This is a genomic window from Corynebacterium sp. A21 (assembly GCF_052266655.1).
GTDB lineage: Bacteria > Actinomycetota > Actinomycetes > Mycobacteriales > Mycobacteriaceae > Corynebacterium.
In genome coordinates this window covers 1-56,992 of sequence record NZ_JBQPQY010000012.1, presented here as the reverse complement: position 1 = coordinate 56,992, position 56,992 = coordinate 1, and the positions used below count along the sequence as shown (strand labels likewise).

Genomic DNA, 56,992 nt, shown 5'->3' with positions numbered 1-56,992 from the left:
CCATCACCCTGCAGAACTACTTCCGCCTCTATACCAAGCTGTCCGGCATGACCGGTACCGCCGAGACCGAGGCCGCCGAGCTGCACTCGATCTACGGCCTGGACGTGGTCCCGATCCCGACGAACCGTCCGAACCAGCGTGAGGATCTCGTCGACCGGGTCTACAAGACCCAGGAGGCGAAGTTCGCCGCCGTGGTCGAGGACATCGCCGAGCGCATCGAGGCTGGCCAGCCGATCCTGGTGGGTACCACCTCCGTGGAGCGTTCCGAGTACCTCTCCAAGCTGCTGCAGTCTCGCGGGATCCAGCACAATGTCCTCAACGCCAAGCACCATGAGCAAGAAGCCCAGATCATCGCCAAGGCGGGTCTGCCGGGCAATATCACCGTGGCCACCAACATGGCCGGTCGTGGTACCGATATCGTGCTGGGCGGCAACCCGGACATCCTGCTGGACATCACCCTGCGCGAGCGTGGCCTGGATCCCTTCGAGGACGAGGAGGCCTATCAGGCGGCCTGGGATGAGGAACTCCCGAAGATCAAGCAGCGTACCTCCGACCGGGCCGAGAAGGTCCGCGATTCCGGTGGCCTCTATGTCCTGGGCACGGAGCGACACGAGTCCCGTCGTATCGATAACCAGCTGCGTGGTCGTTCGGGCCGCCAGGGTGACCCCGGTGCCACCCGCTTCTACCTCTCGATGCGCGATGACCTCATGGTCCGCATGGTCGGCCAGACCATGGAGAACATGATGAACCGCCTCAACGTCCCCGATGATGTGCCGATCGAGGCGAAAATGGTCACCAACTCCATCAAGGGCGCCCAGGCGCAGGTGGAGAACCAGAACTTCGAGATGCGTAAGAACGTCCTGAAGTACGATGAGGTGCTCAACGAGCAGCGCAAGGTCATCTACGCCGAGCGTCGCGAGATCCTCGAGTCCCGGGACATCGGCGAGTACATCCAGCACATGATCGATGACACCATCTCCGCCTATGTCGACGGCGCCACCGCCGTGGGCTATGTGGAGGACTGGAATCTCGATGAGCTGTGGAATGCACTCGACGGCCTTTACAGCCCCACCTTCACCTGGAAATCGCTTCTCGACGGCTCGGAGTACGGCACCCCGGGCGAGCTCAGCGCCGCAGATCTCAAGGTCGCCCTGTTCAAGGACGCCCACAATGAGTTTGACCAGCTCAGCGAGAATGTCGCCGTCATCGGCGGCGATAAGCAGATGCGTGCCATCGAGCGTCAGATCATCCTCCCGGTGATCGACACCAAATGGCGTGAGCACCTCTATGAGATGGACTACCTCAAGGAGGGGATCGGCCTGCGTGCCATGGCACAGCGCGATCCGCTGGTCGAGTATCAGAAGGAGGGCGGCGATATGTTCAACGCCATGAAGGACGCGATGAAGGAAGAGACCGTCCGTCAGCTCTTCCTGCTGCGCAAGCAGTTCGCGCCGAAGGAAGAGACCGTCGAAGCCTGACCCAGGCCTAGATGATCCGGAAGGTGCGCATCCGCCACTGCTGACGGCCGGTCTTTTCCAGGCTGGCGGTGAATCCGTGGGGATGCGCCGCCACTGTGGCGCTACCGAAAACCTCCACTGTTTCGGGGTCCGGACTGCGGAGATGGAGCGAATCCAGCCGCACCGGACCCCGCAGCCCTCCCCGATGCTGCCGCGCGGTAACATGCGCGCGGACCCCGAAGGCATAGCGTTTCCGGCTGAGATGCTGGATGGGACGAATCCCGAAGGCGGTTTCCAAGGCGATCACCGTCAGCTGGGTCGCGGTGGTCTGGAGGGTTTGCGGCGTGATTTTCGGGGTTATCTCCTGGGCGGGAACCGGACTAAGGTGAAGTACTTTCAGGTGACTGAGACCTGGAAGCGGAACTAACATGACATCTCCCTGTATTTCAGACAGGGCAGAGCTGCAATGGGCTAGGTATCATTGTGGCACAACAACGCGGTGAAGAAGGAGCAAATGTGCGTGGATTGATTGTCGACTATGCGGGTGTCCTGGACGGCACGGAGGAGGACCAGCGTCGCTGGCGTAACCTCTTCGCGGCCGCCCGTAAAAACGGTGTGGGAACCGCCATCCTCTCCAACAACCCAGGCGGTCCCGCCGCGGCACCGATCCACGAGTGGGAACTGCGCGGCGTCGTTGATGCCGTATTGCTCTCCGGTGAGATCGGCGTCGAAAAGCCCGAGTCCGAGGCCTTCCAGATCGCCGCAGATTCTCTCGAGCTGCCGATGAATGACTGCGTCCTCATCGATGATTCCATCCTGAACGTCCGCGCCGCGGTCGAAGCTGGCCTGGTGGGCGTGTACTACCAGCAGTTTGACCGTGCGATCGTGGAGATCCAGAACCTTTTCGACATCGAGGGAGAGTTCTAGACCGCATGCGCGTATATTTCCCTGCCACCTTCGCCCTGCTCGCCGAGCTGAACGAACACTCGGTGATCACCGCACGCTCCGGATATGGCTTCGCCATGACCCCGGCTCTGATCGAGTTCTACACCGCCGGTGATGAAGAGGAAATCGCGCACGCCGCCTTCCTGGACGCCTCCGAGGCCTCCCTGCGCCTGCTGGCCATCGGAGATGAAGAGAAGTTCCCGCACCGCCGGGTGGTCATCTCCGCAGACATCCCCGATGAACAGGTGACCCTTGATCCGGACAATGGTGAATCCGTGGTCAAGATCTCACCGGCGCAGATCAAGCTCGAAGAGATTGCCGCGATCCACGTGGACATTGAAGCATCCGAGGAGCAGACCAAAGCTGCCGTCGAGGTCATCGATGCCTCTGACCTGGGGGAGACCGACGCCGAACTAACCGTCGGTGACGCCCAGGACAACTTCATGGCCTGGTACGACCCGACTGAGCTGCCGTTCCTGGTGGAACTGCTCTAGGCTCTCAAGTTTTCCGGCTGCACCTCTCCGCGTCGCCAGTGCGTTGCTACCGAGGTGCAGTTTTTCATATCCGTTGACAGATCCGTTGACAGGGAGCGCCGATGAGCATCTACGAGCAGAAGAACGCCGAAACCCGGCGGAAGTTTCTCGCAGCCGCCTTCGAGCTGTTCACCTGGAACGGATACGGTCCCACCAGCATGCACCAGATAGCCAAGCATGCCGGTGGCAGCCGAGCGAATCTCTACCTGCATTTCCGCAATAAACCGGACCTGGTGCTGGCCCGGATGCAGGAGATGGAGGCCCAACTGGCGCAACCCTTCCAGGAACTGGTCCGGACCCCGGTACACTCCGAGGAAACGATCCGGGCCTGGTTGGAGCGGATGAAAGACCTGTGGCGCACGTACCGGGTGGAGTTCACCACCGTGGAACAGGCGATGTCCGAGGACGAGACGGTGGCCGCCGAATGGTGGTCCATGATCCAGCGGATCAGCAACTCCCTGCCCGGGCTGGAACAGGGCCACCGCCGGCAGCACTTCATCACCCTGTGGATGGGCCTTGACCGCACCTTCTCCTTCCTCTACGGCCGAGGGCACATCGAGAATGAGGAACGGGTGCTGGCCAGCCTCACCGAACAATGGCTGGCACTCTTCGGTGAGGACTGAGGGCAGCTCAGCGCTGGAGCACCAGCCGGGGGCAGCTTGGCGCCGCCCGCGAGACACAGATCATCATGGTGTCATTCGCTTCCTGCTCCGCCGAGGTGAGGATCGAGTCCCGATGATCGATGGAACCGGCAACGACCGGGGTTTCACAGGTGCCGCAGGTACCGGTCTCACAGGAGGAGATCACCGGCATGCCTTCACGCTTGGCGGCGTCGAGGATGGACTCGCTGGCTCCAACCGTGACCGTCTTCCCAGACCCGGTGAATTCCACCTCAAAGGGTTGGTCGGCGTAGTCCCGGGAGATCTGCTTCGGCGCAAAGCGCTCAAGGCGCAGGCTGCTCTTGGGCCAGTGTGCCGCCTGGGCCTCCACGGCCTGCAGCAGGCCCTCGGGGCCGCAGGTGTAGATCAGCGTGTTCGGCGCGGCGTCGATAAGCGCGGTGTCCAGGTCGAGGTGGCCGAGTTCGTCCTGGGGTACCAGTTGCACGCGCTCGCTGAAGGCGGCCAGCTCCGGAAGGAAGGCCATGGAGCTGCGGGTGCGGCCACCGTAGAGCAGCGTCCAGTCCTTGCCCTGACGCTCGGCTTCCCGGATCATGGCGAGGAGCGGGGTGATGCCGATGCCACCGGCGATGAAGAGGTAGTGCTCGGCCTCGGCGAAGCGGAAATTGTTACGCGGCCAGGACACGGTGACGGTGCCGCCTTCGAGGAGGGTGTCGTGGGCGGCGGCGGAGCCACCACGGCCGGCGGGTTCGCGGAGGATACCCACGCGGTAGCAGGACTGGTCATCGCAGTCGGAGGACAGCGAATACTGGCGGATCAGCTCTTCGCCGTCTGGGCCCTGGAGGTGCAGGTCAATGTGGGCGCCCGGCTTCCACTTGGGCAGTTCGCCGCCATCCGGGTGTACCAGAGTCAGGGAGATCACGCCCTCGGATTCGGTGCGGCGTTCCGAGACCCGCAGCGTGAGAGTGCGCAGAACCTGCTGCTTGGAAAGCTCAATATCCGCCAGCTCCCAGGTCACCCAGAGTGAGCGGCGGGCGGGAAGCAAGGCGAAGCGGATAAAATCCAGTGCCTCCGGATCCTCCACCGTGAGGGAGGGCAACCGCCCGTAGAGGACCTGCAGTCCCACCGGCCCCTGAACCCGGGCCAGCGGGTTGCCCAGACACTTGTGGCGGCCAGTGGAGAAGCCGAGGTGATCTGTCGGGTCCGGCCGGTGGATATCGAACTCGAAGGGGCGATCAACATAGTCGGCATCGGTGTTTGCGGAGGTCAGGGAGACCAGGATCCGGTCACCGGCCTTGATGTGGGCACCGCCGATCTCAACGTCGACCATGGACAGCCGTGAGGTGAAGGTGGAGGAGTTACGTCGGCGGATGGTCTCCTCGAAGACCCGTGGCCACAGCTCGGGTTCCCGGAGGGCGTCATCCTTGGCCGCCGGATTTTCCTGGAGAAAGAGGACCGCATTGGCCATCGCCTGGGCGGTGGTATCCGTGCCGGCGGCGGCGAATTCGGTCAGGTGAATGGCGATCTGGTCAGCACCCAGCGCATAGTTGCCTTCTTCATCCTGCTGCGAGGCCATGAGGGAGATCAAGTCGCGGGCGGTGGAGGTGCGGCGGGATTCGATGATCTCCCGGAGGCGGAGATTCGATGCAACATAGCGCTGCCATACCGTGGAATGCTCCGGCTCCGAGACCGGTTCGTGGGCGGAGGAGAGCAGGTGGAAGAAATCATCGCGCAGTTGCTTGATGAATGCAGCATGCTCATAATCGAGTCCCATGTGCGCCATCAGGGTTTGGGTGGTCAGCTCAATGAAGTAGTCTTCGATGAGATTTCCGGTGCCGATATTCTCAAAGGAATCGATGATGCGGTGGGCCCGGACCTCGATCTCCGGTCGGAGATTCTGCATGTCCTGCTCGAGAAAACCCAGCTGAGCGACCCCACGGGCAGTGGTGTGACCCTCCGGATCTGAACCGATGAGCACTCGCGTCATCAGATCCGGGGAGATGATCGACTGGTGCTCCTCGGGTACCTCAATCGCAGCGGAATTCGCGGTGGAGGAGAAACTCTTCCAATCCGAAAGCACCGTCACGGCATCCTGGCGTCCGGTGACAATCCAGGCGTTCATGTGCGGATAGAAGAAGGTGGGGGTCTGCGTGCTGAAATCAGCGAGGTACTTTCCGGGGTCGACGTAATAGGCATCTGCCATCGCATCGAAATCATGCGCAACGGGGCATTTGCTGGTGGTGGGGGTGGACATGATGTTCCTCTCTCAAAGCTGCTTGACGACGCCCCCTCGGGGGCAGGGTTGTCACGGGCGGCGGTCTCAGATGACTGCGGCGGAAACCATGGTGGAGATCTTCTGGAAGCGGGCGACATTATCGGCTTCATCGATGACACCAGCGGAGAGGAAGACGAAGCTCAGATCGCGGTCCGGATCGACCCAGTAGAGGGTGGAGCCGGCACCGTTGTTGCCGAAAGCACTCGGAGAGGTGAAGGGACCGAAGAAGTTGGGTGCGGTTCCGGTGCCCGAAAGGATGAAACCGAGACCGAGGTTGCCCTTCGGTGGCTCCCAGCCACGGCCGAGGTTGACCATGGTGTAGAGGTCATTCATGAGTTCGCCGGTCTGCAGGGTGGTCGCCTGCTCCAGGACTGCCGGGGAGATGAGGTATTCACCGTTGACCTCGCCCTTGCGGCGGAGCATTTCGACGAACTTGAAGATATCCGCAGCGGTGGAGGTCGCACCGACCCAGGGCATCTCGGCATCCTCGGTGATGTAGGTGTCGAGGCATTCGATGTCCTCCGGGGCGAGGAATCCATCGGGAGCGACACTGACCTTGAGCGGGACCGCCCGCTCTGCCCGGGAGCTGGGTAGGCCAAAAGCGGTGTCCTTCATGCCGAGGGGCTCAAAGATGAGCTCGCGGGCGAGATCCCGGAAGTGCTCGTAGCCGTAGGCGCGACGAACCATCTCGCCGATCAGCGCATGGTTAATGGCGGGAGAGTAGTTGACCTGGGTACCCGGCTCGTGAATCACATCGATGGAACCGATGGCGGCAATGACATCAGCGAGCACCCCGAACTCCGCCGGGCCGAGACCGGGGTTCGGCGTGGCCGGCATCCCCGCCCGGTGGGTCAGCAGATGGCCGAGGTTGATCTTGTCCTTGCGCATCATCCTGAAGGGGTCGGTACCGAGGAACTCTGGAATGAGGTCGACGACCCGGGTAGACAGCGCCAGTTTGCCCTCGCCGAGTGCCCGGTAGGCCAGAGCATTGGTGAATCCCTTGGTCAGGGAGAGAATCCGGTAGACATCATCGGGACGGGAGGGGCGATTGCTCTCACGCTCGGCGAAACCGTAGGTTCCCTGCAGTGCGATCTCGCCGTGCTGCGCGATGATCACATTCACGCCGTCGTAGTCGCCCTGCTCGATGTCCCGGTTGATCTCATCTTCAATGCGCTTGAGGGCGGTGGGGTTAAAAGCCATGGTGGTGTCCTGTTCTGCTCTGGTGTTCTTGGGTTGCCGGATTCTTGCTCAGGCGAGGTAGGCGCCGCCGGAAGGGGAGAAGACCTGCCCGGTGTAGTGGGCACCGTTATCCGAGGAAAGAAAAGTCACGGTCTGTGCTACTTCCTCGGGTTCCGCGAGCCGCTTGAGTGGCTGCAGTGACAGCAGCGCCTGGACGTGATCATCGCCGGACTGGTTCAGCATCGCGGTGTTGATTCCCGCTGGTGCCAGCGCGTTAACCCGGATCCCGAAGGGGGCGAGTTCGCCGGAGAGCGCGCGGGTCATGCCGACAACCGCCGACTTGGAGGCGGGGTAGTAGGCCGGCATCGGCAGGGCGAGGAAGCCTGCGACCGAGGCGAAGTTGGTGATGGCGCCACCACCGGCTGCCTTGAGCAGGGGAACCGCCGCCCGAATGGTGTAGAAGGTTCCGTAGAGATTGATCTTGAGTACCCGGTCAAAATCTTCATCGGAGATCTCGCTGAGGAACTCCGGTGCGAAGGGTTCCCCCTTCTTCATCGCATCCGTCATCTGGTGGTTGATGGCGTCCACCCATTCAGTTGCCTTGCGGTTGGGTGTGCTCACCCCAGCGGCGTTGATGAGGATGTCCAGCTTGCCGTGTGCTTGATTGACCTGCGCGAAGGCGGCGTTGACCGCGGCGGAATCCGCAATATCGAGGGCGATGGTGGTGACACCTGCGGACTCGCCGAGTTCTCGGTCGAGGTTGCCCTGGGAGATATCCAGCGCGAACACCTGCGCACCTTCGGTAATGAGGGCCTGAACTGTGTCCAGTCCCATTCCTGATCCCGCACCTGTCACCACTGCCACTCGTCCCTTGAGGGACTGGCCTGAATTTTCTGACATGCTCAACTGCTCCTCAGCTCTAATGTGTCTGGGGCCACAGTCTTCTTTAGCTCTGGACAGCTGTCTAGAGGTTTCGGTGAAGTGGCAGGTTAATTCCACAAAGGGGGTAGTGTTTCCGCTCGATTGGGGGTGGTCCTTCATGGTGTTGCCGGTGTGCGGAACCCTCGTGGGGACGGCTTCCGGAACCCGTCCCCGGGGCGCAATGTCACCCGGCCGGGGTCCTTATTGTGGGGGGTTTTGGACTGCTTGTGACGAGGTTTCGGGGCCTGCATGTCCAGGGCTGTTGCTAGCTTCATTCTCGAACGTGTGAGCTAATTGTTTTTGATATCGGAGGGGAGTGATCAGTCATGGCTGCGGTGAGGGGTGAACCCTTTTTCACGGTCAATGATCCGGAAAACCCATTGGCCAGATTCGGCAGGGCACGGGTCCGCCAGGAGTTTGAGATGTGGGAGGCGATTGCACCTGCTGAAGATGCCGATGCAGATGTGAGTACGAATGTCATGGCCGCGGCACTGGGGGTGTCCTCGCGTTTCGTGGAGAAGCGCTGTGAGTCGATCGAGGCTCTCCGCAAACTGCCTCAGCTGCGGGAGTTACATCTCGAGCTTTATCATCTGGACATGCATCGACTTGAGGGCATCTGGAAGGCACTATTGCCGGCAAAGTCGGATCTCTATGCGCAGGTGGATGAACTGCTGGTGGAGTTTCTGACACCACGTACGGCGAATCAGCATTTGCCGGGCAGGGATGCCATTGAAGCCCGGATCAAGGCCATTCTGGATGAGCTAGATCCGGAGATCTCCACCAAGGAGAAGTCCACCCATGACAATGCGGAGGTCAGCACCCGGGTCAGCGCTGACGGTAGGGGAGACCTGCTGGCGAGCTACTCCGCGGAGGTGATCGCCGAGATTGAGATGTTGATCCGGCAACGGGCCAGAGATGCCGGGATATCGCAAGCGCAGGCCTTATTGGATCTGCTCCGGGGGAAGGCTGAGGTCAAGGTGGTACTGAACCTCTATGCCGCCAAGGATGTGCCGGCGGCGCCGGTCTATGTGCCGCGGGCGGGCTGGCTTGACGCCAGGGCCTCCGAGGTTCTGCGCGGGCGGGTGGATGTGGAGCGCGAGGTGGACAGGTACTTCAAGGAGGAGGGGGATTCTTATCAGGCCTCCGCTGGCCTGCGGGCCTATCTGATCGGCCGCGATGGGACCTGCCGTTTCCCGGGCTGCACCGTCTCGGCGGACCGCTGCGATGTCGAGCACTGCCTCGAATATGACAAGGGTGGCGCCACTGCGGCCTATAACTGCGCGATGTTGTGCCGGCACCATCACAACATGAAAACCGATGGTCGCTTCAGTTATGAGCTGGATCCCGAAACCGGTGAGGCGGTCTTCACCTTTGTGGACGGCACGGTGATCGCCACTCTTCCGCAGGGGCCGATCTCTCCGGCGGGGGCGCGCTGGGTCCAGACAATCGGGCAGCGGCGGGGGCAGCGCCACAAGAGGGCCAGGGATGAAGCGGTCCGGCAGAAGCGGCAGGAAGAAGAACTGAAGAAAGAGGGTGTGTCACAGTTTGAGGAGGAGCCCCCATTCTGATGGGCAGTGGTTTCCCGCAGGTCATCGTAAATGGTGTTGAAAAGGGTGCGGTTCCGATGGACAAATAAACTTACGTTCCCGTAGGCTACGGTGTCGTAAGGTAATCGCAGAACGAAGGAACGGTTGAGAATGGCTTCCACCACCCGCGATGGGCTGGGACGGGCACGCGAAGTGCTCCGTCGCTTCACCACGCCATTGCTTCCCGATGACTACACCCAGCTGATCAACCCGCTTTGGTCCACCCGTGAACTCCGCGGCAAGATCGAAGTGGTTGAACGACATGATGATGACACCATCCACCTGGTTATCCAGCCAGGCTGGGGAGTGCCGGTCAACTTTGAAGCTGGTCAGTACATCGGAATCGGCGTACAGATCGACGGAAGATACACGTGGCGCAGCTACTCGCTGACCAACGCCCCGGACACCTCTGGTGGACACTTTTCCATCACCGTCCGGGCCGTGGAACGCGGCAGGCTCTCCAACCACCTGGTGGGCACCGCCAATGCAGGTGACACGGTCCGCCTGGCTGCTCCCGCGGGCGATTTCCACCTGACCAATCCGATCCCGGAGAAGCTCCTCTTCATCACCGCAGGCTCCGGCATCACGCCCGTCATCTCCATGCTGCGGACCATGAAGGACCGCAACCTGGTCAGCGATGTCCGCGTCGTGCACTCGGTTCGACGCCGCGAAGACCTCGTCTTCGGCGATGTTCTCGAAGGTGTGGACACCACCGTCAACTACACCTCCGAATCAGGCCGCATCGGCCCGAAGGAGATCGAGAAGATGGTCCCGGACTTCGCTGAGCGCGTGGTCTACGCCTGTGGCCCGGCACTGATGCTCGATCAGTTCGATGAATGGTCGGAAGAGCACGGTATGGAGATCCGTACCGAGCGCTTCACCCTGGACCGCGCCTCGGAGGCCCGGGGCGGCACCGTCACCTTCGGTGAGCGCGGTTCCGTTGAGGTTGATGGCGCCACCACCATTCTTGAGGCCGGTGAATCCATCGGCATCCAGATGCCTTTCGGTTGCCGCATGGGCATCTGCCAGACCTGTGTCCGTCAGCTCGATGATGGTCACGTCCATGATCTTCGCTCCGGTCAGGTCCATGAGCCGGGTTCGCGAATTCGCACCTGTGTCTGTGTCGCTGCCGGCGACGTCAGCATCGATGTCTAAGAACTAACCTATTTCACTAAGCAATAAAGGAGGCCAGTCATGGCTATCGACAATATTCAGGCATATGCCCACCTCTCAGATGAAGACATCAAGGAAATCGGTGCCCGGCTCGATGCCATCCGGAAGGAATTCGAGGCGGACATCGGTGAGAAGGACGTCCGCTACATCAAGGGGCTGATCCGCACCCAGCGCTACATGGAGATCGCCGGCCGTGCCTCCCTGATGCTCAGTCATAAGAAGCCCTTCTGGCTCGCTGGCGTCGGCCTACTCAGCCTCTCCAAGATCCTCGAGAACCTCGAGATCGGGCACAACGTCATGCACGGCCAGTGGGACTGGATGAATGACCCGGAGATCCACTCCACCACCTGGGAATGGGACAACGTCTGCCCCAGCTCACAGTGGATGCACACTCACAACGCGGTGCACCACAAGTACACCAACATTATCGGCATGGATACCGATGTCGGATACGGCATCCTGCGGGTGACCCGTGACCGCAAGTGGACCCCGATGTTCGCCTTCCAGCCGATCATCAACTTCACCCTGGCTTCACTGTTCCAGTGGGCAGTGGGCTTCTATGACGTGGAGCTGGGCAAATTGGCTGCTGGCCGGGCCACCTGGAAGGAGACCGCACCGAAGTTCTGGGAGTCCGCCCGCAAAGCCGGCAAGCAGAACCTGCGTGATTATGTGCTCTTCCCGGCGCTGACCGGCCCGAACTACATGCACACCGTCTCCGCCAACGCCACCGCGAACTTCATTCGCAGCGTCTGGGCCTACGCGGTGATCTTCTGTGGCCACTTCCCGGATGAGGCTGAGACCTTCACCAAGGAGCAGTACAAGAACGAGACACATGATGAGTGGTACCTGCGTCAGATGCTCGGCTCCGCGAACTTCCGTGGCGGCAAGATCCTGAGCATCCTTTCGGGCAACCTGAACTACCAGGTTGAGCACCATATTTTCCCGGACATGCCCTCCAACCGGCTCGCCGAGATCGGTGTCCGCGTCGAGGCGATGTGCAAGGAATTCGATCTGCCGTACAACACGGACTCCTTCCCGGCTCAGCTGTTCAAGGTCCAGAAGACCCTGCTGAAGCTGACCCTGCCGAATAAGCTCCTGGCGGCGGACCGGGACAACGCCCCTGAGGTGCGTTCCAACCGGGCCTTCACCAAGTACACCGAGGTGGAGGATCAGTTGCATGTCGGCAAGGACGCGCAGGGCAAGCGCGCCGGGCTCTTCACCGGCCTAAAGCTGCTGAAGAAGCTGCGGCCGAATGTGATCGAGTCGATCCAGCACTTCTCCGGCCGCACCCCGCAACGCGTCCTGAAGTAGTCGGCTCAGCGCAGTTCGCCGGTCCAGCTGGCATAGGTGACCGGGAAGGTGCGTTGCTCACGGTCGGTGATCACGGCCCACACCCGAACTGTGAGCACCGCTGAAGCGACCGCCAGGAACACCGGCAGGTAGCCCTGCGGCTCCATGTCGGTGAACTCCACCGCGGCGATCATGCCGAAGAGCGGAGCCGCCATGGTGGTGGCGAGGAAGGCCGCCGCCCCGAGCAGGGCGAAGGCCGCCACGGGGACACCCAGCCACGGGCCAACGATACTGCCGACGACCGCGCCAATCATGGCGCCGAGCGCGAAAGCCGGGATCAGGGTGCCGCCGACGGTGCCGATCCGGAAAGCCACCAGGAACACCACCAACCGCAGCAGCACCAGGAGAAGCAGGGTCTTGAGGGCCATGCCCTCGGCCAGCACCGTGTCTGAGGTCCACCGGGCGTTGGCCACCGCGCCGGGGACGAAGTGGGCGATGGCGGCGATGAGAATGAACCCCAGCGGCATCTCCCAGAGGATCCGCTTCCCCTTGGGTGAGGCCTGAGCCGCCCGGTTGGCCAACTGACTGAACCAGTGTCCGGCGAGACCTGCGACGATGCCGGCGAGCACCGCGGCAACGAACATCCAGGGACTCTCGGTCAGCGGGACGGTGGCGAAGACATCCGGGGTGTCCACGAAGAAGCCGGTGGTGGCCACCGCGGCGGTGGTGGTGACCATGGTGATCACCACGGTACGGGTGGACATCTCCACCAGCAGCACCTCAAGGGCGAAGAGGACACCAGCCAGTGGCAGGTGGAAACTAGCGCCCAGACCCGCACCCGCCGCAGCGGCGATGAGGATGCGTTTGGCGTCGAGGTCCATGTCCAGCCAGCGGCTGAATCTTTCACCGACGAGACTGCCGGCGATGCGTGGGGCATTCTCCGCGCCGATGGGTGCGCCACCGGCGACGGTGATGACCTGCAGGAAGGCGGAGGCGATGGTTTCCGGGACCGGGACCTTCTCACCCCGCATCGCACCGACCACGGAGACCTCGCGGCGGCCGAGACGGTGCACGGCATACCAGGCCCAGGAGGTCACCAAACCCAGCACCACCAAGGTCACGGCGAGTCTGAACGGACTGACATTGGTGGTGGGATCGGAGTTGTAGAGATGATCGGTGCCGTAGATCAGCCGCTCCACCCAGATGGCGGACCAGTTCAGGGCCGCGACGAAGAGACCGGTCAGAATCCCGATGATGGCAGCGATCACTGCGAGGCGGTTCAACGGAATCTTCGTCATCGGTGGTTAATCCCAGTCTTCGTTGGTGCGTAGTGCCTCCAGCAGTGAACGCACGGCGATCACGCGGCGGCCACTGGCACCTTCGAGCGTATCCAGGGCGCACTCCGGGTCTGCGGGTGGTCCCATGTGGGTGCAGCCCCGCGGGCAGTTTTCGGCGGCTACCGCGAGGTCTTCGAAGACCCCGACCACGGTGTCGGCGTTGACGTGGGCCAGCCCGAAGGAGCGGATACCGGGAGTGTCGATGATCCAGCCGTCCTTGACGGGGAAGGCCACCGACTGGGTGGAGGTGTGGCGGCCCTTGCCCACACCCGAGACCACCCCGGTCTCCCGGTTGGCATCGGGGACGATGCGGTTGACCAGGGTTGACTTGCCGACCCCGGAGTGGCCGATGAGGGCAGTCACTGAACCCTCGACAATGTCGAGGACCGGGTCGAGGGGATCGTCGATACCGCAGACGACGACCGGGACCTCCAGGTCGGCGAACTCGGCGGCGAACTCGGCGGGGTCCGCCAGGTCGGATTTGGTCAGGCAGAGAATCGGCTTGAGATTTCCGACGAAAGCGGCGATCAGGGAACGCTCCACGAAACCCGAGCGCGGCGGGGGATCGGCCACTGCGGCGACAATCAACAACTGCTGGGCGTTGGCCACCACGATGCGTTCATAGGGGTCGGTGTCATCGGCGGTGCGGCGCAGGACGGAGGTGCGTTCCGCGAGTTTCACGATGCGGGCCAGCGTTCCCGGTTGACCGGAGGTGTCGCCGACGATGCCCACGCGGTCGCCCACCTCGATGGCGGTGCGGCCGAGTTCCCGGGCACGCATGGTTACGACGGCGTCCTCACGCCCGTCGAGCACCACCCCCCAGCGACCGCGGTCTTTGGTGACGACCATGCCGAACTCGGCGTCGTCATGCGCGGGTCGCTCCTTGGTGCGGGGGCGGGTGCCCCTGCCCGGGCGGACACGGATATCGGATTCATCCCAGGACCTAGCCATTAGCGGAAACCATCGCCTCCCACATGTTCTCAAATCCGGGCAGGGTCTTCGCGGTCGTCTGGATGTCCTCCACCTGCACCCCGTCGACAGCCAAGCCGAGGATCGCGCCGGCGGTGGCCATGCGGTGGTCGGCATAGGAGTGCCAGAGCCCGCCGTGCAGCTGTGCGGGGCGGATGAGGAGGCCGTCGGAAAGCTCTTCGCAGTCTCCGCCGAGCCGGTTGATCTCGCTGGTTAGTGCCGCCAGCCGGTCAGTCTCATGGCCACGCAGGTGCGCGATGCCGGTCAGGCGGGACTCAGTGCTTGCCAGGGCGGCCAGGGCGGCGACGGTGGGGGTCAGCTCGCCGATGTCGGACATCTCCAGCTGGAGGCCACGTAGCGGGGCTGCCGGGCCGGTGACCGCCAGATCATAGTGGTCCCCATTGGCGATCAGCTCCACGTGGCAGCCCATCTTCTCCAGGATCGTGCGGATCACATCACCCGGCTGGGTGGTCTCGACCGGCCAGTTCTGCACCGTGACGGTGCCACCGGTGACCGCTGCCGCAGCGAGGAAGGGCGTGGCGTTGGAGAGATCGGGCTCAATGACCCAGCGCTTGCCCTGGACCGGGCCGGGGGCGACGGTCCATTGGTTCTGCTCTGTGGTCACGCGCACCCCGGCCTGCCGCAGCATGGCCACGGTCATCTCGATGTGTGGCAGGGAAGGCAGGGAGGGGCCGGTGTGGCGTACGGTCAGCCCGCGCCGGAACTTCGAGCCGGCGAGCAGCAGTCCGGAGACGAATTGGGAGGAGCCGGAGGCGTCGATCTCGACGGTGCCGCCTTCCGGGGCACCCTGGCCGTAGACGGTGAAGGGCAGTCGCTCACCATCGACGGAGGCGCCGAGGGTGCGGAGGGCATCGAGGATGGTCGACATCGGGCGGACCCGTGCCTGGGGGTCACCGTCGAACAGTACGGTGCCACGTGCCAGGGCAGCGACGGGCGGGAGGAAACGCATGATGGTGCCCGCCAGGCCACAGTTGACCTGGGCGCCGTGGAGTTCGGCGGGCTCGATGCGCAGTGTCTCCGCATCGATCTCGGTGATAGCGACGCCGAGGGCACGGAGTGCCTCTGCCATGAGATCGGTATCGCGGCTACGGAGGGCGCCGTCGATGGTCGAGGGATAATCGGCGATCGCGGCGAGGACGAAAGCTCGGTTGGTGATGGACTTGGAACCGGGAACCTTCTGCACCCAATTGATGGGCTCCGGGGCCCGCGGGGCGTTCCAAACACTGGCGGAGGATGACACAGGGGTATTCACACCCTCATAATAGATGGTATGTGCGGTCGCTTCGTCCTATTCACCACCGCGGAGGCGCTTATCGACGCCGCGGGGGAACACTTTGCGGAAGTCCGGGCGCCCCAGGGCACCCCGGGTCCGCGCTACAATCTCGCACCCACGCAGGTGATACCTATCCTGCGGGGTGGGGAAGTGGGCACCCTTGAGCCCGCCAGATGGGGCCTGCTCCCCCACTGGAAGAAGGATGAGACCGGGCCACCCCTATTCAATGCGCGTTCGGAAACCGTGGCCAGCAAACCGAGTTTCCGGGACGCCTACCGGAGCAACCGTTGCCTCATCCCGATGAACGGTTATTACGAATGGCATGAGAAGAAACCGCAGTTCGTCTCCCTCGGGGGTGATGACACGGAGATCATGTGGGCGGCCGGGCTCTGGGCCACCGGCCTGGACCGCCTCTCGGCAACCATGTTGACCACTGATTCCGCCGAGCCGATTGCCTGGCTACACAATAGGATGCCCCGGTTTCTGGCACCGATGGAGATCCAGCCCTGGCTGGCGGGGGAGGATATGGCGGGTTCACTGACCCCGCCGGAACTGCTCGAGCGGTTTGTCATCCGGCCGGTCTCCCCGGCGGTGGGCAATGTCCGCAATGACCACGCCGAGCTGATCAACGCTGTAGATCAGTGAAGTCTGCCTGACACAGTCGTGCTAGATCAGCTGGGGCGAGCGAGATATCCAGGCCCCGGCGCCCACCGGAGACGTAGATCAGTGCTTCCTCGGCCACCGAAGCATCGATGAGCGTGGGAAGTGCGGTTTTCTGCCCCAGCGGGGAGATCCCCCCGGTGATGTAGCCGGAGGAGCGCTGCGCGGCCTTGGGATCCGCCATCACCGCCTTCCGGGCACCGAACCCGGCGGCCGCCTTCTTCAGATTCAGCTGCGCGCTGACCGGCAGACAGCACACCGCCAAACCTCGATCCGTGCTGATGACCAGGGTTTTGAGGATCAGCGCCGGGGCGACCCGGAGCGCTTCGGCGGCCTGCTGGCCGAAGTGATCCTGCCCGGCGTCGAATTTCTGCAGCTGGTGGGGGACGGCGGCGTCGATAAGCACCTGAACCGCCCGGGTGGGAGCCTTTGCCATGGCACCATTGTCCCAGACCATGCCGGGGCTTCTACAATAGGGAAACTGGCACCGAAGAAAGGGTTGAGCCCTCATGGCTGAAGAAGAGCTCGCGAAGCGCTTCGAAGAAGAAGCGATGCCGTTGATCAACCAGCTCTACGGCGGCGCCCTGCGGATGACACGTAACCCCGCCGATGCGGAGGACCTGGTGCAGGAGACCTATATGAAGGCCTATCAGGCCTTCAACAGTTTCAAGCCCGGCACCAACCTCAAAGCCTGGCTGTACCGCATCATGACGAATACCTACATCAACACCTACCGCAAGAAGCAGCGGCAGCCCACGCAGACCTCCGCTGAGAACGTCACCGACCGGCAGCTCTACACCACCTCCTCACATGACTCCACTGGGCTGCAGTCCGCGGAGGTACAGGCGCTGGAACGGCTGCCCAACGGCAAGATCGCCGATGCGATGAACCAGCTCAGCGAGGATTACCGCATGGCCGTCTACTACGCCGATGTGGAGGGCCTGGCCTACAAGGAAATCGCTGAAATCATGGGCACTCCGCTGGGAACCGTGATGTCACGGCTGCATCGGGGAAGAAAACAGCTTCGTTCGATGTTGAAGGAAGTGGCACATGAGCAGGGGATCGGCCTCGACCACCCTGACACCCTTGGTTCTGGCAATGATCTCGAAAAGGTGACGCGACGATGACATACAACTACGACCCCTGCGCCTGCGGGTGTGAAGAAAAGTATCAGTCACTCTTTGCCCTACTCGACGATGAACTCTCGGCGGCAGAATGTGCGGCCCTTCAGGAACATATTGAGCAGTGCCCGGAATGCTATAGCCGGCTCACCGCTGAGCAGCAGGTCCGTGCGCTGGTGAAGAAATGCTGCCAGAAGGAGGCCCCGCCCACCCTGGTGGAGAAGATCACCCTGCGCATCAGGGTTGAACGCGGATAACCTGGCTGATTAGTTGCACAGGAAAAGACCGGAGCCACCAGGAATTATCCTGGTGGCTCCGGTCTTTCCGCTCTTAAATGACTTAAGAGTTAGGACGCTTACCGTGGTTAGCGCCCTTCTTACGGCGATCCTTACGCTTACGACCACGCTTGCTCATGAGGTTCTCCTTGTTGCTGACAGTTGTTGATACTCGCCTCAACTGTAGCGGTTGCCTTCAGGCGGAAAGAAATCAGGTTTGGCTTAGGGGCAGGTTATGCGGTGACGACGCGGGCACGACCACGGCCGCGGTTCTTGCGGCGCTTGAGTGCGCGGCGCTCATCTTCGCTCATGCCACCCCAGACGCCGGCGTCCTGGCCGGACTCGAGTGCCCACTTCAGGCACATGGAGGTAACGGGGCAGCGGTTGCAGACAACCTTGGCCTTGGCAATCTGGGCCAGGGCCGGGCCGGAGTTACCGACCGGGAAGAACAGCTCGGGGTCTTCGTTACGACAGACAGCTTCGTCGCGCCAATCCATGATGAAATCTCCTTCAGATAAAAGTGTGGTCGGCAGACCAGGGCCGGGATGACCAACTGGTTGCAGCTAAGTAAGGGTGCATGCTCGTCGGTGAACTGGGCAAAAAGAACTGGGCCGCGGTTCACGTGGCGTTTACTCTTCAGTGTTTCAGAGTTCTTGACCAGGTCATGCGCTGGTCGTTTTTGCTACCTGAAGATAATGACATGTATCCGCCAAGTTTGCTAGGGTCAAGCCACTTATTGTGACCAGTATCACAGAATGTTAATGTCCTGCAGCTTGAGCTTTGTCGGTCTGACCACATTGAGGCTGTGAATCTTGAACCTGCGACCTGGGGAAATGTTAAAAATGTGATTAGCACGACAATTAAGTAGAGGTCAAATCCATTTCCTGAGGGAAGCCACGGTTGGGCGAGGGCTAGAATGAACTCCCGTGACCGACATCAAACCGCATCTCCCCGCTCCTGTCCGTTGGGCCGGCATCATCGCCATCCTCCAGTCCCTGGTGGGGATCGGCTACGCCGCCCTGCTGATCTACCGCAACATCCAGGGATATGAAGATCCCTCGGTGGTGACCACTCAGGAGACGATGCAGTGGGTGGGGATCGGCACCGCGGCCTTCTTCATCTTCATCTTCGGTACCGTGCTCGCCGGGGCCATCAGCATGGTGAGTGGACGTCGCTGGGGCCGCGGCCCGGTGGCCATCTTGCAGATGCTGCTGCTACCCATCGCCTACAATTTCTTCGAAGCCGGGGCAGTGCTGCTGGCCGCAGCCACCGCAATCTCCGCAGTGGCGGGCCTGCTCATGATCTTCAACCCTGCGGCCATCGCCTGGGCCGCGCGGTACCACGAGGCTTAGCCCGGGATCAGCCCGACCAGCTGATCGCCGCGCTTCTCGACGATCGTCCCTCCCGCCACCGAGAGCGACACCTCACCCTGGTGTGCTCTTTCCAGCGGGAGGGTTTTTTCCGTGATGCCGGTAGTGGGATCGGCCACCGCGATGCCCACAGCGGTGGGGTAGAGCAGCTTGCCGCCGACCGCCACACCGGTGCCGATGGCATCGCCCAGGATCTGCTCAACCTTCAGGCCCGCCGGATTGAAGAGATAGAGACGCTGTCCGTCGAACCAGCTCATGTGGTTCGGTAGATCAGCGGTGGCTGGTGAGAAGTAGCCGTCTCCGGCCTGATCGATGGCGGGGGAGAGCTGTGACACCAATTTGTGGCGCACCTGCCCCTCCCCGTCAAAGGCGAGGATCTCACCGTTGATATGCACGGCTGCGCCCTCCTGACCGATGCCCACCAGACGGGCTGCCGGATCCTGCAGCTTAATGCTCTGGGTGATCTCCGGCTCCCGGGAATCCTCCGGAGTGGTCTGCTGCAGCCGCAGGAATGTACCGTCCGGGCAGTTTTCGGTGACCGCCAACAGCTCGGTGCGGGTCAGCGCAGAGGTGATGGTGCATTCCGGATGAGGCTGCTGCGCGGGTTCCTGCGGGGCACTGATGTCGCCGTATTCCACGGTGCGCACCAGGTCGGAACGCCAGAGCTCCACCCGGTCCTGATTCGCGATTCCCACCCGGTCATTGGATTCGAGGGCAAAGACCTCATCCGGGGCGGGGGCGCTGCGGGTGGCCTTGTACTCACCGGTGTTCGCGGCAATCGAAATGACATCCCCACAACCGGCATTGTTGCGGTAGGCCACGGTCACCGCCTGCCAGGCGGTCCCCATGCCACAGATTTCGCGGTCACGCTCATAGCGCCAGACCTGTTGGCCGGTGTTGTCATGCGCCGTGACATTATAGCCGTCATTGCTGATCAGCAGGCCAGCGACCGTGAGTGGTCGATGCTGCCCGAGGAGGGTGACGCTCTCCAGGGTGAAGGCCTCGTCCAGCGTTTCCGGAATTACTTCCAGGCTGTCGCTGATGCTGATTTCCGAGGCCGCGGGTTGCAGCTGTGCGCCCCGGATCGGGGCGGTGGCCCAGACCCCACCCACGGCCGCCAAGGAGACCGCGGCGATGACTGCGGTGGCGATGAGATCTTTTCGGGTCCGACGGAGCGGCGGGTTCAACGGCCCCTCCTCTTACCCGGCAGCGGCTTGCCGGCGACCTTGCGGGGCTTGCCGACGCTCTCGGTGGCCCCTGCCGGGATGGACAGTGCCTCATAAAGCTCGGGGGAAGTGGAGAACCACTGCGGCGGGTCCGGCTGTTCCAGGCCGAGTTCCTCATTGATGGAGCGCCACTTGGACAGCTCGTCATAACCGACCAGGGTCACTGCGGTACCGGTATGCCCGGCGCGGCCGGTGCGGCCGATCCGGTGGACATAGGTCATCGGGTCATCCGGGGTCTGGAAGTTGATCACATGGGTGACATCGTCGATGTCGATGCCGCGGGCGGCGACATCGGTGGCCACGAGGATCTCCACGATGCCCTCACGGAAGTTCTGCAGGGACTTCTCCCGGGCGGGCTGGCCCATGTCGCCGTGCACCGCGCCGACCGCGAAACCACGGCTGGCCAGGTCATCGGCGACCTCAGCGGCGGTGCGCTTGGTGCGGGCGAAGATGATCGTCTTGCCACGACCCTCACCCTGGAGCATGCGGGCGGTGATCGCCGACTTATCCATTCGGTGCGCTTGGAAGACCACCTGGCGGGTACTGGCGTGAGTCTGGTTGGCACCGACCTCTTCGGCCCGGATGTGCACCGGTTTATCCAGGAAACTACGTGCCAGGGTCAGAATCGGGCCGGGCATCGTCGCGGAGAAGAGCATGGTTTGGTGCTGGTGGGTCAGTGCCTTCATCAGCTTTTCGATATCCGGGAGGAAACCCAGGTCGAGCATCTCATCAGCTTCATCGAGCACGAGGACGGCAACCTGGTTGAGGGTCAGCGCACCACGCTGGTGGAGATCGATTAATCGGCCGGGGGTTCCGACGATCACGTCGACCCCGGACTCGAGCATGGCGATCTGCTCGTCATAGGGACGACCACCATAGATGGTGGTGATTCGGACGGGCAGGTTCTTCGCGGCACGTTCCAGATCCTCGCCGACCTGCACCGCCAACTCGCGGGTGGGGACGATGACCAGAGCGCGGGGGGTGCCATCAAGTTCAGCGACATCAGCGGCATCGAAGACGCGGTCCAATAAGGGGACGCCGAATCCGAGTGTTTTTCCCATCCCGGTCCGGGCCTGACCGATCAGGTCAGTTCCGTCGAGCGCCAGTGGGAGAGTCAACTCCTGGATGGCGAAAGTATGGGTGATACCTACGGCGGTGAGCGCCTCGGTGATCTCGACGGCGACTCCCAACTCAGCGAAGGTGGGGCCAGAGCGTTGTGCAGACACAACCTTGATACTAACCGGTCATTACTATGATGGGGACGGCCCCCGTAATCGATGTACTGAAAGAGGATTATCAAGTGGATATCAAGATCGGTCTCACCCAGTCCCCCCGCGAACTGGTCATCAGCACCGAAGAGAGCCAGGAGGTCGTGGTGACCAAGGTGAAGGAGGCGATTTCCTCTGACGCCGGAATCCTCGAATTGCAGGATGACAAGGGCTCCAAGTTCGTTGTGAACGTCACCCAGATCGCTTATGTCGAGGTCGGTACCTCCGCCCCGCGCACTGTCGGCTTCGCCGGCGCTTAACCACCGATGGCAGCAGAAGCCCTGTGGGTCCGCTACGCCCGGGATCTGGGGTGGCGGGCATATGCGATCCCGGTTCTTGCGGTGATCACCATCTGGGTGTTGGTGGATATCTTCACCACCCCCGAGGCCACCCCATCCACGGAGGATGCCGCCCTGGGGGACTCCCAGACGGAGGTGTCCCAGATCGAGGATGCGCCACGTGGCCCGAACCCGGCGGACAGTGAGCCGCCGGTGGTGGGTCCCACGGAACTTCCCCCGGGAGGGGCTTTCACCGAACACGGTGCGGGCACCTACCGGGTCATCGGCCTGCCCGGATTAGCCGTCGGGCAGGGCCAAGAACAGGTCGTCCGCTATGTCATTGAGGTGGAGGAGGGCGTCAACACCGCCAATATCGGCGGCGATGATGCCCTGGCCGCCATGATTGACGCGACCTTGTCCCATCCGATGGGGTGGACCGCTGATCCGCGTTACCGCTTCGAGCATGTCGCCCCGGACCAGGATCCCACCATGCGGATCCAGTTGACCTCGGTGGGCACCACCCACGAGCTCTGCGGCAATGACCTGGCCATGGAGACCAGCTGCTACACCTCCATGGGCGACCGCGTGGTGATCAACGAATCGCGCTGGGTCCGCGGGGCCGCTCCCTTCGAGGGGGATCTCGGCTCCTACCGCCAGTACCTGATCAGCCACGAGGTCGGCCACGGTCTGGGCTATTACGGGCATGAACCCTGTGCCGCTGAGGGGGAACTCGCCCCGATCATGATGCAGCAGACCCTGAGCCTGAATAACTCCGGGCTCCACGCCGTGGATCCCAACGAGGTGTATGCCGATGACAACCAGACCTGTATCGCCAATCCCTGGCCGTACCCTAACCTGGTGCCATGAGTGATGGTGCTGTGAACTTCAACCCGCAACTCCCGGAGCATGTGCAGTCGGGCTTCCATGTGGAGCCCGGCACCCCGAAACCCGCCGGTGCCGCCTGGGATCATGGTTGGCTGGTGGGCACCGTGGTGTTCTCCCGGGCGGTTTCCGCGGATCAGGCTGCCTGGTCCGCCAAGACCCGGGAAAAGCTTCGTATCCCGGGACTGCGCGTCGCCCGGCCGATCCGCGCCACGGACGGCCGCTACGTGGTTTCCGGCTGGCGGGCCGCCAACCATATTGACGGGGCTCCGGCGCGCCGGGTCGATGAGGTCGTCCACGCCGCCCTGCTTCTCGACGACGCGCTGAGTGAGGTGGAGATCCCGGCTTTCGCGCTCAGCAGTGGGGAGGATCCCTTCACCCGGGCTGATCGTGAGGCCTGGGCCAGTGCTGATCCCGGGGTCAATGATCTGGCGGGGAAGCTTTTCGCCCTGATGGCCCCGGTGGCGGCCCCGGACCAGGTCTGTCACGCTGATCTGCTGGCCACCACACTCTTTTCGGGATATCAGGCCCCTGCGGTCACCGATCTGGTGGCGGTGGCCCACCCGCACGGCTATTCTGCTGCGCTGGTGATGATCGATGGCCTGTTGGCCGGGGCGGTGGACACCGGGATCCTGGATCGCTTCGACCATCTGCCGGCACTGGATCAACTGCTGCTCCGTGCCCTGACCTACCGGGTGTTGATCCATGAGTATCACCCGGAATCTGTCCCGAACATGATTGCGGACCTGGAACGGGTTGCCGGAACTCTCATGTCCAGGGTGTCTGCCACAATGTAGGCATGAGTGATTTTTCGCCCGCCCAGAGATTCGCCCCGCCGCCAAAGTTGAAGGTCAGGCTCGTTTCCACGGAGCAGCGACCGCAGCGGCGGGAGTGGTCGGGGCAGGCTGCGGAACTGCTGGCAGGACCCACCGGCACCTGGCGGGTCACCGGTCCCGCGGGATCCGGTGTCACCAGCCTGCTGGTGGATACCACCGTGAAGTTGATCCATGATGGCGTGGATCCGGCCACGATCATGGTGATCGCCCCGGCGAAGGAATCCGGCTCCCGGTTGCGCCGCGATCTGATCTCCCAGCTGGATGGAAATTACGTGTCCGAGGGCACCCTGGTGCGTTCGATCCACTCGTTGGCTTTCGCCCTGCTGCGCCGCGATCGGCCGGCCAGGTTGATCACCGGTGCGGAACAGGATTCGGTGATCCGGGAACTACTGGAGGGACACGCGGACAGCGGGCGGGGCAGTTGGCCGGTGGCGCATCGGCCCGCCCTGCGCATGGTGGGTTTTGCCCGCCAGTTGCGTGACTTTCTGTTGCGTTCGGTGGAGCGGGGTCTCGGCCCGGATGAACTGATTGAGTTGGGGCAGCAGTTCCAGCGTCCAGTCTGGTCCGCTGCCGGTGAATTCCTGCGCGAGTATGAGCAGATCAGTGCCTTGGCAGGCACCCAGAGCTACAGTGCCTCCGAGCTGGTCACGGCGGCACTTCGGTTGCCCCGCCCCGAGCTGGAGCTGAGTGCGTTGATCATCGATGATGCCCAGCATCTGGACCCGAAGTCCGCGGAGCTGCTCACCAGGCTCATGGCACAGGCCAAGCTGACCGTGATCGGCGGTGACCCGGCGCAATCGGTCTTCCACTTCCGTGGTGCGAACCCGAAATTCCTGCAGAAGCAGGAGGTGGACCATGAGGTGGTGCTGGGGCCGTCCTTCCGGGCGCCCTACCGCCGGGTGATCAAGACTGACACCTCCTCCAGCCAGCAGGCGCTGATAGCGGACACCATCCGTCGTACCCATCTGCTGGAGGGGGTGCCCTGGAATGAGATCGCCGTGATCGTCCGCTCCACCGGCATGATCGCCGCGGTCCGCCGCGGGCTGCTCAACGCCGGGGTGCCGGTGCATCTCAACCCCACCGATGTGGTGCTCTCGGAGCAACCCATCGTCGCCGGCATGATCCTGGGGGTGCGGGCGATCTCCACCGAGCTCTCCGCCGCCGACCTGGAGACCCTGCTGCTCGGACCCATCGGTGGTGCTGATCCGGTGACCCTGCGCCGACTACTCCGCGGGCTGCGTCAGCTCGACTTCTCCCGCCGCGCCCTTGATGTGCTGCGGGAACTCATCGCGGTGGATTACCCCTTCGACCGGGCGGAACTCGCCGAGAAGCTCACCGACCGTGAGCTGGACATCCTTGAGCGGATCCGCAGTGTGCTCGTCGCTGGAGCGGCGGCCCGCGAGGCCGGGCATTCAGTGGAGGAGGTGCTCTGGGCGCTCTGGGAGGCCACCGGCCTCTCCGACCGGCTCATGGCGGCGAGCCTGCGGGGTGGTGCCCCCGGCTCCCAGGCGGACCGCGACCTGGATGCCATGATGACGCTTTTCGACGCCGCGGGCGACTACGCCGAGCGGCGCCCCACCGCCGGCATCGACTCCTTCATCCGGCATATCGCCGAGCAGGAACTCCCCACCGGGGTGCGCGAACGCCGCGGGGTGGAACCCGATGCGGTGACCCTGCTCACCGCCCATGGTTCCGGTGGGCAGGAATGGCATACTGTCATCCTCGCCGGGGTTCAGGAGGGTACCTGGCCCTCGCTGGGGGAGACTGGCACCCTTTTCGGCCAGGAGGAGCTCATCGACCTGGTTGACCTGGACATCGATCCGGGCACCCCGGTCTCACACGCTGCCGAAAGACTGGCCGAGGAACGCCGGCTCTTCCACATGTCCGCCAACCGTGCGGTGCAGCAACTCCTGGTCACCGCGGTGGAATCCAGTGACTCGGAGGCGGAGCTGGAGCCCTCACGCTTCCTCGATGAGGTGGCCGCTGATGAGGTCTCCCAGCTGAGCCTGACCTCGGAGAGCACCGCAGCGCCCGATGCCGAGATGGCCCCGGCGATCCGGGTGCTTTCCGCCTCCTCCCTGGTGGCGGAACTACGCCGCCGGGTGTGCGATCCGGCACTGCGCGAGGACTTCCGCAACCAGGCCGCCCGGCAGTTGGCCCGGCTGGCCACCGCCGGGATACCGGGGGCGAACCCGGAGCAGTGGTGGGCCACCACCGAGGTCTCCGAGACTGCGCTGCTCAATACCGATGAGCAGCTCAGCCTTTCCCCCTCCCGGGTTGAGGCCCTGCAGAACTGTCCGCTCAATGCCGTGCTCAGCCGGGTGGAGGAAGAGGAGGAAACCCCGATCCACATGCTCAAGGGCACCCTGGTCCACGCCTTCGCGGAAGCGCTGGCCCGGGGCGCGCATTCCGCGGCGGCGGAACGACTGGTCACCGAGGCCTATGAGAACCTCATCCGGGTCCCTGCCTGGCAGCGGGAGTCGGAACTGCGGTCCTGGCAGAACTTGATTGACTCCACCGCCCGGTGGTTGAGCTCCCGCGGCACCATGGAGTTGATCGGAGTGGAGGTCGAGGTGGAGGTGCCGATTACCCCGGAGGTGAAGATCCGCGGCCGGATGGACCGGCTGGAGCGGGATCCGGCTGGTGAGTTGCACATCATCGATCTCAAGACCGGCAAGAACATGCCGGTGGCCAAACGCATGGCCGAGCATGCCCAGTTGGCGGTCTATCAGCTGGCGGTGAGCCGGGGAGCGCTCAATGAAGGCGTCATCACCGCCCCGCTGCCGGGGCAGGAGACTGAAACCGTGGGCAGCGGCGTGCTGGTCTTCCCCGCGAATCAGCTCAAGGACGGGAAGGCGAACACCCGTGAGCAGGCTGCGAAAACCCCTGATGAGCTTGCCGAGCTCGCCGATTCGCTGCCCGGGTTAGCCGCTCAGTTGCGGGGGCCGAACCTATTGGCCCGGATCAACCCCACCTGCCCGAACTGCACCCTCAAACCGATCTGCCCCGTCCAGACCGAAGGAAAGATGACCACCGATGCCTGAACCTATTTCCCCGGTCCTCCTTTCCCGCTATCTCGGGCAGGAGCACGCCCCCACCCCACAGCAGGCCGACATCATCGGCGCACCACCCGGCCCCCTGCTGGTGGTCGCCGGTGCCGGTGCGGGCAAGACCGAAACCATGGCCGCCCGCGTGGTGTGGCTGGTGGCCAACGGCTACGCCACCCCAGACCAGATCCTCGGCCTGACCTTCACCCGCAAGGCAGCCCAGGGGCTGAGCATGCGCATCCGCCGGCGTCTGGAAGTGCTCGCCGGTATGGAGAAACTCCGCGACCTCGACCCCACCGGCAAGCTCACCGCAGACCTCCAGGCCATCACCCCCACGGTGTCCACCTATGATTCCTACGCTGGGCGACTGATCCGGGAGTATGGGCTGCTTGCCCAGGTGGAACCCTCCGCCCGGCTGATCACCTCGACCGAGCAGTACCAGATCGCCTCGGGGATCGTCCGGGATTACACCGGCCGCCTGGATCTCGGCAACGCCGAGTCCACGGTCGTCGAGAAGCTGTTGAAGATGAGCGGTGAACTCGACAACCACATGGTCGACTGGGAGGAGCTGAAGGAGGAGAGCCGGGCCTTCGCGGATAACTTCCTCAACCTGCCCAAAGCTCCCCGGCAGTCGGATAAACCAACCCAGAAAATGCAGGGCTACCTGGACACCCAAGAACATCGGCAGGACTTCCTACCCCTGGTCCGGGAGTTGAAGCAGGAACTCAAGGCCCGCAATGTCATCACCTTCGGCGAGCAGATGAGCCTGGCCGCCAACCTGGCGGAGACCCACCCAGAGGTCGGCGAGGCGCAACGACGTCGTTTCAAGGTGGTCATGCTCGATGAGTACCAGGACACCGGACACTCCCAGCGGGTGCTGCTGCGCAGCCTCTTCGGCAGCGGAGATCCCGAGCTGACCGTTACCGCGGTCGGCGATCCCATGCAATCGATCTACGGCTGGCGTGGGGCCACCTCCGCCAACCTTGAGGCCTTCGTCCATGACTTCCCGCTCCCGGACGGCACCCCGGCCCCGAAGAAGGAGCTGACCACCTCCTGGCGTAACCCCCCGGAGATCCTGGAGCTGGCCAATGCCGTGTCTCGGGAGGTGCTCGGACCACCGGAGTCCCCGGACCGGACCGTCCAACCACTGGAACCGAAGCCGGAGGCGGCATCCGGTGAAGTCCGCCTGGAGTTCCACGACACCACCGTGAGCGAGCGGGAATCGGTGGCCCAGTGGCTGGCCGGGCACTTCCACGCCCGCAAGGCAGCGGGGGAGGAATTCACCGGGGCGGTACTGGTCCGCAAGAACGTCTCATCGCCACTGATCGCGGCGGAGCTGGGCCGGCTGGGGATCCCCCATGAGATCGTCGGGCTCTCCGGGCTGCTCTACGTTCCCGAGGTCGCGGATGTGGTGGCGGTGGCCAGCATCCTGGTCAAACCGCAGGACACCACCGCCGCCCTGCGGATCCTTGCCGGGCCGCACGTCGGACTCGGGGTCGCCGACATCAGCGCGCTCTCAAAGCGAGCGGCAAACCTGGCGGGGCGGGTGAGGGGGAACCGCAATGTGGTGGAACTTTCCGAAGAACCCATCGATCGCCTGCAACAGATCATCGCCGATACCCTGCCCGCTGACCCCGAAGAGGTGGTGGGGCTGGCGGATGCCATCGCCGACCTCGGGGAACCCGAGCGCTACAGCCCCATGGGCTATTTCCGGCTCCGGGAACTGGCCGCTGAGCTGCGGCACCTGCGCACCCGGAACCTCTCGCACTCGCTGACTGATCTCTTCTCCGAGATTGAGCAGGTCATCGGCGTGCGCACTGAGGTGCTGGCGCGCCGGGAGCCGGGCACCGACGGCGCGGTGGGCACCACCCACCTGGACCGGCTGGCCGAGGAGGTTGCCTCCTTCGCCGCGATCCCCGGCGCCACCCTGCGCGGTCTGCTGAGCTACTTCGAACAAGCCAAGTCAAGTGACAATGGGCTGGACCCCGGGGAGGTTGTGGTGCGTAGTGACCGGGTGCAGATCATGACCGTCCACAAGGCTAAGGGACTGGAGTGGCAGCACGTGGCCGTGATGCACGCCGATGACCGCACCTACTCAGCGAAGGCGGAGACCTGGCTGACCCGGGTGGAGGAGATCCCGGCGGCACTCCGGGGCGATGCGCAGTCCTCGCCGCAGCTCGAGGGCGTGGCGGAAAACCGCAAGGAGTTCGAGGACGCCTGCAAGGAATATCTCGGGGAGGTCCGCGGGGCGCAGGCCGAGGAGAACACCCGCCTCTTCTACGTGGCGGTGACCCGCGCCGAGCATGCCCTGCTGGTTTCCGCCTCCCGGCTCAGCGATACCGGCACCACCTGCAACCCCTATGAGAACCTCGAGATCCTGCGCCGGATCGCCCCGGAGTCGGTGCACGGTTGGTTCGGTGAAGATGAGGAGGAAAGCGAACCCCCGCAGCTGCCCGCCCCCGCCGAGGGAATCTTCCCCCACCTCAAGGTCTCCCCGAATGTCAGGGAAGGGGCGGCGCAGGTCCTCGAGGCACTCCGGGACATCCCGAAGCACAACACCGATGGTGCCCTCTTCGACCTGTGGGAGCGGGAGACCACCGCCCTGATCGAGGAATATGAGTCCCTCTCAGCGGCGGTGATTGATGTGCCGCTGACCCAGGAGCTGACCGCCACTGATCTGGTGGCGTTGAAGAATAATCCGGAGCAGTTCGCCAAACGGATGCGCCGCCCGGTGCCCTTCCGACCCAACACCTACGCCAAACGCGGCACCGCCTTCCACCAGTGGCTGGAAGACCGCTTCGGGGCCAGCGCCCTCCTGGATGAGGATCAGCTACCCGGACTCGGTGAGGAAGAGGTATCGGGTGCGGCACTTATCCGGCTCAAGGAGACCTTCCTCGAGAGCCAATGGGCGGACCGCACCCCGGAATTCGTCGAGCAGCCCTTCGAGGTCTCCATCGGCGACCGCGTGGTCCGGGGCCGGATGGATGCCGTCTTCCGGCAGGGAGATGAGTGGATCGTGGTGGACTGGAAGACCGGCCAACCACCGAGCGGCCCGGAGATGCAGGCGGCGATCATCCAGCTGGCCGTCTACCGCCTGGCCTGGGCACAGTTACGTACCAGGGAGGGCGAGCCGGCCCCGAAGGTACGTGCGGCTTTCCATTATGTCGGCCAGAACCACACCTTCGAACCTGATGTCATTCCCGACGCGGCCAAGTTGGCGGCACTGATCGAGCAGGGGAGCACTAGAGTTTAGGGGCAACCGCAGCATCGGGTGAGAAGGAGAACAACAATGCGATCGCGAATCCGCGAGCGATTCCGCAGTGAAGGGGAACTCAGCGACCTTCCCCACCACGCCCTCCTGGAGGTCATCCGGATCCCGGGGCAACGCCGGATCGGCCCCTGGTGGATGATCCTGCGCCGCCTCGGCTACGCCCTGGGGCTGCTCCTCGCCGTTGCCATCATCGTCTATGTCGATCAGGCGGGCTACTCTGAGGAGCTGACCTTCATTGACGCCATGTACTACTCGGCGGTGTCACTCTCCACCACCGGTTATGGCGACATCACCCCGGTCACGCAGTCAGCCCGACTGATCAACATCATCATCGTCACCCCAATCCGCATCGCCTTCGTGGTTCTGCTGGTCGGTACCACCCTCGCGGTGCTGACCGAAGAATCCCGCCGCTCGCTGCAGATTCAGCGCTGGAGGAAAAAAGTGCGCAACCACACCATCGTCGTCGGCTACGGCACCAAGGGCCGTTCCGCCGTCGCCGCCTTGCTTGCCGACGGCGTGAAGCCCGGCAGTATCGTCGTCATCGACGAGGACCGCAGCGTGCTCGCCCGCGCTGAACACCAGGGACTGGTGACCGTGCATGGTTCGGCCACCAAGGCAGATGTCCTCAAGATCGCCGGGGTCAACCGGGCGCGCGCCGTGGTCGTGGCCCCCAACCTCGATGACACCGCCGTCCTGGTGACGCTGTCGGTGCGGGAATTGGCGCCCTCCGCCATGATCGTCGCCAGTGTCCGGGAATCTGAGAACCAGCACCTGCTGGAACAGTCCGGTGCGGATTCGGTGGTGATCTCCTCCGAGACCGCCGGCCGCCTGCTGGGCCTGGCCACCGTGACTCCCACTGTGGTGGAGATGATGGAGGACCTGCTCTCCCCGGATGATGGCTTCTCCGTCGCGGAGCGCCCCATCGGCGAGGATGAGGTGGGTGCCAACCCTCGCCACCTGGCCGATATCGTGCTCGGTGTGGTCCGCTCCGGCGAGCTCTACCGCATCGATTCCCCGGAAGCCGAGAGCGTGGAACCCGGTGACCGACTGCTCTATATCCGTCGCATGAGTGGAGAACACTAATGAACCGCTACCTCTGCCTCGACGCCCGCAACCGCTATGTGCTCACCGAGGGCCGGCCATATTTGTCCGAGCGTCCCCATGGCGGTGAGGCCGTGCGTATCGACGCCGAGACCTGGGCCGTCCGCGTCGGCTCCGGGTTCGTCGATAAGCAGGCCGCCGAGGTCGGCGGCGAGATCGCCGACGGGTTGGAGTTCATCACCGAACCCGCCCTGGCCAGGGCATCGGCGATCCTGCGCCACCGCGATAACTTCCGCTTCGACCCGGCCGACGGCAGCCCGCTCAGCTATGACGAGGACGGTGTGGTCGCCCGTGGAGAAACCACCAAGCTGCTCTTCCCCCGCATCGACCCTGCCGTGATCGGCATCATCGAATTGGCAGGGGAGGACAAGATCCTGCTCGGACGCAATGTCCAGCACGACTTCTTCTCCCTGATCGCCGGCTACGTCGACCCCGGTGAAAGCCTGGAGCAGGCCTTCGCCCGCGAGGTGATGGAGGAAACCGGCAGACGGGCGGAGCAGGTCCACTACTGGGGAAGCCAACCCTGGCCCCCGAGCGGATCGCTGATGATCGGCTTCCACACCACCACCCACGATCGCCACGCCATCGCCGAGACCGATGGCGAACTCGCTGAGATCTGCTGGGTGGGCCCCGAAGAAATACCGGACCTGCCGCTGCCGCGCGCCGGGTCGATTGCCCACCACATGATCACCGACTGGCTCAGCCGTCACTGAGAGAGGACCATATGCTCAACCTCGAGGACCTGGACTCCGATCAGCGCGTCGCGGCCACCGCCCCGCGTGGCCCGGTGTGCATTCTCGCTGGCGCGGGTACCGGCAAAACCCGCACCATCACCTACCGCATTGCGCACCTGATCGAGCAGGGATTCGTCAGCCCCAACCGGGTGCTGGCGGTGACCTTCACCTCCCGGGCGGCGGGTGAAATGCGTCATCGGCTCAGCCTGATGGGAGTGGGTGGGGTGCAGGCACGAACCTTCCACGCCGCCGCCCGGAAGCAGTTGATGTACTTCTGGCCACAGGTCGCCGGTGACCTGCCCTGGCGGCTGCTGGACAATAAATTCCCGCTGATCGGCCGGGCCGCGCGCTCGGTCGGCGTGGGCAGTGAAACCGAGAACATCCGGGATCTGCTCAGTGAAATCGAATGGGCCAAAGCCTCGCTGATCTCCGCCGACCAGTACCCGGAGGCGATCCAGGGCACCAATCGCACCCCACCGGTGCCCGCGGAAAAGGTCGCTGAAATCTACCGTCGCTATGAGCAGGCCAAGTCCAATAGCGATGGCATGCTGTTGGACTTCGATGACCTGCTCATCCATACCGCTGGCGCCCTGGAGAACTCGCCGGCGGTGGCGGAGGAATTCCGGGAGCAGTACCGCACCTTTGTCGTCGACGAGTACCAGGACGTGACCCCGCTGCAGCAGCGGGTGCTCCAGGCTTGGCTCGGGGAGCGCGATGATCTGACCGTGGTCGGCGACGCCAACCAGACCATCTACTCCTTCACCGGGGCCAGCCCGGACCACCTGCTGAATTTCTCGCGGACTTATGAGAATGCGACCGTGGTCAAGCTGCAGCGGGATTACCGCTCCACACCGCAGATCACGGACCTGGCCAATACCGTCATCGGCCAGGCCACCGGGCGGGTGGCCGGTACCCGCCTCGAACTACAGGGCATGCGCCCGGCGGGGCCGGACCCACAGTTCCAGTCCTTCGATGATGAGCCCACCGAGGCGCGGGAGATTGCCGGGCGGATCCTCACCCTGCTGGATCAGGGTATTCCGGCCTCCGAGATTGCCGTGCTCTACCGCATCAATGCGCAGTCCGCGGCTTTCGAACAGGCGCTTGCCGACGCCGGGATCAACTACCAGGTCCGCGGTGGTGAAGGATTCTTCAACCGCAATGAGGTCAAACAGGCGATCAGCGAACTGGTGCGTACCGCCGCCCGTTCCGATCTCCCCGAAGAAGCCATCGGAGGCGAGCTACATCGCCTGGTCCGCGCCGTCCTGGCCCCGCTGGGGCTGTCCTCGGCCGAGCCCGAGGGCGCGCAGGCCCGGGAACGCTGGCAGTCCCTCAACGCACTGGTGGAACTGGTGGAGGAACTCGGCCGGGCCACCCCGGATCTGGACCTGCCGACCTTGCTCCGAAAGCTACGCGAACGTGCCGAATCCAAGCATCCCCCCACGGTGGAAGGTGTCACGCTGGCCTCACTCCACGCGGCGAAGGGCCTGGAATGGGATGCGGTCTTCCTGGTTGGCCTGGTGGAGAACACCCTGCCCATCAGCCATGCCATCAAAGCCGGAGACCACCAGGTCGAGGAGGAACGTCGCCTCTTCTACGTCGGTGTCACCCGTGCCCGCGAGCACCTGTACTGCTCCTGGTCCTTTGCCCGGCAGGAAGGCGGCCGGAAGTCCCGCAAGCGTACCCGCTTCCTCGATGGCATCGTGCCGGAACCTGACCTGACGCAGGTCCCGCCGCGCAGTGTGCGCCCGAGCCGCTGCCGCAACTGCGGTCGCCCGCTCAATAGCCCGGGCGAGAAAGTCCTCGGACGCTGCTCGGAGTGTCCCTCCGACGCCGATGAAGGGGTCTTCGAGGGATTGCGGGCCTGGCGCTCGGAGGTAGCCCGTGACATGCAGGTGCCGGCCTATATCGTCTTCACCGATGCCACCCTGATGGCCGTGGCAGAGGCACTGCCGCGCTCGGAGGCCGAGCTGCTCGACGTCTCGGGGATCGGGCCGGCCAAACTCGAGAAATACGGGGCCGGGTTACTTGCCGTGTTGGGCGGCTTTCAGTAATACCAGCAGACCGGACACCGGGGATGCGGCGTGATGATGCTGTACTGGTCAGCGGGACTACGGGGATCAACCTCCAGGTAAGACCCCGCCAGCAGTTGCCGACGCGGGGAGCCCGGCGGTTCCAGATGCCGCCCCAGCAGCTGCTGGGCCACCGTGACCACCCGGGCCGCCGTTGCCGCGAGCGTCAGCGGATCCGGGGTATGCGGTCCACCCGGCAGCTGACTGACCGTGGGATACCAGCGGCCGTCACGGTCTGAACGATGCAGATCCAGGCACATCGGGCAGGGGCCCTCACCTCGGATCCGCAGCGGGCCGATGACACCGCGACCATCCAGGATGGCTGCCGGCACCCAGGTGCGGGCGAAGCGCGAGAGCAGCGGAGCCATGGTCCGGGAGTGTGCCAGCCGGTCAATCACCAGCACCGGTACATCAACATCGGCATGCGAGAGATAGGAATACTCAGACTCACCGAGCAAGGGCGCCCGGACGGACATCCCGGATTCCTCCGCGAGGGAAGCCGTGCTCCGAGCCAGGCGGCTACGACCGAGAATGATCAGCGAACCGCCCGGCGGTGCCACCAGGATCCGATAAGACACCAGATCCGCTACCAGTGAGCGGGCCGCCGCCATACTGAAACCAACAGCCTTGATCTTGGTTTCCAAATCAGTTCGACTCATCGGGCGGCGCGCGCCCAAGAGGGCACTGGCCAACCCCGGCGCCTGATCGGTCTCGATAACCCCGGCCCGGGTGGCGTCCACCCCGAATTGCACGGCATCCCTACCGCGTAGAAAAACATGCGCCCCCGGCGCCAATATCAGTTCAATCACGTTTCAACCCCCGAGGAGTCATTGCACCACAGATAAACTCGGGTGTCATGGCATCCCCGGAAATTGAAGTGATCCGCTCAGCGCGACGGACCCGAACCGCCCAGGCCCGGCTGGTGGGCGAGAAGATCGAGGTCCGGATCCCCGCCCGCATGACTAAAGCGGAGGAGACGAAGGTGGTGGCGGAATTGGTGGCCAAGGTGCGGCAGAAGTCCGTCAGCAGCCACCGTTCAGATGATGCACTGCAGCTCCGGGCCGAACAGCTCAACCGGGAGGTACTCGGCGGGCAGGCCCGGATCGGGTCCATCCGTTTCGTGGGAAATCAGCGGCAGCGTTGGGGATCCTGCTCCACCGCGACCGCCGACATCAGAATCTCAGATCGGCTGCGGGAGGTCCCCGATTATGTGTTGGATGCGGTGATCGTCCACGAACTCACGCACACCTTTGTCAGCGGTGGACACACCGCTGAGTTCTGGGAGTGGGCCAACCGGACCCCCAAGGCGGAGAGAGCCAATGGGTATTTGGAGGCCTACCAGCGTTTCAGCTAGTTCTCTTTCGGGTCGTCCGTCTCGCCCTCGTTCTTGTCGTCCTCATTCTTCTCGCCCTCGTTCTTGTCTCCCTCAGCGAGCATCTGCTCAAGGCGGGTGATCTCGGCGATCGGATCAAAGCCCTCGACATCACCTGCATCGAGGAGGCCATCGATGAACTGGGCGGGGTTGTCCAGGTCGCCGGCGGCGGGCAGGAAGTCCGGGTGGTCCCAGACGGAGTCACGCCGTTCCTGACCCACCGCCTGATCCACCCGGCGCCACAGCTCCATGGCCTCGGCGACCTTGGGGGCGGCGAATTCGATACCGACGACCTTGGCGAAGGCCTGCTCCGCGGAGCCCCCGGTGGCACGGCGGCGTCGCCACGCCTCATTCAGGGCGCCGGTGGTGGGGATACGCTCGCCCATGGCCTTGGTGACCACGAACTCGACCCAACCTTCAACCAGCGCCAGCAGGGTTTCCAGGCGGGTGACAGCACCGGCGTTGCGGGAGCTGATCTTGGGGGAGAGATCCATGTTCTGCAGCTGAGACATGGCTTCCTGAATGGCAGCCGGGTCCCCGGACTCCAGGTTGAGGGAGCGGGTCGCCTCTTCAATATGGGAGGTGTCAATGACCAGACCCACGGCGTATTCCTCAACCGAGGACACCAGGCGCTCAACCAACCACGGCACATGCTTGAACAGCCGCTGGCGGGCAGCCTCGCGGGTGCAGATATAGACCATCACGTCCTGGGAACCGATGTTCAGGTCCTTGGCGATCCGGGAAACATGCTTGGGAAGTACCGCGATGGTGGGGGCGGGGGCGACCGGGAGACCGAAATCAGAACCAGTCAGCGACTGGGCGGCAAGATCTCCCAGGGCGTTTCCCAGCTGCATCCCGAAGTTCATGCCGGACATCTGGTTCATCATCTGCAGCATCGGGCCCATCATCTGGCGGGCTTCCTCGGGCAGCGACTCCAGCTGGGCCTCATTCATGTGCTCCGCGACGGGGGAGACCAGGCGCTTCCACATCGGCAGGGTCTTGCTCAGGTAGTCCTCGGCATTCCAGGTTTCCACCGGGCCATTGGACGTGGGGAGGATGGTGGCGTCTTCGAGCCACAGCTCAGCGAGTCGGACAGATTCCTCAACGGCCTTCCGGTCCTGATCACGAACCGGTTCCACCTTGCCGATCTGCTGTCGGGCGATGCGTTCCGCAAGGGCGTAATTGACCGGCCCAGCACCTTCCGGGGAGTTCATGGAGGAACCCATGCCCGAAAGCATCTGGCCGAACTGGTTGAGCATGTCACCCAATCCGCCGGAACCGAACCCACCGAAGGGGTTCTGGTTGTCACGACGTTCATCATCGTCATCGTCATTGCCGAAATTAAAGCCGAAACCATTGGAGTTCATACCACTTAATCTACAAGGGGCCTGCCCTTTCAAGCTATGGGATTGTTAACGCTGACAGCGAACACGGGTAACCTGAGCAGGGTGTCACGCCGAAGCCGAACTCTGATCTGGGGGGCAATCCCCGTCATCCTGCTCACTGGACTCGTCTCCATTGAGACCATTCCAGGAACAGACATTGCCCTGACCGTGCCTTATGCCGCGGAGGGGCCCGGCCCCACCTTCAACACCCTCGGGGAGGTTGATGGCGAGGAGGTGGTGGCGGTCAGCGGGGCGGAGACCGATGAGGTGGCCGGAAATCTGAACATGACCACGGTCTCCGTCCGCAGTGGCATGACCCTGCCACAGACGCTCGGCCGCTGGCTGACCACCGGGGACACCCTGGTGCCACTAGAGCAGGTGTTCCCGCCTAACCAATCCCCGGATGAGGTCCGCGAACTCAATGAGATAGCATTTTCCTCCTCCGAGGCCGCCGCCACTGTTGCCGCGATGAACCACCTCGGGCTGCCGCTCCAGGTTGAGGTCGCTGAGGTGTTGGACGGTGTCGCAGCCGAGGGGGTCGTGGAAACCGGAGATGTGATTCTCGCGGTCGATAGCACCCAGGTGGAAGAACCCGGCCAGATCCGGCAACAGGTCCTGTCCAAGGGGCCGGGGGACACCGTCACCCTGGACATCCGCCGCGGCGATGAGGAGAAGAACCTTGAGATCCAGCTGGGGGAGCACCCACAGGATGCCTCGATGGGCTTTTTGGGGATCACCATGTCCTCATCTTCGGCCACCGGAGTTCAGGTGGATTACCACCTCGAAGATATCGGCGGCCCGAGCGCGGGCATGATGTTCTCCCTCGCGGTCGTCGATAAGCTCAGCCCCGGCCAGATTAACGGCGGACGTTTCGTGGCCGGTACAGGCACCATTTCCGAGGACGGCACCGTCGGACCGATCGGCGGCATCGTGCACAAGGTGACCGCATCAGAGGGGATCGGGGCGGAGGTTTTCCTCGCACCCGCCGCGAACTGTGCCGAAGCCACCAGCCGGGACCACGGAGACATGACCATCCTCAAGGTGGATACCCTGCAACATGCCATCGAACAGATGGATGCCTTTGCCACCGGCGGGGACTACGAGACCTGCGCGGCTGACTAAGCCTCTTCGATATTCGCCTCGCCGGAGCTACGCGTTCCGGAGGAGAAGGACTCCGACTCCTCGGCAGCCGTCGGCTCCGCCAGACCCAGTTCGTAGATCAGATCCTCCGGGTCCTCCCGGTCGGAGCTGATCATCTGCTGCATCACCAGACCACGATCATTATCGACGACCGTGATCACCGCGGTGGTGCCCAACGTCGACCAACCCACCACACGGTCCCCGGTATCCTCCACCACCCGGGAGCTGCGCAGCTCGGTGAGCAGCTGGGTGGTCGAGGCGGCCTTCGCGGAACCACTGAAGAATTGGAACTGGCCGATCTTCGAACCGGCGCACTGCCAGGATCCCTCCAGCCCACTCGGGTTACAGGAATCGAATTGCGCGAACAACGAGGCCGGAGCCAGCGAAGCGAACTCCTCAGCGACCTCGGCGACACTCTCATCAATGGCCCCCTCAGCGGTGCGCTGCGTGGTGGTGCTGCCGGATGTCGTTTCATCCGCTGTCTCCGGGGAGGTGGTCGCTGGCCCATCGCTGGGCGTGGCCGACACCGAGGAAGCGGAGGACGACTCTGCCGTGACCGTATCCTCCGGCGGAGTCTCATTCCCGCCACACGCGACCAGACCCAGCCCCAGCACCGGGACTGCTGCCACGGCGAGAGCTAGGCGGGCGAAGTGGTGACGGGGGTTAAACACGGTGGGCCTCTCCTGAGGGTTCGCCGGGGTACCGGCGGGATTGATGATTTTTACAGATGTGTGAATCACAGGTCTGTGTGAGGCACAGTCTAATCCAGGTTAGCGCAGGCTAGTCCATATCAAATTCGGCCGGATCCAGCTCCAGGCCATAACGCAGAGCCTCAATGACACCCGGGGCGACGGTAGGTCCGCCGCGCAGCTCGATCTCATCTTCGGCGAAGGGGCCACGCTCAGCAAGCTCGTCATCCGTCGGACGCAGCTGCAGCAGGGTCAGCTCCACCTCAGAACGCAACACCCCGGAGAAGAGCCGGGCGGGGCGGGGAGCGGTATCGGAACTGCTGGTGTCCCGGAACTTGATTTCCTGTGCGAGCACCACACCGACAATCTGGGTCGGCCAGGCGATACGGGAGACATAGTCGGCCAAGGCCTCCGAACCGGCTTCGAGATTATCCGGGAGGTTGTCCTGGACTACGAGAGTCAACGGAGAATCCTCATTCTCATCCAATTGATCACTCAGCAAATGGGAGGGGACGAGGGCGAAGAGCGTCGGGGCTGCGTCCCATTCTTCGGCGTGGACGAACTCCACCGCCTCCAGCATTGCCTTGTTGAGTACCTGTTCTGAGAGCTCTGGTGAAGTCATGACTACTTTCTTTGTTGGTCAAGTGGGTGAGAAAAACCGTAAGGTGGGAGAATACCCGGTATCCCCATTTATAAGGAGTTGAAGTGGCGTCCGGCCTTTCACAACCCTCCCCTGCCATGAGAAGATCAACACGAATACTTAGCTGGATCATAGGTGTCGTTGCGGCGCTGGTGATTCTGGCCCCGATGTTCGTCGGCATGTACACCGACTGGCAGTGGTTCGGCTCGGTCGACTTCCGTGGTGTCTTCACCACGGTAGTCGTCGCCCGGATCGTTCTCTTCCTCGTTTTCGGAATTATCTCAGGCTTAATTGTCTGGGCGGCCGCCTGGTTCACCTGGCGTAACCGACCCCGGGATATCCTCAGCGAAGACCCGAACTCACCGATTTACCAGTACCGCATCATGATCGAACGCTCCGTAAAGGTGCTGCTCATCGGACTGCCCGTGATCGTCGGCATCTTTGCCGGCTTTATCGGCCAGAACACCTGGCGCACGGTGCTGATGTTCATCAATGGTGAATCATTCGGTGAGACGGATCCGCAGTTCGGCATGGATCTCGGATTCTACGCCTTCACCCTCCCCGCACTGCGCCTGCTGTTGGAAACCTTCTCCACCCTGCTGGTCATCGCCTTCCTGATTTCGCTGGTGGGGTACTACCTCACCGGCGGGATCCGGGTGGGCAACCAAGCTGCCGGTCTCAAGGGCAGTGTCTCCCGCCCGGCGCGCATCCAGCTCGCGGTTACTGCGGGCCTGTGGATGGTGCTCCGTGTGGCCGGTTATTGGCTGGACCGCTATGGCCTGCTGCAGGGAAGCAATGACACCTTCACCGGCGCCTCCTACACGGACATCAACGCGATGCTGCCGGCCAAAATCATCCTGATGGTCATCGCCGCGGTAGTTGCCATCGCCTTCTTCTCTGCGATCGTCATCAAGGACCTGCGGATCCCGGCGCTGGCCACCGTGCTGCTCGTGCTGAGCTCCCTGGTGGTCGGCACCGCCTGGCCGATGATGCTCGAGCGTTTCTCCGTCGACCCGAACCGGGCCGAAAAGGAATCCGATTATATCGCCCGCAACATCGAGTCCACCCGCTACGCCTACGGGCTGACCGAGGAGGACGTCACCTTCATGAATAACTGGGGTGCGGACAGCGCTACGGATGAGGACGTCGCAGCTGATGAGGCCACCGTCTCCAATATCCGTCTGCTGGATCCGGAGATCCTTTCACCGACCTTCACCCAGCAGCAGCAGCTGCGCAACTTCTACGGCTTCCCGGAAACCCTGGCGATGGACCGCTACGAGGTTGAGGGTGAGGTGCGTGACTTCGTTGTCGCCGCCCGTGAGATGAACCCGAACTCCCTGCAGGAGAACCAGCAGGACTGGATCAACCGCCACACCGTGTACACCCACGGCAACGGATTGATCGCCGCCCCGGCTAACCGGGTCGATGAGGTTGCCCGCGATGTCGGATCCACCCGTGGTGGTTACCCTGAGTATGTGGTCTCCGACCTCAACAGCATGGCGAATGACACGCTGCGCGCCGAGGCTGAAGAGCTCGGGATGGCCGTGGACCAGCCGCGAATCTACTATGGGCCGGTCATCGCTTCGGCTACCGACGGCGCGGACTACGCCATTGTCGGCGACAACGGTGCCGGCCCCGTCGAGTACGACACTGACACCACCAGCTACACCTACACCGGTGACGGTGGCGTCGGTCTGGGTAATCTCTTCAACCGTGCGGCCTATGCCCTGCGTTATCAGGAGATGAACCTGTTGCTCTCCGACCGCGTCGGCGGGGAGTCCCGGATCCTCTACGAGCGTGACCCGCGGGAGCGGGTGGAGAAGGTCGCCCCTTGGCTGACCACCGACTCCAAGGCCTACCCTGCCGTGATTGACGGCAGCATCAAATGGATCGTCGACGGCTACACCACCCTCGACAGCCTGCCCTATTCAGAGCGCACCTCGCTGACCGAGGCCACTGAGGATGCCCTGAACCCAGGTGGAAACCAGAGCTTTATCGCCGACGAGGTCTCCTATATCCGCAACTCGGTCAAGGCCGTGGTGGATGCCTATGACGGTTCCGTTGAGCTCTACGAGTTCGATACCGAGGACCCCGTCCTCAAGGCCTGGCAGGGGGTCTTTCCGGACACCGTGAAGCCGGAATCCGAGATCTCCGATGAGCTGCGTGAGCACCTGCGCTACCCAGAGGACCTCTTTAAGGTCCAGCGAGAGCTGCTGGCCCGCTACCACGTCAGCGACCCGGGAGTCTTCTTCACTAACGACGCCTTCTGGTCTGTCCCGAGCGACCCGACCGCACCGGGTGGCGATCAGGGGCTGGCACAACCGCCGTACTACATCGTCGCCGACGATCCCGCCACCGAGGAAAATGACTCCAGCTTCCAGCTGATCACTCCCTACCGTGGCCTGAACCGTCAGTTCCTCTCTGCGCACATGACCGTGACCTCTGATCCGCAGAACTACGGTCAGATCACCGTCCGGGTGCTGCCGACGAACACTCAGACCCAGGGCCCGCGCCAGGCGCAGGACATCATGATGTCCTCCGACCAGATCGCCAGGGACCGCACCCTATGGGAGGGCACCAACGATCTTCTCAACGGTAACCTGCTGACCCTGCCGGTCGGTGGAGGAGAGATCCTCTACGTTGAGCCGATCTATTCACAGCGTAAGGACCAGGCCTCGGCCTTCCCGAAGCTGCTGCGTGTGCTCGTCTCCTACAAGGGCCGGGTCGGCTACGCTCCGACCATCTCCGAGGCACTGGCACAGGTCAGCATTGATCCGCGTGCCGCCCAGGACCTTGAGCTTGCGCCGGATGATGCCGTTGATCCGGACCAGGCGGCGCCGGTGAACGGGGACGAGGGCACCACTGCCGAGACCCCGACCGAAGACGCCACCCAGCCGGCAAGCGGCAGCGGTACCGAGGGTGAAGCCATCCAGCGCATCAATGATGCCCTCAGCGGAATTGAATCCGCCCGCGAGGGTTCCCACGAGGAGTATGGCCGTGCCCTGGATAAACTCGATGCTGCAGTCGAGGATTTTCAGAGCGTCAGCGGTGAGTAGAAAAGCTGCTTGAGCAGGGGATTTTGGTTCCCCGCGTCTGGTCTGTATAGTTCCTTCATGTCGCCGAGAGTGCAGGTTAACTTCTTAAGTTAACAAGCGGTTTCAGTGAGGTGAATGAAGAATCACCCGACGCGGGGTGGAGCAGCTCGGTAGCTCGCTGGGCTCATAACCCAGAGGTCGTAGGTTCAAATCCTGCCCCCGCTACCAACTTCTTCAGTGAGATCAAGTCCTGGACCCTAGTGGTCCGGGACTTTTTCTGTTTCTGCCGCCAGGGCTCTTCTTAAGAGCTGAATTTATGGGGTTAAGGGACAAAATGTGTGCTTTTACGGCGTGTCGATTTAAGGGACATTTTGTGTGCTTTCCCTGCTCAGGCTGGTTGCGGTTGTTGGATCCCGTTTTTAGGGTGGTAGCTGGGTTGTCGGCCTAGCCGTCCGTGGCGAGTCTCGAGAGAGTTCGTCGGTGTGAGGGTGGCGCGGGTGTCGTAGCCTGCGGGGCGGCCATCCTCGCGGCCGTAGTCCGAGGCGTGTTGGCTATCTGGGCGGGTAGTGGTGGCCGAGGCTGTGCAGGTGGTGCACCACGAAGGTGGCGAGCCTCGGGGGGTCGTGCCGTTTCTCCTCATGGGCCTGGCGCTTACCTGGCATGTAGGTCGTGTTTTGTTCACCTAGCTGGTGTAGTCCTGTGCCTAGCACAGGATGTCACTTGGGTGCGGGATCTTCGTGGTTTTGTGGGTTTTGTGGACCCCGAGACACAGAAGGCCGGTGTTAACGCTGGCCAGGCCAGGAATCCAGGACCCCAAAAGCACACATTTTGTCCCTTAACCCAATTTATGGGATTTTACATTAACGGGGTGTGGCCGGTATAGTTCTTTCTTGTCGCCGAGAGTGCAGGTTAACTTCTTAAGTTAACAAGCGGTTTCGGTGAGGTGAATGAAGAATCACCCGACGCGGGGTGGAGCAGCTCGGTAGCTCGCTGGGCTCATAACCCAGAGGTCGTAGGTTCAAATCCTGCCCCCGCTACCAACTTCTTCAGTGAGATCAAGTCCCGGACCCTAGTGGTCCGGGACTTTTTCTGTTCCCGGGCGGGGTTCCCTGATTAGGGCAAGCTGGTGCGGTGATCGCTGAAAACGCCCGGATAGCACTGATGTGTGTCACACTTTGCACAAGTTATCAGCAGACTATCAGCAAAGGGAATGGCGCCATGCAGCGTTCAGACCACGCTTCAGAACTGAATCCGCCCACACCGGCCTTCGTGATCGATGAACCTGTGCTCGATGGGTTTGTCAGCCGCTTCCAGCAGGCTCTTGACACACACTGGCCGCACTCGATCCTGTCCTACTCCTTCAAGACCAACTCACTGCCTTGGTTGGTGGCCTATATGCGTGACCGTGGTGTGTGGGCGGAGGTGGTCTCGGATACGGAATACCAGCTGGCGCTCGCACTGGGCTATGAGCCGGACCGCATCGTCTACAACGGGCCGATCAAGAGCCGCGCCCGTCTACGGTCGGCACTCCTGGAAGGGGCCATCACCAACCTGGACTCGAAGCGTGAGGTGGCCTGGACCGCCGAGCTTGCCCGTGAAATGCCGGAGACCAAATTTGCGGTCGGACTGCGCGTCAACTGGGACCTTGAGGCCCGCTGCCCGGGAGAGAGCACCACCGGAGATGAGGGCAGCCGCTTCGGATTCAACGCGGACAATGGCGAGCTTGACCAGATGATCTCGGAACTCACCTCCGCCGGGGTGCGGATCGCAGGCCTGCACATGCACCGCAATTCCCGTTCTCAGAGCCTGGATGTCTACCGGGCATCGGCGACGGTTGCGGCTGAGCTGATCACCTCCCGGGGTCTCGAGCTCGACTGGATCGATATCGGCGGTGGCTTCTTCGGCAGTGAGGACCGCAGCCCGACGTTTGATGATTACGTCATTGCCATCCGGGAGGCGCTCGACCAGGTGGTCGACCCGCAGCGGACCTGTCTGATCGTCGAGCCGGGAGGCTCGCTGATCGCCGTTCCGGTGGAGTTCCATGCCAGCGTCCTCGATGTCAAGGATGTCGGTTCCCGCAGGTTCGTGGTCACGGATGCCAGCCGGACCAATATCGATCCGCTTTTCCGTCGTCGACGCGAGTATGAGTTCAGCCTCGACACCGAATCGACCGAGTCCTGCCAGGAGCAGATCATCAGCGGTTTCACCTGCATGGAGGATGATCGACTTCTCCATTTGCGGGATGAACCCGAACTCGCAGAAGGCGATCGGGTCGTCTTCTATAAAGTCGGGGCGTACACGATGTGCTACCAGTCGATGTTCATCGAGTACCTGCCGGCTGTCTACGTGCGCACTGAGGGCTCATTGACACAGGTACGGCGTAAATGGGGCGTCGAGGAGTATCTGCAGGGCAGCCAGTGGAGCGAACCCAGCGAACCCAACGAACCTAGCGGACTCGTGGACGCGGTTGCTGTTCCCATCCGTTCCTGAATCTCCTCCGAAAGGTGCTGGCCCCGGACCATTCCTCCGGGGTTTATCCGGGACTGGGGGAGTGAGCTCACCTCAGATAGCTGCCCGGCGATGCCGCTGATCCAGGGCAAATGAGAATAGGTCACATAAGTCACAGGAGTTACACGCCTTGGCGTGAGTTTGCCGTGGCATGATGGTGGAGAGATATTGCCCGCAGTTGAAGAAAGTGGAAGTGAATGCGCAGGAAGCACCGACTGAGGTCTTATATCATCGCCGGAGTTCTGGGTGGGGCCGCACTTTTCGCCGTGCCCGCCGCAGGCGCTGATGAGCTTCCAGCCGCATCAGCAGGCATTGTGGACCAAGTCAGGGGTGACCTGGCGGCGCTGGGTATCCAGACCCCCGAGATCGATCCCGCCGTGAGCGAGGCTGTCGATAAGGTCTACGGGCAGGCCACCGGTACCGCATCCGCATCACCCGCGGTGGCCCCTGAGAACGCCGCTGAGAGCCCCCGCCAGATCGCCGAGTACGCCCGCGTAGATGGACCGAATTATCACTGGAATAATGATATTTCCTCCAAGGCGCTGGCAGGCTCCGCCACCGGACCGGTGCTGCAGCGCGTGCAGGGCAGCTACTTTGATGCCCCGGACACGCCACAGGAATCCTATGATGCCCAGGAACAGGGTATCTCCCTTTATGGCCCAGGCACCCCGATCTTCGTCGGGGACTCCATGATGTGCACCCTCGGTGTGGCTGGCTATGACGATGCCGGCCGCAAGGTCGGCTTGACCGCCGGCCACTGTGGCCAGGAGGGTGATGTGGTCATGTCGGCTGACTCCTGGGAGATCGGGCAGTCCGGCACGGTGGTGGCCTCCAACGCCGGCAAGGACTATTCAGTCATCGAATTCGCCGATAATGCCCAGGTGACCAATTCCTACAACGGTTTCACCATCAACTCCATCGGGGGCCAGACCCCGGGTGTGGGGGAGCAGCTGTGCAAGCAGGGGGTGGCCACCGGCTACTCCTGCGGTAATACCTGGACCGCCAATGAGGCTGTCACCATTGCGCAGGTATGCGCCATGCAAGGCGATTCCGGTGCACCGGTGGTCCGAGGCGGCCAGATGGTCGGCATGATCTCCGGTGGCCTGCTGCCCTTCTACCAGCTGCAGTGCCAGACCCCGCTGCAGGGACAGATGTTCATGCCCACCGTGATCACCAACATGAACAGCGTGCTCGCTGATCTCAACGCGAGTGGCGGTGTAGGCACCGGCTTCCGGGTAGCCAGCTAAGTCAACGGCACTTGAACCCCGGCACCATCTTGGTGCCGGGGTTCCATGCTGTCTGAGCAGGGCTGAATTAGCTGAGTTTGCCGAGGACGGCGTCGTGGAGCACCCCATTGGTGGCCACGGCATCGCCACCGTGCGGTCCTTCGACACCTGCCAGAGAGGTGAACTTGCCGCCAGCCTCCTCGACGAGTACGGACAGGGCGGCCAGGTCCCAGAGGGAGACCTCCGGCTCAGCTGCGATATCCACCGCGCCCTCAGCAACCAGGCAGTAGGAGAAGAAGTCACCGTAGCCGCGCAGGCGCCAGGTCTCATCAGACAGGGCCACGAAGTTCTCGCGTAGCCCACGTTCCTGCCACCCGGAGAGAGAGGAGAAGGAGAGCGAGGCGTCGGCAATCTCAGTGACCTCGGACACCGCGAGGCGGGAGGGGGAGCTGCCGTTGAAGGTACGGAAGGCCCCGGAATCGCGGGAGGCATACCAGCGTCGGGCCAACGCAGGGGCGGAGATGACACCGACCACCGGGACACCGTCTTCCAGCAGGGAGATCAGGGTCGCCCAGACGGGCACCCCTCGGACGTAGTTTTTGGTGCCGTCGATCGGGTCAATGACCCACTGCCGGCCGCTGTGCTCGACCTCGCCACCGAATTCCTCTCCGAGAACTGCATCGGTGGGACGTGCCTCGCTGAGCTTAGCGCGGAGGGCTTCCTCACAGGCGAGGTCGGCATCGGAGACCGGAGTCATGTCCGGCTTGGAGTTAACTGCCAGGTCGGTGGCTTCGAAACGGTCCAGGGTAATGGCATCGGCGATATCCGCCAGCTCCAGGGCGAGCGCGAGATCATCTGCAAAGTGGTACATGGAAGCTGATTCTAGTTGCCTACTCAGCCAGTAGCTCGACTACCTGTGAAACTGCCTGGGAATTTCCGGCGATCGACCAGATAACACCACCGGCTTCGAGCTTGGTGCAGGCGCCCCCGGCCCCTTCGACCAGAGCACGGCCGGGCAGCCAGTCCCAGTCCGCCACGGAGTGCTGCATCCACACATCCAGTGAGCCATCGGCGACGGAACCCAGGTCCACCGAGGCGGAGCCCAGCATGCGGACGGTGGCGAACTCACTGGCCACACGCAGCCAGGTCTCGCGGATCGCGTCATCCTTCATGAAACGCGGGTGCAGGTAGCTGCCCAGGCAGAGCTGGTCGACCGGGGCGTCGATAAGCTTCTCGACGCCCTGCCCGTCGCGGGTGCTGGGGATGGCTGGGCCGCCGAACCAGGTGTAGCCCATGGCCGGTCGGTGCACCGCCCCCAAGAGGACCTGTGTGGGGTCGGCGGGGTCACCCTCGACCAGCGCCAGCGCCGAGCACCAGTAGTCATTGCCGGCGGTGAAGTTATAGGTGCCATCCACTGGATCAATGATCCAGGTGCGGCCGGAAGTGCTCGGGCGGCTGGCTCCCTCCTCGCCGATGAGTCCATCCTCGGGGCGTAGTGATTCAAGGGCTCCGGCGACGAACTGCTCCGCACCACGGTCAGCATCGGTCACGACATCGGAGACCGAGGTCTTGAACTCGGTGTTCACCCCGGTTTCCCGCATCCGCCAGGCCATCCGGCCCGCGTTGTAGACCAGCGCCTTGGCCAGGTGCTCGTCCGAATCCTGCTCGTGAGCGATGATGAAGGTTTTGGTGACGGCGTTGATCATGTCCGTGAGAGAGTGCGGTGAAGTCATGGACTCCATTGTGCCCTCATGTTCACTCTGCGGCTGCAGTAGGTTGTGCTTATGAACCTCGGCAACTCCTGGCAGGCCCTGCTGGAAAACCCGCTGGGCAGCCTTCTTGTGCTTCTCATCGCACTGTTTGTCCCGCTGGTGATCTATGTGTTGCTCATCTGGCATGCCCCGAGGTCACCGAGTTATGGCCGGTTGAGTTCCGGGGTCTGCCTCGGGCTCGGGGCGGGGGCCTGTCTGCTGCTGTGTGCCGCCTGGCTGCTGCCCTCGCAGGTGCTCGGGCGAGATCCCCACCAGGTGGAGGTAGCCGGTCTGTCGATCAGTGGGGCAGTGGCGTTGGGTGCGTTGACCTGGTACGCGCGCTTCCCGCACGCGGGAGGATTCAGCGCCGCCTTGGGTGCGTTGCTCGCGGTCACCCTGGTGTTCTGGTTTGTGGCGGTGGTCCCTGATTCCACCGGTCAATCAGGGGTCGGACTGTTTATCCTGGTATTTCTGGGAAGTCTCGGATTGGGACTGGTTGCCCTGATCGCTGCCGCCATAAGAGTACGGCTGCCCCGGCGGGTATGATTTGTGGCTATGCGACCGGAAATCACCTCAGCGCTCAATGAACTCGACACCACCCTGAGCACCATCGAAAAAGTGATGGACCCCGAGGCGATGTCTGATCGGGTCCGCGAACTCGAGGCTCAGGCAACTGACCCCACCCTCTGGGATAACCCGGATCACGCCCAGACCGTCACCTCTGAGCTCTCTGCCGTACAGTCTCGCCTGCGTAAGATCACCGATCTGCGCCAGCGACTCTCCGACCTTCCGGTGATGTACGAACTCTCGGAAGAGGAAGAAGACGGCACCGAGATCGCCGATGCCGAGCTCGCCGAGCTGCGTGAGGAAATCGAGGCCCTTGAGGTCAAGACCATGCTCTCCGGCGAGTATGACGCCCGCGAAGCCGTGATCAACATCCGTTCCGGTGCCGGTGGTGTCGATGCCGCGGACTGGGCGGAGATGCTCATGCGCATGTACACCCGCTGGGCGGAGAAGAACGGCCACAAGGTCGATGTCTACGATATTTCCTATGCTGAAGAAGCCGGCATCAAGTCCGCGACCTTCGTCGTCCACGGCGAATACATGTACGGCCAGCTCTCCGTCGAACAGGGCGCCCACCGGCTGGTGAGAATCAGCCCCTTCGATAACCAGGGCCGCCGCCAGACGTCCTTCGCTGAAGTGGAGGTCCTCCCGGTGGTGGAGAAGGTCGACTCGATCGACATCCCGGACAATGACGTGCGCGTCGATGTCTACCGTTCCTCCGGCCCCGGCGGCCAGTCAGTGAACACCACTGACTCCGCGGTGCGGCTGACCCACGTCCCCACCGGCCTCGTGGTGACCTGTCAGAATGAAAAGTCCCAGATCCAGAACAAGGCTTCCGCCATGCGGGTGCTGCAGGCCAAGCTGCTGGAGCGCAAGCGCCAGGAGGAGCGGGCCGAGATGGATGCCCTGGGTGCCGGCGGTAACGCCTCCTGGGGTAACCAGATGCGCTCCTACGTGCTGCACCCGTACCAGATGGTCAAGGATCTACGCACCGAGTTCGAGGTGGGTGACCCCTCCAAAGTGCTCGACGGTGATATCGACGGCTTCCTGGAGGCCGGTATCCGTTGGCGGATGGCCGAGCAGCAGGCAGACTAAGATCCGGCTGCTTCCTTAGGTACTGCTGAGGACCTCCCTTCACTTCTGCCGCAGTCGTTACATCCTCCTAATCCCTTCGGTAGTGTGCTGAGGGTGATCACGTTTGACTCGGTAACGAAGGTCTTCAAAACCTCAACCCGGCCCGCGCTGGATAACATTTCCCTGCAGATCGACAAGGGGGAGTTTGTCTTTCTCATCGGGCCCTCGGGTTCGGGGAAGTCCACCTTCCTGCAGCTGCTGATCCGTGAGGAAAACCTGAGCTCCGGGGAGCTCTACCTGGGGGAGTTCCACGTGAATGCGCTGCGCGGGAAGCGGATCAATGAGCTCCGCCAGCACATCGGCTATGTTTTTCAGGACTTCAAACTGCTACCCAAGCTCAATGTCCACGATAATGTCGCCTTCGCACTCGAGGTGATCGGCAAGAAACGGGCCACCATCGAGAAGTTGGTGCCCGAGACCCTGGACATGGTCGGACTCGGTGGCAAGGCCAACCGTTTCCCCCATGAACTTTCCGGCGGCGAGCAGCAGCGCGTGGCCATCGCCCGGGCCTCGGTCAACCGCCCGCTGGTGCTGCTGGCCGATGAGCCCACCGGCAATCTTGATCCCGAAACCGCTGATGAAATCATGAATCTGCTGACCCAGATCAATCGTGGCGGCACCACGATCATCATGTCCACGCACAACGCCCGCGCCGTCGATGACATGCGTCGCCGCGTCATCGAACTGTCCCTGGGCACGCTCGTGCGTGACGACGCCCACGGGGTCTACGGCGAGTCCCGCTAACGCGGGCCGCTCAGGAAAGGGAAACAGCTTAATGAGACTCAGCTTCGTCTTCCGTGAAACCTTCCGTGGCCTCGGCCGCAACTTCACCATGACCATCGCTCTGGTGATCACCACCGCCATCTCGCTGGCGTTGCTGGCCACCGGTTTCCTCGTCACTAAAGTCACCGAAGACACCAAGGCCATCTACCTTGACCGAGTTGAGGTGATGGTCCAATTCGACCAGGAGACCTCGGCCGCTGATGCGGACTGTTCATCCGGTCCCTGCCGCGAGGTGCGAGAGCTTCTCGACGGCGCGGAGGGCATCGAGTCGTTGACCTTCCGCTCTCAAGAGCAGTCTTACCAGCGCTTTGTGGAGGTTTTCGAGGATACCGACCCCCAGTTGGTCGCCGAAACCTCACCCGATGCCTTGCCGGCGGCGCTCCATATCCGTCTGGAGGATCCGCTGGACACGAGCCCATTGGATCCGATCCGGGACCTCCCGCAGGTCGAGGCCGTGGTGGATCAGGCTGATGATCTCCGTGGTGCGGTGGAAAACCTCGATGCCGCGCGCTGGGCGACCTTCCTCATCGCGGCGGTCCAGGCCATCGCCTCGATCTTCCTGATCGCCAACATGGTGCAGATGACCGCCTATAACCGTCGCGATGAAATGTCGATCATGCGCATGGTTGGCGCCTCGCGCTGGTACACCCAGGCACCCTTCATTCTGGAGGCCGCGATCGCGAGTCTGCTCGGTGCGGTGGTGGCCGGGGTGGGGCTGTTCCTGGGCAAGGAATTCCTCATCGACAAGGCGCTCCAGGGGCTCTATGACTCCCGCCTGATCGCCCCGATGAGCACCGGCGACATCTGGGAGGTCCTTCCGGTCATGACGTTGATCGGGGTGTTCTTTGCGATTATCACCGCGGAAATCACGCTGCGTTTCTACGTGCGGAAATAGGGGATTTCGCCCGGTTATGTAGAGTCATAACTGTTATGGCAAAGAAGAAGAAAACGACAACGGCAGGTGCCGATGGCCAGGTTGTGGCCAGCAACCGCAAGGCCCGTCACGATTACACCATCCTCGAAACCTATGAGTGCGGCATCGTACTACTGGGCACCGAGATCAAGTCCCTGCGCGACGGCAAGGCCTCGCTTATCGACGCCTTCGCCACCATCGATGACGGCGAGGTCTGGCTCCGCAACCTCCACGTCCCGGAATACACCATGGGGACCTGGACGAATCACTCCCCGAAACGCACGCGCAAACTGTTGCTTCACCGCCGGGAGATCGACTCCATCATGGGCAAAGTCCGTGACGGCAATAAAACGCTGATCCCGCTGAAGCTCTATTTCAAGGGTGGCCGACTCAAGATCGAACTCGGTCTGGCACAGGGTAAGCAGGATTATGATAAGCGTCAGGACATCAAACGGCGTACTGAGGAACGAGAGGTGGTCCGCGACCTGGGTCGTCGAATCAAGGGGATCAAGGGATGAGTGTCCATCCGGTGAAAGTGCACGATCTGGGAACGACTGACGCTCCTGGCGTGAAGATCCTGGTGGACCGGCTCTGGCCGCGCGGCATCCGGAAAGAAGACCTTGGCCATGATGAATGGCTCAAGGATGTCGCCCCCTCACCAGAACTACGTAAGTGGTTTGGGCATGAAGAAGAACGCTTTGCGGAGTTCGCGCGACGCTATCGCGAAGAGCTTGACGCCGGGAACGAAGACGTCGATAAGCTCCGTTCCCTGGTGAGGGAGGGCGATGTCACCCTGCTCTACGCGGCGAAGGACCGGGAGATCAACCACGCTGTGGTTCTCGCTGACTGGTTAGGATCATGATCTTGTGGAATCGCCCCATTTAGGGTTATGATGAACCATCCACCGGGAAGAACGCAGCATCCCAACCGGTGGCGAAGAGGGGCTGATTTTGGTTTCGACTTCGTATATTGAGCCAGGGGAAGCGTGCCGGTGCAGGCTGATGGCCACCGTTAAGCGTCGCAGCAAAATGATAAGCGCCGAGAACTCTCAGCGCGACTACGCCCTCGCTGCCTAAGTAGCGACCGCGTGTCTGTCAGCCCGGAAAGGTCCCTGTTCCGGAGTCTGGCACCGACTAAAGGGACTTGCTGTTCAGCCGCGTCAGCGGGGCTGAACGGGACTCCTCACCGCTGACTGGGCCCATCATCCGGACGTGTTCGACCGATCCGGAGGGCCGAGTAGAGATTCCGCGCGAACTGCGCACGGAGAAGCCCTGGCGAAGTAGCGAAGGACCCGGGTTCAATTCCCGGCAGCTCCACGATAGCCCTCCACCTGTTAATACAGGTGGAGGGTTTTTCATGTCCGTCGTGGGTTGTTTTCGGGCTTAAACGTACCCCCGTTGAGTTGAATTCCGGGAAAAGTTTCTCAATTGCCGGAATGAATGGCTCTCTCATCGTAGGGCGATCCTATTTGTACAGGTGAGGGTACCCTTTTCAATGCTTTTCAAAAGTGGCTCCGGCGGATTTAGGTTCTAAGTGTGATTTGCCTGACAGTGCGAAATCGATCTATATGTGAGAGTGTGGAAAATTATCATTGCTGGTTCTGGAATTTTTCCATCCGGAATGAGGGGGTGCCTCTTGTGGTGAAGGGTTGGCTTGGCTATCTCCCTATGTTAGCTTTTTCTAAAGGTACCCTTGCCTCACTAAGGAATCGCTGATCGGGCCCTGTCTGGGGCCCTCATTTTCGGAAAAGGACGACATGGCTCACACTCGTTTCAAGCTGGTTTCGCTGGTTACCGTCGCCGCTCTGGCACTGGCAAGCTGCTCATCGTCTGACGGCGGCACCGAGGCTGCCGACACTGACTCCACCGCAGTGGCAGAGTCCAACACCCTGACCATTGAGGACAATCACGGTTCCGTCGAGGTTCCGCAGCCGGCCACCGCCGTCGCCGCCACCGATAACCGCGCTTTCGAGCTGCTGGACCGCTGGGATGTTGATCTGGTCGCCGCACCGGTTGCCCTGGTTCCCTTCACCGTCACCTCCTATAAGGAGGACGCTGCCATCGCTGATATGGGCTCCCACCGTGAACCCAACCTTGAGGCACTGACCGCTGCACAGCCGGACCTGATCATCAACGGTCAGCGCTTCGCCCAGTTCTACGACGACATTGCCGCCCTGAACCCGGATGCCGCCATCGTCGAGCTTGATCCCCGCGAGGGTGAAGCCCTGGACCAGGAGCTGATCCGTCAGGCCGAGACCCTGGGGGTGATCTTCGGACAGGAGGAAGACGCAGCTTCCCTGGTGGCTGACTTCAATGAGGCAGTCGAGCGTGCCAAGACCGCCTACTCGGAAATTTCCGATAAATCCGTCATGGCTGTCAACGTCTCCGGTGGCAACATCGGCTACATCGCTCCCTCTGTCGGCCGGACCTTCGGTCCGATCTTCGACCTGGTGGGTCTGACCCCGGCGCTCGAGGTCGACAAGGCTTCCTCCGATCACGAGGGCGATGACATCAACGTTGAGGCAATCGCTGAATCCAACCCGGATATCATTCTGGTGATGGACCGCGATGGCGGCACCACCTCCCGCGACACCGCTGAGTACACCCCTGCTGAGCAGGTTATCTCCGAGAACGAGGTGCTCTCCAACGTCAAGGCTGTCGCCGACGGCAATGTCTTCTACGCACCGGCGGACACCTACACTAACGAGAACATCATCACCTACACCGAGATTCTCAACGGTATGGCTGATCTTTTCGAAGAAGCTGCGAACTAAGCAGGTTCCCAGTCCCCTCGGGGGACTAGTTATTTCCGGTAGATGAAGGAGGCTGTCCTGTTCCCAGGAGACAGTCTCCTTTCTCATTTTCCATACCATCTATCATTACTGTGGTTAGCCAAACTTTAAGTCGAGCACCACACTAGAAATCAAGGTAGTCCGCATGAACATCGCCAATCGGCGTGCTGAGACCAGAAGGAGGGTGTGAGCCCATGTCCACCGTTTCCCCCGCGTCGTCACAGCCGGCACCGGAAGTTCCACGGGAGCGCACCAAGCAGACCCGTGTCAAGCTCTTCGACTGGAAGCTGCTCATCGGAGTTCTGGTTGTCGTTGCGCTTCTTTTTGTCTCGCTCTTCACCGGCCAATACGACCTTTTCGGTGGTGAAGATGGCAGTCTGATGTTTGGGGCAGTGCGAATTCCCCGTACTATCTCCCTTGTCCTGGCGGGCGCCGCCATGGCGATGTCCGGTCTGGTGATGCAGTTACTCACCCAAAACCGTTTCGTGGAACCGACCACCACCGGCACCACCGAGTGGGCCGGCCTGGGGCTGCTCTTTGTCATGTACTTCATCCCGGCCGCCACAATCCTGGACCGGATGATCGGTGCCGTGGTGTTTTCCTTCATCGGCACGATGGTCTTCTTCATGTTCCTTCGTCGGGTGACTCTCAAATCCTCCCTGATCGTTCCCATCATCGGCCTCATGCTCGGTGCTGTGGTCAGTTCGATCTCCACCTTCTTCGCGCTCCAGACTGACATGCTGCAGCAACTCGGTATCTGGTTCGCCGGATCCTTCAATACCGTCTACCGCGGCCAGTATGAGGTGCTCTGGATTGTCCTCATCGTGGTGGTCGTCGTCTTCTTCTTCGCCGACCGGCTCACCGTCGCCGGACTCGGCGAGGAGATTGCCACCAACGTCGGCTTGAACTACAACCGCATGATTTTGATTGGTACCGGCATGATCGCGATCGCCACCGGCGTGGTCACCGTGGTCGTCGGTAGTCTTCCCTTCCTCGGATTGATCGTCCCGAACATCGTCTCGATGTTCCGCGGTGATGACCTGCGGTCCAACCTCCCCTGGGTCTGCCTCGCCGGAATCGCAGTGGTCACCGTCTGTGACATCCTGGCCCGCGTGATCATCGCGCCCTTCGAGGTCCCGGTATCGGTGGTCCTGGGCATCGTCGGTGCAGTCGTATTCGTGTACCTGATTGTGAAGCAGCGTGTCCGTGGATAAGAATATTGAGATCAAGGATGCACTGGTGGGGGATCAGCTGACTGAAGCTCGCTCACCTCGGAGCACCACGAAGGAACGCAGTTCGGGGGCCTTCCAGAATTCCAAGGCAAAACGCAGGTACTGGATCATTCTGGGCCTGATGATCCTTGCTGCGTTGGGTTTCACCTGGGGGCTGATCTGGTGGGAGAATCCGATGCCGGTGGGACACCCCGGGTTTGTACTCATTGCTGAACGGCGAATGGAAGCCGTCCTCGTCATGTTGATTGTGGCAGTCTGCCAGGCACTTGCGACGGTGGGATTCCAGACGGTGACGAATAACCGCATCATCACGCCCTCGATCATGGGTTTCGAAGCGCTGTATACGGTCATTCACACTGCGACGGTCTTCCTTTTCGGTGCGACCATGCTGCTGTCCACCCGAAGCCTCGAGATGTTCCTCGGCCAGATGGCCGTGATGATCATCCTGACTGTGGCGCTCTACTCCTGGCTGCTCACCGGCAAACGCGGCAACATGCACGCGATGCTTCTGGTGGGCATCGTCATCGGCGGTGGACTGGGGTCGGTGTCCACCTTCATGCAGCGTGCGTTGACTCCTTCAGAATTTGACGTGCTCTCCGCACGACTCTTCGGCTCCGTCAACAATGCTGAAACAGAGTACTTCCCGGTTGCCATCCCGCTGGTGGTCATCGCGGGTACCCTCCTGGTGCTGAACTCCCGAAACCTCAACGTGATTTCGCTAGGCAGAGACACCACCACGAACCTGGGCATGAACCACCGGCGAAACTCGATCTACACCCTGATCCTGGTCTCGGTCCTCATGGCGGTTTCCACCTCCTTGGTCGGCCCGATGACCTTCCTCGGATTCCTGGTTGCGACCCTGGCTTATCAGTTCGCTGACACCTACGATCACCGATACACCTTTCCGATGGCCGTGGTCACCGGTTTCGTGGTTCTCGCTGGTGCGTACTTCATCATGAACCACGTCTTCAACGCGCAGGGTGTCGTCTCGATCATCATCGAGCTGGTCGGTGGCACCGTATTCCTCATCGTCATCCTCAGGAAGGGCCGACTGTGATTACCTTAAAGAACGTCAAGAAAGATTACTCAAGCTCAGTCAAGATCGGGCCGGTGAGTCTGGAGATCCCGGCAGGTGGCATCACCGCATTGATCGGACCGAACGGTGCCGGTAAGTCCACTCTCCTGACAATGGTGGGCCGGCTGCTCGGGATGGATGATGGCGAAATCACGGTGGGGAAGTACGACGTCACCAAGACCAACTCAAAGGATCTGGCGAAGATCCTCTCCATCCTTCGCCAGGAGAACCACTTCGTGACCAAGCTGACGGTCCGGCAGCTGGTCGGATTCGGACGCTTTCCCTATAGCAAGGGGCGGCTCAACGCTGAAGACGAGAAGATCGTCTCCCAGTACATTGACTTCCTCAACCTCACCGAATTGGAGGACCGCTACCTGGACCAGCTCTCCGGCGGTCAGCGACAGCGCGCCTATGTTGCGATGGTGCTCTGCCAGGAGACTGACTATGTGCTTCTTGATGAGCCGCTCAACAACCTCGACATCGCGCACTCCGTGGAAATGATGAAGCACCTCGAGCATGCTGCTGAGGAATTCGGTCGCACCATCATCGTGGTGCTGCATGACATCAACTTCGCGGCCCGTTATGCCGACTACATCGTGGCGATCAAACACGGTCAGCTGGCGCAGATGGGAACCCCGGAGGAGATCATGCAGGATGAGGTTCTCTCGGACATTTTCAATACTCCGATCACGGTGATCGAAGGACCGCACGGAAAGATCGCGGCCTACCACTAGATCCCATGGCTCTAGATAGGCCCTAGATAGATAGAAGAGATTCAAGAAGAGACCGTATGCCCGCCGGCAGCGGTCTCTTCTCTGTTGATGGTGGTTCCCGGGGTGCTGTCTCTGCTCCGTTAAGTAGTTGTCCCGGAGGTGGGGCTGACTCGGTTGAGTTTTGATTACGTCAAGATTGCGGTGAGTGGTGGGGAAGATGAACCGCTAATCGAGTGTTTTGGGGACCTGCTGGCAGTTAATTGCTGGACGAGAGCGTGAAAGAACAAGACAACAGTCGATCTACCTGGTGATTTGTGGGTGCTGCTG

The 56,992-nt window shown here is 62.4% G+C and carries 52 protein-coding genes, 2 tRNA genes and 1 other RNA gene (1 of these 55 cut by a window edge); 37 read left to right on the top strand and 18 right to left on the bottom strand.

Features of this window, described 5'->3' with window-relative positions:
- On the top strand, positions 1-1,478 hold the 3' portion of the coding sequence (secA, locus tag ACTU46_RS13690; RefSeq protein ID WP_443382640.1) for a preprotein translocase subunit SecA. Its footprint begins 1,060 nt before the window's first position; 1,478 of the gene's 2,538 nt are visible here — the last part of the coding sequence; its start codon lies beyond the left edge, outside the window; the stop codon is at positions 1,476-1,478.
- 7 nt (positions 1,479-1,485) lie between these two features.
- On the opposite strand, the gene ACTU46_RS13685 is transcribed toward secA, so the two are convergent.
- Positions 1,486-1,887, bottom strand: a complete 402-nt coding sequence (locus tag ACTU46_RS13685; protein ID WP_443382637.1) for an Rv3235 family protein — start codon at positions 1,885-1,887, stop codon at positions 1,486-1,488.
- A gap of 86 nt (positions 1,888-1,973) precedes the next feature.
- Here ACTU46_RS13685 and ACTU46_RS13680 point away from each other — a divergent pair, with 86 nt between their 5' ends.
- The 3 genes from ACTU46_RS13680 to ACTU46_RS13670 all read left to right on the top strand — a co-directional run bounded on the left by ACTU46_RS13680 (position 1,974) and on the right by ACTU46_RS13670 (position 3,558).
- Positions 1,974-2,384, top strand: coding sequence for an HAD-IA family hydrolase (locus tag ACTU46_RS13680; RefSeq protein WP_443382634.1), 411 nt, complete (start codon positions 1,974-1,976; stop codon positions 2,382-2,384).
- A 5-nt stretch (positions 2,385-2,389) separates the two neighbouring features.
- Positions 2,390-2,896 carry a DUF6912 family protein gene (locus ACTU46_RS13675; protein WP_443382631.1) on the top strand — a complete coding sequence of 169 codons (507 nt, stop codon included), beginning with the start codon at positions 2,390-2,392 and terminating at the stop codon, positions 2,894-2,896.
- A gap of 101 nt (positions 2,897-2,997) precedes the next feature.
- Positions 2,998-3,558, top strand: coding sequence for a TetR/AcrR family transcriptional regulator (locus ACTU46_RS13670; RefSeq protein WP_443382628.1), 561 nt, complete (start codon positions 2,998-3,000; stop codon positions 3,556-3,558).
- A 7-nt stretch (positions 3,559-3,565) separates the two neighbouring features.
- Here the strand turns inward: ACTU46_RS13670 and ACTU46_RS13665 are convergent, their stop codons facing one another.
- The 3 genes from ACTU46_RS13665 to ACTU46_RS13655 form a co-directional block, all read right to left on the bottom strand.
- On the bottom strand, positions 3,566-5,806 hold the full coding sequence (locus tag ACTU46_RS13665; RefSeq protein WP_443382625.1) for a cytochrome P450: 2,241 nt from the start codon (positions 5,804-5,806) through the stop codon (positions 3,566-3,568).
- A gap of 66 nt (positions 5,807-5,872) precedes the next feature.
- Positions 5,873-7,027, bottom strand: coding sequence for a serine hydrolase domain-containing protein (locus ACTU46_RS13660; protein WP_443382622.1), 1,155 nt, complete (start codon positions 7,025-7,027; stop codon positions 5,873-5,875).
- 48 nt (positions 7,028-7,075) lie between these two features.
- Positions 7,076-7,906, bottom strand: coding sequence for an SDR family NAD(P)-dependent oxidoreductase (locus tag ACTU46_RS13655; RefSeq protein WP_443382619.1), 831 nt, complete (start codon positions 7,904-7,906; stop codon positions 7,076-7,078).
- 347 nt (positions 7,907-8,253) lie between these two features.
- Between ACTU46_RS13655 and ACTU46_RS13650 the strand changes: the two genes are divergently transcribed.
- The 3 genes from ACTU46_RS13650 (at position 8,254) to ACTU46_RS13640 (ending at position 11,997) form a co-directional block, all read left to right on the top strand.
- Complete coding sequence (locus ACTU46_RS13650; protein ID WP_443382616.1) at positions 8,254-9,495, top strand: HNH endonuclease signature motif containing protein; 1,242 nt, start codon at positions 8,254-8,256, stop codon at positions 9,493-9,495.
- A gap of 129 nt (positions 9,496-9,624) precedes the next feature.
- Positions 9,625-10,668, top strand: coding sequence for a ferredoxin reductase (locus ACTU46_RS13645; protein WP_443382613.1), 1,044 nt, complete (start codon positions 9,625-9,627; stop codon positions 10,666-10,668).
- Between the two features lie 39 nt (positions 10,669-10,707).
- A complete protein-coding gene (locus ACTU46_RS13640) occupies positions 10,708-11,997 on the top strand; it encodes a fatty acid desaturase family protein (protein WP_443382611.1) in 1,290 nt (429 codons plus the stop codon).
- A gap of 5 nt (positions 11,998-12,002) precedes the next feature.
- Here the strand turns inward: ACTU46_RS13640 and ACTU46_RS13635 are convergent, their stop codons facing one another.
- Genes ACTU46_RS13635 through aroA form a run of 3 tightly spaced genes read right to left on the bottom strand, consistent with a single transcriptional unit; the run spans position 12,003 to position 15,555 of the window.
- Positions 12,003-13,274 (bottom strand): chloride channel protein, encoded by a 1,272-nt coding sequence (locus tag ACTU46_RS13635; protein ID WP_443382608.1) that lies wholly within the window; start codon positions 13,272-13,274, stop codon positions 12,003-12,005.
- A gap of 6 nt (positions 13,275-13,280) precedes the next feature.
- A complete protein-coding gene (rsgA, locus tag ACTU46_RS13630) occupies positions 13,281-14,264 on the bottom strand; it encodes a ribosome small subunit-dependent GTPase A (RefSeq protein ID WP_443382605.1) in 984 nt (327 codons plus the stop codon).
- Positions 14,257-15,555, bottom strand: coding sequence for a 3-phosphoshikimate 1-carboxyvinyltransferase (gene aroA / locus ACTU46_RS13625; protein WP_443382603.1), 1,299 nt, complete (start codon positions 15,553-15,555; stop codon positions 14,257-14,259). The genes rsgA and aroA overlap by 8 nt, the downstream gene beginning before the upstream one ends.
- Positions 15,556-15,573: 18 nt before the next feature.
- Between aroA and ACTU46_RS13620 the strand changes: the two genes are divergently transcribed.
- Positions 15,574-16,221, top strand: a complete 648-nt coding sequence (locus ACTU46_RS13620) for an SOS response-associated peptidase (protein WP_443382600.1) — start codon at positions 15,574-15,576, stop codon at positions 16,219-16,221.
- Here ACTU46_RS13620 and ybaK read toward each other — a convergent pair.
- Positions 16,202-16,693, bottom strand: coding sequence for a Cys-tRNA(Pro) deacylase (gene ybaK, locus ACTU46_RS13615; protein ID WP_443382598.1), 492 nt, complete (start codon positions 16,691-16,693; stop codon positions 16,202-16,204). The two genes, ACTU46_RS13620 and ybaK, sit on opposite strands and share 20 nt — an antisense overlap.
- A gap of 52 nt (positions 16,694-16,745) precedes the next feature.
- Between ybaK and ACTU46_RS13610 the strand changes: the two genes are divergently transcribed.
- On the top strand, positions 16,746-17,363 hold the full coding sequence (locus tag ACTU46_RS13610; RefSeq protein ID WP_443382595.1) for a sigma-70 family RNA polymerase sigma factor: 618 nt from the start codon (positions 16,746-16,748) through the stop codon (positions 17,361-17,363).
- Positions 17,360-17,614 carry a mycothiol system anti-sigma-R factor gene (gene rsrA, locus ACTU46_RS13605; RefSeq protein WP_443382593.1) on the top strand — a complete coding sequence of 85 codons (255 nt, stop codon included), beginning with the start codon at positions 17,360-17,362 and terminating at the stop codon, positions 17,612-17,614. The genes ACTU46_RS13610 and rsrA overlap by 4 nt, the downstream gene beginning before the upstream one ends.
- Before the next feature lie 82 nt (positions 17,615-17,696).
- Here rsrA and ACTU46_RS13600 read toward each other — a convergent pair whose 3' ends face one another.
- Together ACTU46_RS13600 and ACTU46_RS13595 are read right to left on the bottom strand one after the other, a co-directional pair.
- Positions 17,697-17,771: a 50S ribosomal protein bL37 gene (locus tag ACTU46_RS13600; protein WP_096877815.1), complete on the bottom strand. Its 75-nt coding sequence runs from the start codon at positions 17,769-17,771 to the stop codon at positions 17,697-17,699.
- Positions 17,772-17,865: 94 nt separating this feature from the next.
- Positions 17,866-18,129, bottom strand: coding sequence for a WhiB family transcriptional regulator (locus ACTU46_RS13595; RefSeq protein ID WP_156230235.1), 264 nt, complete (start codon positions 18,127-18,129; stop codon positions 17,866-17,868).
- Positions 18,130-18,558: 429 nt separating this feature from the next.
- On the opposite strand from ACTU46_RS13595, the gene ACTU46_RS13590 reads away from it, so the two are divergent.
- Positions 18,559-18,984 carry a hypothetical protein gene (locus tag ACTU46_RS13590; protein WP_443382590.1) on the top strand — a complete coding sequence of 142 codons (426 nt, stop codon included), beginning with the start codon at positions 18,559-18,561 and terminating at the stop codon, positions 18,982-18,984.
- On the opposite strand, the gene ACTU46_RS13585 is transcribed toward ACTU46_RS13590, so the two are convergent.
- Positions 18,981-20,189 (bottom strand): Rv3212 family protein, encoded by a 1,209-nt coding sequence (locus tag ACTU46_RS13585; RefSeq protein WP_443382587.1) that lies wholly within the window; start codon positions 20,187-20,189, stop codon positions 18,981-18,983. The genes ACTU46_RS13590 and ACTU46_RS13585 overlap by 4 nt on opposite strands.
- Positions 20,186-21,454 (bottom strand): DEAD/DEAH box helicase, encoded by a 1,269-nt coding sequence (locus tag ACTU46_RS13580; RefSeq protein ID WP_443382584.1) that lies wholly within the window; start codon positions 21,452-21,454, stop codon positions 20,186-20,188. The genes ACTU46_RS13585 and ACTU46_RS13580 overlap by 4 nt, the downstream gene beginning before the upstream one ends.
- 74 nt (positions 21,455-21,528) lie before the next feature.
- Between ACTU46_RS13580 and ACTU46_RS13575 the strand changes: the two genes are divergently transcribed.
- From ACTU46_RS13575 to ACTU46_RS13540, 8 genes are read left to right on the top strand one after another with little or no spacing between them, the layout of a single operon-like run.
- The gene (locus ACTU46_RS13575; RefSeq protein WP_443382581.1) at positions 21,529-21,756 is read left to right on the top strand and encodes a DUF3107 domain-containing protein; all 228 of its coding nucleotides are present in this window, start codon (positions 21,529-21,531) and stop codon (positions 21,754-21,756) included.
- 6 nt (positions 21,757-21,762) lie between these two features.
- Positions 21,763-22,641, top strand: coding sequence for a DUF3152 domain-containing protein (locus tag ACTU46_RS13570; RefSeq protein WP_443382579.1), 879 nt, complete (start codon positions 21,763-21,765; stop codon positions 22,639-22,641).
- Positions 22,638-23,453, top strand: coding sequence for a TIGR02569 family protein (locus ACTU46_RS13565; protein WP_443382577.1), 816 nt, complete (start codon positions 22,638-22,640; stop codon positions 23,451-23,453). Before ACTU46_RS13570 ends, ACTU46_RS13565 begins: the two co-directional genes overlap by 4 nt.
- 2 nt (positions 23,454-23,455) lie before the next feature.
- The gene (locus ACTU46_RS13560; RefSeq protein ID WP_443382574.1) at positions 23,456-26,536 is read left to right on the top strand and encodes a PD-(D/E)XK nuclease family protein; all 3,081 of its coding nucleotides are present in this window, start codon (positions 23,456-23,458) and stop codon (positions 26,534-26,536) included.
- A complete protein-coding gene (locus ACTU46_RS13555; protein ID WP_443382572.1) occupies positions 26,529-29,792 on the top strand; it encodes an ATP-dependent helicase in 3,264 nt (1,087 codons plus the stop codon). Before ACTU46_RS13560 ends, ACTU46_RS13555 begins: the two co-directional genes overlap by 8 nt.
- A gap of 36 nt (positions 29,793-29,828) precedes the next feature.
- Entirely contained in the window at positions 29,829-30,893 is a 1,065-nt protein-coding gene (locus tag ACTU46_RS13550; protein ID WP_443382570.1) for a potassium channel family protein, read from the top strand.
- Positions 30,893-31,624 (top strand): NAD(+) diphosphatase, encoded by a 732-nt coding sequence (locus tag ACTU46_RS13545; RefSeq protein WP_443382567.1) that lies wholly within the window; start codon positions 30,893-30,895, stop codon positions 31,622-31,624. Before ACTU46_RS13550 ends, ACTU46_RS13545 begins: the two co-directional genes overlap by 1 nt.
- An 11-nt stretch (positions 31,625-31,635) precedes the next feature.
- On the top strand, positions 31,636-33,696 hold the full coding sequence (locus ACTU46_RS13540; protein WP_443382564.1) for an ATP-dependent DNA helicase UvrD2: 2,061 nt from the start codon (positions 31,636-31,638) through the stop codon (positions 33,694-33,696).
- On the opposite strand, the gene ACTU46_RS13535 is transcribed toward ACTU46_RS13540, so the two are convergent.
- The gene (locus ACTU46_RS13535) at positions 33,690-34,523 is read right to left on the bottom strand and encodes a TOMM precursor leader peptide-binding protein (protein ID WP_443382562.1); all 834 of its coding nucleotides are present in this window, start codon (positions 34,521-34,523) and stop codon (positions 33,690-33,692) included. The two genes, ACTU46_RS13540 and ACTU46_RS13535, sit on opposite strands and share 7 nt — an antisense overlap.
- A 47-nt stretch (positions 34,524-34,570) precedes the next feature.
- On the opposite strand from ACTU46_RS13535, the gene ACTU46_RS13530 reads away from it, so the two are divergent.
- On the top strand, positions 34,571-35,068 hold the full coding sequence (locus ACTU46_RS13530) for a SprT-like domain-containing protein (RefSeq protein WP_443382559.1): 498 nt from the start codon (positions 34,571-34,573) through the stop codon (positions 35,066-35,068).
- Here the strand turns inward: ACTU46_RS13530 and ACTU46_RS13525 are convergent.
- A complete protein-coding gene (locus tag ACTU46_RS13525; protein ID WP_443382556.1) occupies positions 35,065-36,453 on the bottom strand; it encodes a zinc-dependent metalloprotease in 1,389 nt (462 codons plus the stop codon). The two genes, ACTU46_RS13530 and ACTU46_RS13525, sit on opposite strands and share 4 nt — an antisense overlap.
- Before the next feature lie 81 nt (positions 36,454-36,534).
- On the opposite strand from ACTU46_RS13525, the gene ACTU46_RS13520 reads away from it, so the two are divergent.
- Positions 36,535-37,593 (top strand): YlbL family protein, encoded by a 1,059-nt coding sequence (locus tag ACTU46_RS13520; protein ID WP_443382554.1) that lies wholly within the window; start codon positions 36,535-36,537, stop codon positions 37,591-37,593.
- Here the strand turns inward: ACTU46_RS13520 and ACTU46_RS13515 are convergent.
- Together ACTU46_RS13515 and ACTU46_RS13510 are read right to left on the bottom strand one after the other, a co-directional pair.
- Positions 37,590-38,282, bottom strand: coding sequence for a hypothetical protein (locus tag ACTU46_RS13515; RefSeq protein ID WP_443382551.1), 693 nt, complete (start codon positions 38,280-38,282; stop codon positions 37,590-37,592). The two genes, ACTU46_RS13520 and ACTU46_RS13515, sit on opposite strands and share 4 nt — an antisense overlap.
- 109 nt (positions 38,283-38,391) lie before the next feature.
- On the bottom strand, positions 38,392-38,922 hold the full coding sequence (locus tag ACTU46_RS13510) for a PPA1309 family protein (protein ID WP_443382548.1): 531 nt from the start codon (positions 38,920-38,922) through the stop codon (positions 38,392-38,394).
- Positions 38,923-39,005: 83 nt separating this feature from the next.
- On the opposite strand from ACTU46_RS13510, the gene ACTU46_RS13505 reads away from it, so the two are divergent.
- From ACTU46_RS13505 to ACTU46_RS13485, 5 genes are all read left to right on the top strand, one after another.
- Positions 39,006-41,996, top strand: coding sequence for a UPF0182 family protein (locus ACTU46_RS13505; RefSeq protein WP_443382545.1), 2,991 nt, complete (start codon positions 39,006-39,008; stop codon positions 41,994-41,996).
- A 130-nt stretch (positions 41,997-42,126) separates the two neighbouring features.
- Positions 42,127-42,203, top strand: a tRNA-Met gene (locus tag ACTU46_RS13500).
- Between the two features lie 735 nt (positions 42,204-42,938).
- Positions 42,939-43,015 (top strand) — tRNA-Met (locus tag ACTU46_RS13495).
- Between the two features lie 178 nt (positions 43,016-43,193).
- Positions 43,194-44,465, top strand: a complete 1,272-nt coding sequence (locus ACTU46_RS13490; protein WP_443382542.1) for a hypothetical protein — start codon at positions 43,194-43,196, stop codon at positions 44,463-44,465.
- 215 nt (positions 44,466-44,680) lie between these two features.
- Positions 44,681-45,730, top strand: a complete 1,050-nt coding sequence (locus ACTU46_RS13485; RefSeq protein WP_443382539.1) for a S1 family peptidase — start codon at positions 44,681-44,683, stop codon at positions 45,728-45,730.
- 67 nt (positions 45,731-45,797) lie between these two features.
- Here ACTU46_RS13485 and hisN read toward each other — a convergent pair whose 3' ends face one another.
- The gene (hisN, locus tag ACTU46_RS13480; protein ID WP_443382536.1) at positions 45,798-46,580 is read right to left on the bottom strand and encodes a histidinol-phosphatase; all 783 of its coding nucleotides are present in this window, start codon (positions 46,578-46,580) and stop codon (positions 45,798-45,800) included.
- Positions 46,581-46,599: 19 nt separating this feature from the next.
- Positions 46,600-47,451, bottom strand: coding sequence for an inositol monophosphatase family protein (locus ACTU46_RS13475; protein WP_443382534.1), 852 nt, complete (start codon positions 47,449-47,451; stop codon positions 46,600-46,602).
- 42 nt (positions 47,452-47,493) lie between these two features.
- Between ACTU46_RS13475 and ACTU46_RS13470 the strand changes: the two genes are divergently transcribed.
- The 11 genes from ACTU46_RS13470 (at position 47,494) to ACTU46_RS13420 (ending at position 56,686) form a co-directional block, all read left to right on the top strand.
- Positions 47,494-48,006 (top strand): hypothetical protein, encoded by a 513-nt coding sequence (locus ACTU46_RS13470; RefSeq protein ID WP_443382531.1) that lies wholly within the window; start codon positions 47,494-47,496, stop codon positions 48,004-48,006.
- A 9-nt stretch (positions 48,007-48,015) separates the two neighbouring features.
- A complete protein-coding gene (gene prfB, locus ACTU46_RS13465; protein ID WP_443382528.1) occupies positions 48,016-49,119 on the top strand; it encodes a peptide chain release factor 2 in 1,104 nt (367 codons plus the stop codon).
- 93 nt (positions 49,120-49,212) lie between these two features.
- Complete coding sequence (locus ACTU46_RS13460) at positions 49,213-49,902, top strand: cell division ATP-binding protein FtsE (RefSeq protein ID WP_443382526.1); 690 nt, start codon at positions 49,213-49,215, stop codon at positions 49,900-49,902.
- A gap of 31 nt (positions 49,903-49,933) precedes the next feature.
- Complete coding sequence (gene ftsX, locus ACTU46_RS13455) at positions 49,934-50,836, top strand: permease-like cell division protein FtsX (protein WP_443382523.1); 903 nt, start codon at positions 49,934-49,936, stop codon at positions 50,834-50,836.
- Between the two features lie 35 nt (positions 50,837-50,871).
- Entirely contained in the window at positions 50,872-51,372 is a 501-nt protein-coding gene (smpB, locus tag ACTU46_RS13450; protein WP_443382520.1) for an SsrA-binding protein SmpB, read from the top strand.
- Positions 51,369-51,716: a DUF488 domain-containing protein gene (locus ACTU46_RS13445; protein ID WP_443382518.1), complete on the top strand. Its 348-nt coding sequence runs from the start codon at positions 51,369-51,371 to the stop codon at positions 51,714-51,716. The genes smpB and ACTU46_RS13445 overlap by 4 nt, the downstream gene beginning before the upstream one ends.
- A 78-nt stretch (positions 51,717-51,794) precedes the next feature.
- Positions 51,795-52,173, top strand: a transfer-messenger RNA (tmRNA) gene (gene ssrA, locus ACTU46_RS13440).
- A 437-nt stretch (positions 52,174-52,610) separates the two neighbouring features.
- Positions 52,611-53,627, top strand: a complete 1,017-nt coding sequence (locus tag ACTU46_RS13435) for a siderophore ABC transporter substrate-binding protein (protein WP_443382516.1) — start codon at positions 52,611-52,613, stop codon at positions 53,625-53,627.
- Between the two features lie 212 nt (positions 53,628-53,839).
- Positions 53,840-54,859, top strand: a complete 1,020-nt coding sequence (locus ACTU46_RS13430; protein WP_443382513.1) for an ABC transporter permease — start codon at positions 53,840-53,842, stop codon at positions 54,857-54,859.
- Positions 54,860-54,884: 25 nt separating this feature from the next.
- The gene (locus ACTU46_RS13425; RefSeq protein ID WP_443382703.1) at positions 54,885-55,934 is read left to right on the top strand and encodes an iron chelate uptake ABC transporter family permease subunit; all 1,050 of its coding nucleotides are present in this window, start codon (positions 54,885-54,887) and stop codon (positions 55,932-55,934) included.
- Entirely contained in the window at positions 55,931-56,686 is a 756-nt protein-coding gene (locus ACTU46_RS13420; RefSeq protein WP_443382510.1) for an iron ABC transporter ATP-binding protein, read from the top strand. The genes ACTU46_RS13425 and ACTU46_RS13420 overlap by 4 nt, the downstream gene beginning before the upstream one ends.
- Positions 56,687-56,992 lie beyond the last annotated feature (306 nt).

Excerpts from the sequence above, each read along its gene's own strand:
- ybaK (WP_443382598.1), bottom strand. The coding sequence starts at position 16,693 with ATGGTCTGGGACAATGGTGCCATGGCAAAGGCTCCCACCCGGGCGGTT.
- ACTU46_RS13665 (WP_443382625.1), bottom strand. The coding sequence starts at position 5,806 with ATGTCCACCCCCACCACCAGCAAATGCCCCGTTGCGCATGATTTCGAT.
- ACTU46_RS13565 (WP_443382577.1), top strand. The coding sequence starts at position 22,638 with ATGAGTGATGGTGCTGTGAACTTCAACCCGCAACTCCCGGAGCATGTG.
- ACTU46_RS13435 (WP_443382516.1), top strand. The coding sequence starts at position 52,611 with ATGGCTCACACTCGTTTCAAGCTGGTTTCGCTGGTTACCGTCGCCGCT.
- smpB (WP_443382520.1), top strand. The coding sequence starts at position 50,872 with ATGGCAAAGAAGAAGAAAACGACAACGGCAGGTGCCGATGGCCAGGTT.
- ACTU46_RS13675 (WP_443382631.1), top strand. The coding sequence starts at position 2,390 with ATGCGCGTATATTTCCCTGCCACCTTCGCCCTGCTCGCCGAGCTGAAC.
- ACTU46_RS13685 (WP_443382637.1), bottom strand. The coding sequence starts at position 1,887 with ATGTTAGTTCCGCTTCCAGGTCTCAGTCACCTGAAAGTACTTCACCTT.
- ACTU46_RS13635 (WP_443382608.1), bottom strand. The coding sequence starts at position 13,274 with ATGACGAAGATTCCGTTGAACCGCCTCGCAGTGATCGCTGCCATCATC.
- ACTU46_RS13620 (WP_443382600.1), top strand. The coding sequence starts at position 15,574 with ATGTGCGGTCGCTTCGTCCTATTCACCACCGCGGAGGCGCTTATCGAC.
- ACTU46_RS13670 (WP_443382628.1), top strand. The coding sequence starts at position 2,998 with ATGAGCATCTACGAGCAGAAGAACGCCGAAACCCGGCGGAAGTTTCTC.
- rsgA (WP_443382605.1), bottom strand. The coding sequence starts at position 14,264 with ATGGCTAGGTCCTGGGATGAATCCGATATCCGTGTCCGCCCGGGCAGG.
- ACTU46_RS13525 (WP_443382556.1), bottom strand. The coding sequence starts at position 36,453 with ATGAACTCCAATGGTTTCGGCTTTAATTTCGGCAATGACGATGACGAT.
- ACTU46_RS13610 (WP_443382595.1), top strand. The coding sequence starts at position 16,746 with ATGGCTGAAGAAGAGCTCGCGAAGCGCTTCGAAGAAGAAGCGATGCCG.
- ACTU46_RS13595 (WP_156230235.1), bottom strand. The coding sequence starts at position 18,129 with ATGGATTGGCGCGACGAAGCTGTCTGTCGTAACGAAGACCCCGAGCTG.
- rsrA (WP_443382593.1), top strand. The coding sequence starts at position 17,360 with ATGACATACAACTACGACCCCTGCGCCTGCGGGTGTGAAGAAAAGTAT.
- ACTU46_RS13655 (WP_443382619.1), bottom strand. The coding sequence starts at position 7,906 with ATGTCAGAAAATTCAGGCCAGTCCCTCAAGGGACGAGTGGCAGTGGTG.
- ACTU46_RS13430 (WP_443382513.1), top strand. The coding sequence starts at position 53,840 with ATGTCCACCGTTTCCCCCGCGTCGTCACAGCCGGCACCGGAAGTTCCA.
- ACTU46_RS13540 (WP_443382564.1), top strand. The coding sequence starts at position 31,636 with ATGCTCAACCTCGAGGACCTGGACTCCGATCAGCGCGTCGCGGCCACC.
- ACTU46_RS13545 (WP_443382567.1), top strand. The coding sequence starts at position 30,893 with ATGAACCGCTACCTCTGCCTCGACGCCCGCAACCGCTATGTGCTCACC.
- ACTU46_RS13550 (WP_443382570.1), top strand. The coding sequence starts at position 29,829 with ATGCGATCGCGAATCCGCGAGCGATTCCGCAGTGAAGGGGAACTCAGC.
- ACTU46_RS13570 (WP_443382579.1), top strand. The coding sequence starts at position 21,763 with ATGGCAGCAGAAGCCCTGTGGGTCCGCTACGCCCGGGATCTGGGGTGG.
- ACTU46_RS13475 (WP_443382534.1), bottom strand. The coding sequence starts at position 47,451 with ATGGAGTCCATGACTTCACCGCACTCTCTCACGGACATGATCAACGCC.
- prfB (WP_443382528.1), top strand. The coding sequence starts at position 48,016 with ATGCGACCGGAAATCACCTCAGCGCTCAATGAACTCGACACCACCCTG.
- ACTU46_RS13485 (WP_443382539.1), top strand. The coding sequence starts at position 44,681 with ATGCGCAGGAAGCACCGACTGAGGTCTTATATCATCGCCGGAGTTCTG.
- ACTU46_RS13490 (WP_443382542.1), top strand. The coding sequence starts at position 43,194 with ATGCAGCGTTCAGACCACGCTTCAGAACTGAATCCGCCCACACCGGCC.
- ACTU46_RS13445 (WP_443382518.1), top strand. The coding sequence starts at position 51,369 with ATGAGTGTCCATCCGGTGAAAGTGCACGATCTGGGAACGACTGACGCT.
- ACTU46_RS13650 (WP_443382616.1), top strand. The coding sequence starts at position 8,254 with ATGGCTGCGGTGAGGGGTGAACCCTTTTTCACGGTCAATGATCCGGAA.
- ACTU46_RS13660 (WP_443382622.1), bottom strand. The coding sequence starts at position 7,027 with ATGGCTTTTAACCCCACCGCCCTCAAGCGCATTGAAGATGAGATCAAC.
- ACTU46_RS13530 (WP_443382559.1), top strand. The coding sequence starts at position 34,571 with ATGGCATCCCCGGAAATTGAAGTGATCCGCTCAGCGCGACGGACCCGA.
- ACTU46_RS13645 (WP_443382613.1), top strand. The coding sequence starts at position 9,625 with ATGGCTTCCACCACCCGCGATGGGCTGGGACGGGCACGCGAAGTGCTC.
- ACTU46_RS13510 (WP_443382548.1), bottom strand. The coding sequence starts at position 38,922 with ATGACTTCACCAGAGCTCTCAGAACAGGTACTCAACAAGGCAATGCTG.
- ACTU46_RS13560 (WP_443382574.1), top strand. The coding sequence starts at position 23,456 with ATGAGTGATTTTTCGCCCGCCCAGAGATTCGCCCCGCCGCCAAAGTTG.
- ftsX (WP_443382523.1), top strand. The coding sequence starts at position 49,934 with ATGAGACTCAGCTTCGTCTTCCGTGAAACCTTCCGTGGCCTCGGCCGC.
- ACTU46_RS13555 (WP_443382572.1), top strand. The coding sequence starts at position 26,529 with ATGCCTGAACCTATTTCCCCGGTCCTCCTTTCCCGCTATCTCGGGCAG.
- hisN (WP_443382536.1), bottom strand. The coding sequence starts at position 46,580 with ATGTACCACTTTGCAGATGATCTCGCGCTCGCCCTGGAGCTGGCGGAT.
- ACTU46_RS13470 (WP_443382531.1), top strand. The coding sequence starts at position 47,494 with ATGAACCTCGGCAACTCCTGGCAGGCCCTGCTGGAAAACCCGCTGGGC.
- ACTU46_RS13640 (WP_443382611.1), top strand. The coding sequence starts at position 10,708 with ATGGCTATCGACAATATTCAGGCATATGCCCACCTCTCAGATGAAGAC.